Source organism: Streptomyces sp. NPDC006512 (assembly GCF_040611935.1).
Classification (GTDB): Bacteria; Actinomycetota; Actinomycetes; order Streptomycetales; family Streptomycetaceae; genus Streptomyces.
The window spans coordinates 57,149-98,033 of record NZ_JBEXPG010000031.1 but is presented as its reverse complement, the minus strand read 5'-3'; the positions used below and the strand labels follow the sequence as shown (position 1 = coordinate 98,033).

Sequence of the window (40,885 nt, the reverse complement as noted above, 5' to 3'; positions counted from 1 at the left end):
GCGGCGAGGGCGTCCACGATGATCCGTACCGCGTCCACGTCCTTCACCCAGCCCTCCGCCCCCCGCCCCCCCCGCCCGGCAGGGCGACACCCCCGAGGAGCCCCCCATGCGCACCCCCCGCTCACTGGTAGGCGGCAGCCCGGCGGCGACGTACGTCCTGCGCTTCGACGGCCGCGAACTGACCGCCCAGGCCGGCCAGAGCATCGCCGCCGTGCTCTGGTCCGCCGGCATCCTCGCCTGGCGGACCACCCGCCACGCCGGCGCACCCCGCGGCGCGTTCTGCGGGATCGGCAGCTGCTACGACTGCCTCGTCACCGTCAACGGCCGCCCGAACCAGCGCGCCTGCCTCGTCCCCGCCCGCCCCGGCGACACCGTCACCACCCAGGAAGGAACCGGCCATGCCGCCCTCTGACACGGGCCCCACGCGGCCGGCCCCCACCCCCGGCGGGGCCGCCGCCACCACCGACCTCGCCGTGGTCGGCGCCGGTCCCGCCGGCCTCGCGGCGGCCGTCACCGCGGCGGCCCTCGGCCTGAAGGTCACCGTCCTCGACACCGCGGAACGCCCCGGCGGCCAGTTCTACCGCCACCCCGCCCCCACCCTCGGCGCCACCCGCCCCCAGGCCCTGCACCACGACTGGCCGGCCTTCGCCACCCGCGAAACCGCCCTGCGCGCCCACGAGTCGGCCGGCCGGATCACGTACCTCCCCTTCCACCACGTCTGGACGGTGGTCCCGGACGGCGGGGCCTGGACGCTGCACGCGGTGGCCGGCCCCGAGGAGGAGGCCGCAGCGGTCCACGCCCGGTCCGTGCTCCTCGCCACCGGCGCGTACGAGCGCCAACTGCCCTTCCCCGGCTGGACCCTGCCCGGCGTCATCGGCGCGGGCGGGGCCCAGGCCATGCTCAAGGGCGGCCTCGTCCTGCCCGGCCGCCGCATCGTCGTCGCCGGCAGCGGCCCCCTGCTGCTCGCGGTCGCCGGTTCCCTCGCCGCCGCCGGAGCCACCGTCCCGGCGGTCGTCGAGGCCGGCGCCTACACCGGGTACGCCGGCCACCTCCCCGCGCTGCTCCGCAACCCCGCCAAGCTCGCCGAAGGCGCCACGTACGGCGGCGCCCTCCTGCGGCACGGGATCCGGCTGCGCACCCGGCACGCCGTGACCGAGGCCCACGGCGCCGACCGCGTCGAGGCCGTCACCGTCACGCGCCTCGACCGCGACTGGCGCCCGCTGCCCGGCACCTCCCGGCGGATCCCCTGCGACGCCCTCGCCGTCGGCCACGGACTCGTGCCCCAGCTGGAGCTCGCCACCGGCCTGGGCTGCGCCACCCTCCGCGCCCCGGACGGCACCGTCGCCCTCGACCTGGACGGGGAGCAGCGCACCTCGGTCCCCGGCATCTGGTCCGCCGGCGAGACGGGCGGCATCGGCGGCGCCCAACTGGCGCTGACCGAAGGGGAGATCGCCGCCCACGCGATCGCGGGACGCCCCGCCCCGGCCGCGCTCGTCCGCCGCCGCGCCCGGCTCCGCGCCTTCGCCGGGGCGATGGCGGCCGCCCACCGGTCCGGCCCCGGCTGGACGGACTGGCTGAGCGACGGCACCGACGTGTGCCGCTGCGAGGAGGTTCCGGCGGGCCGGATCCGGGAGGCGGTCGGTGAACTCGGCGCCCGGGACGCCCGTACGGTCAAACTCCTCACCCGGGCCGGGATGGGCTGGTGCCAGGGCCGGATGTGCGGTCCGGCCGTGGCCGCCCTCACGGGCGGGGAGCCGGTGTCGGACCGCCGCCCGCTGTCCTGTCCGGTCCCGCTGGCCCACCTCGCCGGACTGCCCCCGGCCGCCGACGCGGGCGGGCCCGAAGCGGCCGACGGCCGCTGACCGGCCACCACCCGGTCCCGTCCGGCCCCTTGTGGCCACCTCACACCCACTAGTAAAATGTCACACACCACACTAGGGAGTCGTCTCATGAACCACGCGCCCACCCCCGCGCCCCGCACGGACACCCGCACCCGCCCCTGGCACGGAATCATGGTGGCCACCACCCTGCCGCTGCGCGAGGACCTCAGTGTCGACCACGACGCCTACGCCGAACACGTCGCCTGGCTCATCGCCAACGGCTGCGACGGCGTGGTCCCCAACGGCTCCCTCGGGGAGTACCAGACCCTCACCGACGAGGAGCGGGCCCGCGTCGTCCGCACCGCCGTCGAGGCCGCCGGCGACGGCGCCCGCGTCATGCCCGGCGTCGCCGCCTACGGCAGCGCCGAGGCCCGCCGCTGGGCCGACCAGGCCGCCGAGGCCGGCGCCGGATCCGTCCTGCTCCTGCCGCCCAACGCCTACCGCGCCGACGAGGCCGCCGTACGCGCCCACTACGCCGAGGTCGCCCGCGCGGGGCTGCCCGTCGTCGCGTACAACAACCCCATCGACACCAAGGTGGACCTCGTCCCGGCCCTCCTCGCCCGGCTGCACGCCGACGGGTCCGTCGTCGCCGTCAAGGAGTTCAGCGGGGACGTCCGCCGCGCCTACGAGATCGCCGAACTCGCCCCGGGCCTCGACCTGCTCATCGGCGCCGACGACGTACTCCTCGAACTCGCCCTGGCCGGGGCCGTCGGCTGGATCGCCGGCTACCCCAACGCCCTGCCGTCCGCCTGCTCCACCCTGTACCGGGCCGCGGTCGCCGGAGACCTCGCCACCGCCCTGCCGCTCTACAAGTCCCTGCACTCGCTGCTGCGCTGGGACTCCAAGACCGAGTTCGTCCAGGCCATCAAGCTCTCCATGGACCTGGCCGGCCGCCCCGGCGGCGCCACCCGCCCGCCCCGCTTCCCGCTCACCGGCGACGTCGAGGCCGCCGTCCGGGCCGCCACCGAGAAGGCCCTCGCCGAAGGCCTCGCCTGACCCCACCGGGAGCCGCCCGGCCGGCCAGGCCGGGCCCGCGCCCGCCCGCATCCACCGACCCCGCCCGCCCGTCCGGCCGGCGGGGCAGGTCCGAGCCCTCAGGGGAACCCATGCGCACGCGCCACATCTACCACGCGGTGGACTCGCACACCGAGGGCATGCCCACCCGGGTCATCACCGGGGGAGTCGGGGTGATCCCCGGCGCCACCATGGCCGAGAAGCGGCTCCACTTCATGGAGCACACGGACCACGTCCGCACCCTCCTCATGTACGAGCCGCGCGGCCACGCGGCGATGAGCGGCGCGATCCTCCAGCCGCCCACCCGTCCGGACGCCGACTTCGGCGTCCTCTACATCGAGGTGTCGGGGCTGCTGCCCATGTGCGGGCACGGGACCATCGGGGTGGCCACCGTCCTCGTCGAGACCGGCATGGTCCCGGCCGTCGAGCCGGTCACCACCGTCCGCCTCGACACCCCGGCCGGCCTGGTCAGCGTCGACGTCCGCGTCGAGGACGGCGCGGCCACCGCCGTCACCCTCACCAACGTCCCCTCCTTCAGCGTCGGACTCGACCTGAAGGCCGACGTCCCCGGATACGGCACGGTCACCTACGACCTCGCCTACGGCGGCAACTTCTACGCCTTCGTCGAACTGGACGCCCTCGGACTGCCCTTCGACCGGGACCGCAAGGAGGACCTGCTCGCCGCCGGCCTCGCCGTCATGGACGCGGTCAACGCCTCGCCCGACCGCCCCGTCCACCCCGAGAACCCCTCGATCTCCGGGCTCAAGCACGTCTACCTCGCCGCCCCCGGCTCCGACGCCCGCCGCTCCCGCCACGCCATGGCCATCCACCCCGGCTGGTTCGACCGCTCGCCCTGCGGCACCGGGACCAGTGCGCGCATGGCCCAGCTGCACGCGCGCGGCCTGCTGCCGCTCGGCACGGACTTCGTCAACGAGTCGTTCATCGGTACCGAGTTCACCGGCCGCCTGACCGCGGAGACCACCGTCGGCGGGTTCCCCGCCGTCGTCCCCGCCGTCACCGGCCGGGCCTGGATCACCGGGACCGCCCAGTACTTCCTCGACCCGTCCGACCCCTTCCCCGGAGGGTTCCTGCTGTGACATCCGTACGGACCACCGACTACCACGCCGCGGGCGAGCCCTTCCGGATCGTCGACACCACCACCGCGGACGTCGCCGCCGTCCCCGGGGACACCGTCGCCGAACGCTGTGCCACCGCCATCGGGCCCGGTGGCTCCGGGACCGCACCGCGCCGGAGTCCGCTGGACGACGTACGGCGCCTGCTCGTGCAGGAACCGCGCGGACACGCCGGCATGTACGGCGGGTTCGTCGTGCCCCCGGACGACGACGGGGCCCACTTCGGGGTGCTGTTCTGGCACAAGGACGGCTACTCCACCGCCTGCGGCCACGGCACGATGGCCCTCGGCGCCTGGGCCGTGGACACCGGCCGGGTCGCGGCCCCCGACGACGGGGACGTCCAGGTCCGCATCGACGTGCCGTCGGGCCGGGTCGCCGCCACCGTGCACCGGGCCGGGGGCCGCACCACCGGGGTGACGTTCCGCAACGTCCCCGCCCGGGTGGGCGCCCGCAAGGTGCCGGTCGCCACCACGTTCGGGGTCGCCGAGGTGGACATCGCGCACGCCGGGGCCTGCTACGCCTCCGTCCGCGCCCGGGACCTCGGCCTGGAGGTCGCCCGCGCCGCCCTGCCCGAACTGACCCGGGCCGGCCGGGAGATCAGGTCCGCGCTCGCCACCCACCCCGCCACCTGGCACCCCGGCGGCCCGCTGCTCTCCGGGGTGTACGGGGTGATCCTCCACGAGGAACTGCCCGACACCCCCTTCGGGCCGCACCAGCGCAACGTCACCGTCTTCGCCGACGGACAGATCGACCGCTCGCCCTGCGGCTCCGGCACCTCGGCCCGCCTCGCGCTCCTCGCGGAGGACGGGCGGCTCGGCGCGGGGGAGGACCTGCTGCACGAGTCGGTCATCGGCTCGGTGTTCACCGGCCGCGTCCTCCAGGACGGCGTCACCGAGGTCACCGGCACGGCGTACCGCACCGGCGAGCACACCTTCACCGTCGACCCGTACGATCCCCTCGGCGCGGGATTCACCCTGTGACCCGCCACCCCGCCCAGGGCCCGACGGAGGCCGGCCTCCCCGCCCCCGGCCTCCTCCAGCTCGGGGCCGAGGAGACGGCCCGGCTCCTCACCCCCGCCCGGGCGGCCGACGCCCTGGCCGCGGCCCTGCTGGCCGGACTCGACCCCGAGGGCTGCCCGCAGCGCACCGCCCTCGACGTGCCCGGCGGCGAACTCCTCCTGATGCCGGCCGCGTCCGGGGCGTACGCCGGGGTGAAGATTGCCGGGGTCGCGCCCGGCAACCCGGCCCGCGGGCTGCCCCGCATCACCGGCAGCTACCTGCTCCTCGACGGCCCCACGCTGCGCCCGCTGGCCCTCCTCGACGGCTCGGCCCTGACCGCCCTGCGCACCCCGGCCGTCTCCGCGCTGGCCCTGCGCCACCTCGCCCCGGCCGGGCGCCCGCTGCGGCTGGTGCTCTTCGGCTCGGGGCCGCAGGCGTACGGCCACCTCGAAGCGGTCCTCGGCGTACGGGAACTGGCCGGGGCGGTGATCGTCGCCCGTGACCCGGCCGGCGGCGCCAAGCTGGCCGCACACGCCGCAGGCCTGGGCGTCCCGGCCCGTACCGGAACGGCCGCCGACGTGGCCGGCGCGGACCTGGTCCTGTGCTGCACCACCGCCCGGACACCCCTCTTCGACGGCCGGCTGGTGGCGCCGGGCGCGGTGGTCGTCGCCGTCGGCTCGCACGAGCCGGACGCCCGCGAGACCGACACCGCGCTCGTGCGGCGGGCGGCCGTCTACGTGGAGGCGCGTGCGGCGGCGTTGCGCGAGGCGGGTGACCTGCTGATCCCGGAGGCGGAAGGGGCGATCGGACCCGGTCATATCAGCGGCACCCTCGCCGGCCTGGTCACGGGCCGCGAAGCCGTCGGAGGGCGGCCGGGTTGTCCACAGCTGTTCAAGAGCGTGGGCATGGCCTGGGAAGATCTTGCCGTGGCGGTCGCGTTGTTCGAGGCCGCCGGGGCGAGCGGCGAAACGTGACATTGTACGCTGTCCCTCTGCTCGTCGGTGGTGTCGGGGGTCTCGGAGGAAATGCAATGGGTGACCTGAAGCAGCACAGTCTCATCAAGGCCCAGGAACGGCTCCGCGACCAGGTCGGCCATGCCCTCCGAGCAGCCCTGATAGCGGGTGAGCTGCGCCCCGGGAGCGTCTACTCGGCTCCCGGTCTCGCGTCCGAACTCGGTGTCTCGGCCACGCCCGTCCGCGAGGCCATGCTCGACCTCGCCCGCGAGGGCCTCGTCGAGCCGGTCCGCAACAAGGGCTTCCGGATCACCGAGGTCAGCGAACGCGACCTGGACCAGTACACCGAACTGCGCACGATGATCGAGGTCCCGACCGTCGGCCGGATCACGAAGATCGCCACGGCCGAGCAGCTGGAGGCCCTGCGGCCCATCGCCGAGGAGATCGTCACCAGCGCCCGGGAACACAACCTCATCGGCTACCTGGAGGCCGACCGCCGCTTCCACCTCGGCCTCCTCGCCCTCGCGGGCAACGACCGCCTGGTGGAAACGGTCGGCGACCTGCGCAAGCGCTCGCGCCTGTACGGGCTGACGGGCCTCGACGAGGCGGGCAAGCTGGTCTCCTCCGCCGAGGAGCACATCGAGCTGCTCGACGTGATGCTCACCGGCGACGCCGAAGCGGCCGAGGCGTGCATGCAGCGCCACCTCGGCCACGTCCGCTCCCTCTGGGCCCAGGGCCGCGACGAACCCGTGGGCCGCACCCCGGGCGGCCTCGGCTCCGGCCTCACGGCTTAGACGACACACCCCAGGCGCAGAACCGCCACCGGCCCTCCCCCGCCGCACCACGGCGGGGGAGGGCCGTCCGCGTTCGCCGCACGACGGCCAGTGAACTCCGGCGGGCCGGGGTCCCCAGGCCCCCCAACGCCCCTTCCGGGGGCGGGATTTGGACACGGCTGGATAACGGGGCCGCAGACCCCTTGTCAGTACAATTTCACATTACTATGTTACCGGTCACATCCTAAAGCGCGGCCCTTCACTGGAGTGACCCATGACCAAGCGCACCCAACTCGCCCTCGCTACCGCCGTGGTGGCCGCTCTCGCACTCGGTGCCTCGGGCTGCTCGGACCCCAAGAAGGGCGCGGGCTCGGCACCCGCCGCCGCCAACCCCGCCGCCGCCAACGACGGCAAGACCCTCGGCGGCACCCCGGTCAAGGGCGGCACCCTCACCGTCCTGTCCAACCAGGACTTCGCCCACCTCGACCCCGCCCGCAACTGGGTCATGCCGGCCATGGACTTCGGCACCCGCCTGCTCTACCGCACCCTCGTCACCTTCAAGGCCGAGCCCGGCAAGGCCGGCAGCGAGCTGGTCCCCGACCTCGCCACCGACCTCGGCACCCCCTCCAACGGCGGCCGCACCTGGACCTTCACCCTCAAGGAGGGCGTCAAGTACGAGGACGGCTCGCCGGTCAAGGCCCAGGACATCAAGTACAACGTCGAGCGCTCCTTCGCCCCCGACCTCACCGGCGGCCCCGACTACGCCGCCCAGTACCTCGCCGGCACCGACGGCTACAAGGGCCCGCTGGACGGCAAGCACCTCGACTCGGTCAAGACCCCGGACGACCGCACGATCGTCTTCGAACTCAAGCGGCCCGTCGCCGAGTTCTCCGCGACCGCCACCCTCCCCACCTTCGCGCCGGTCCCGCAGTCCCAGGAGAAGGGCACCCAGTACGACGCCCGCCCGTTCTCCTCCGGCCCGTACAAGATCGACACGTACGACCGGGACAAGAAGCTCGTGCTCGTCCGCAACGAGCACTGGGACCCCGGGACCGACACCGTGCGCAAGGCCTACCCCGACCGGTTCGTGGTCGTCATGGGCCTCAAGGGCGGCCAGATCGACGACCGCGTCATCGCCGGGGAGGGCGCCGACGCCTCCTCCGTCCAGTACTCCGACATGCGGCCCGAGAGCGCCCCCAAGGTGCTGCCCAAGCCCGACGTCAAGGCCCGGCTGCTCGCCGAGTCCCAGGGCTGTACCGAGATGCTCCACCTGAACAACTCCCGCGCCCCCTTCGACGACCCGAAGGTCCGCGAGGCCATGCAGTACGCCGTCGACAAGGAGGCCGTGGTCACCGCGGGCGGCGGCCCGGCCCTCAACGAGGTCGCCACCGCCTACCTGCCCCCGGCCCTCTCCGGCGGCAAGCAGGCCGACACCCTGAAGATCCCCGCGGCCGGCGACCCCGCCAAGGCCAAGGAACTCCTCAAGGCCGCCGGCAAGGAGGGCCTGAAGGTCTCCCTCGCCGTCTCCACCGGCGACAAGGGCAAGGCCGAGGCCATCCAGCAGGGCCTGTCCCGCGCCGGCATCGAGGTCGTCATCGACACCATCGACCCGGGCGCCTACTACGACGTCATCGGCGACCTGTCCACCACTCCCGACATGACCCTGACCGGCTGGTGCCCCGACTACCCCTCCGGGTCCACCTGGATCCCCTTCGTCTTCGACGGACGCACCATCAAGGACAAGGGCAACCAGGGCAACAACAGCCAGTTCCGCGACGAGGCCACCATGAAGCGGATCGACGAGATCAACGCCATGGCCGACGCCAAGCAGGCCAACCAGGCCTGGATCGACCTCGACGCGGAGATCATGAAGAAGTCCCCGTCCGTTCCGCTGATCCTGGAGCGCAAGCCGCTCCTCGTCGGCCCGAACGTCGCGGGCGCCTACGGCCACCCCGTCTGGACCGGCACCATCGACTACGGGACCGTCGGCCTCAAGGACCCGTCGAAGAGCCAGGGCTGAGGATCCGGAGGCCTTCGACACCATGACCACCACCGCACCGGGCGCCGCCGACCAGGCGGCCCCGGACGGCGCACCGGCCAAGGACGTCCCCCCGGGCAGCAGCCCCTGGCAGCTCGCCCGGCGGGAACTCCGCCGCCGCCCCGCCGTCCGCGTCAGCCTCTGCGTCGTCCTCCTGTTCGTCCTGATGGCCGTCACCGCGCCCTGGCTGGGCGCCCTCGGCGGCTGGTCCCCCGAGGAGTTCGACAAGGCCGCCGTCGACCCCTACCTCGGCGGACTGCCGCTGGGCTCCTTCGGCGGGATCAGCCCCGAGCACTGGCTCGGCGTCGAACCCGTCACCGGCCGGGACCTGTTCGCCCGCGTCGTCCACGGCGCCCAGGTCTCCCTCCTGATCGCCTTCGCCGCCACCGCGATCGTCGTCGTCACCGGTACCGCCGCGGGCATCGCCGCCGGCTACTTCGGCGGCCGCACCGACGCCGTCCTGTCCCGCCTGATGGACCTGACGATGTCCTTCCCGTCCCTCATCTTCATGATCGCGATGCTGTCGGTGGCCAAGGACGTCAACCGGATCGTCCTCATGACCGTCGTCATCGGCGTCTTCGGCTGGCCCGGCGTCGCCCGCGTCGTCCGCGGCCAGACCCTCTCCCTCAAACACCGCGAGTACGTCGACGCCGCCCGCGTCGGCGGCGCGAGCTCCTGGCGGATCCTGACCCGCGACATCCTCCCCGGCGTCGCCGGACCGGTCATCGCCTACACCACCCTGCTCATCCCCGGCATGATCAGCACCGAGGCGGCGCTGAGCTACCTCGGCGTGGGCGTGCGCCCGCCCACCCCCTCCTGGGGCCAGATGATCGCCGAGTCCGTCGCCTTCTACGAGACCGACCCCATGTACTTCGTCATCCCCAGCGTCTTCCTCTTCCTCGCGGTGCTCGCCTTCACCCTGCTCGGTGACGCCCTGCGCGACATCCTCGACCCGAGGGGCGGCCGCACGTGATCCTCTACCTCGCCCGCCGGCTGCTCGCCCTCACCGGCGTGCTCCTCGCCATCGCCGCCGTCACCTTCCTGATCTTCTACGTGCTGCCCTCCGACCCGGCCGCCGCGGCCTGCGGCAAGACCTGCAGCGCCGAACGGCTCGCCGACGTACGGGTCCACCTGGGCCTCGACCAGCCCCTGTGGAAGCAGTTCGCCGACTTCCTCACCGGGATCTTCACCGGCCGCACCCTCGGCACCGGCCAGTACGCCGTCGCCTGCGACTTCCCCTGCCTCGGCTACTCGTACGAGAACTCCCTGCCGGTGTGGGACCTGCTCATGGACCGGCTCCCCGTCTCCGCCTCCCTCGCCCTCGGCGCCGCCGTCCTGTGGCTCGTCCTCGGCCTCGGCGCCGGGGTCACCGCCGCCCTGCGCAAGGACACCGCCACCGACAAGGCCCTGATGGTCGGAGCGGTCGCCGCCGCCTCCCTGCCCGTCTACTTCACCTCCGTCCTGCTCATCTACGGGGTCATCCGCGTCGCCGGCCTGCTGCCCTACCCCACCTACCAGGCCCTCACCGACGACCCGCTCGGCTGGGCCGCGAACCTGCTGCTGCCCTGGACCGCGCTCGCCCTCCTCTACGCCGCCATGTACGCCCGGCAGAGCCGCGGTTCGATGATCGAGGCGATGGCCGAGCCGTACATCCGCACGGCCCGCGCCAAGGGCATGCCCGAACGCACCGTCGTCGTCAAACACGGACTGCGTTCCGGGATGACCCCGATCCTCACCATCTTCGGCATGGACCTCGGCGGCCTGCTCGCCGGCGCCGTGATCACCGAGTCCATCTTCGGACTCCCCGGCATCGGACGGCTCTTCTACGGCGCGCTGGTCAGCTCCGACCAGCCGGTCGTCCTCGGCGTCACCCTGCTCGCCGCGTTCTTCATCGTCGTCGCCAACCTCGCCGTCGACCTCCTGTACGCCGTCATCGATCCGAGGGTGAGGTACTGATGACCGCCGCTCCGCTCCTCGAAGTGCGCGACCTGAGCGTCACGTTCACCACCCCGCGCGGTACCGTCCGCGCCGTCGACTCCCTCGGCTTCACCGTCGAGGCCGGGCGCACCCTCGGCATCGTCGGCGAGTCCGGCTCGGGCAAGTCCGTCACCTCCCTCGCCGTCATGGGCCTGCACCGGGGAGCCGAGGTCGGCGGCTCCATCACCCTGGCCGGACAGGAGCTGACGGGCCTGTCGGAGAAACGGCTGTCGAAGCTGCGCGGCCGCCGCATGGCCATGATCTTCCAGGACCCGCTGTCCAGCCTGCACCCCTACTACACGGTCGGCGAGCAGATAGCCGAGCACTTCCGGGTGCACTTCCGCTCCGGCCGCGCGGCCGCCCGCAGACGGGCCGTCGACATGCTCGGAGAGGTCGGCATCCCCGAACCGGCCCGCAGGGCGGGGGAGTACCCGCACCAGTTCTCCGGCGGCATGCGCCAGCGCGCGATGATCGCCATGGCGCTGGCCTGCGAACCCGAACTGCTCATCGCGGACGAGCCCACCACCGCCCTGGACGTCACCGTGCAGGCCCAGATCCTGGAGCTGATCGCCCGGCTCCAGCAGGAACGCGGCCTGGGCGTCGTGATGATCACCCACGACCTGGGCGTCGTCGCCCGCGTCGCCCACGACGTACTCGTCATGTACGGCGGACGGGCCGTCGAACAGGCCCCCGTCGACGCCCTGTTCGCCGACCCCGCCCACCCCTACACCCGCGGACTGCTGGATTCCCTGCCCCGGCTCGACGACACCGACGACGCCCCGCTGCGGGCCATCCCCGGCTCCCCGCCCTCCCTGCTGGTACCGGCCCCGGGCTGCGCCTTCGCCCCGCGCTGCCCGCGCGCCGCGGCCGGCACCGACGCCGAACGCACCCTCTGCACGACGCTGCGGCCCGAACCCGCCCCGTACGGCGGCCCCCCGCGCCTCAGCGCCTGCCACCACAGCGGCCTCGCCGCCGTTCCGGAGGTTTCCCGATGAGCCCCGACGCCACGCGCTCCGCCGGGGCCCTCGCCCCCCGCCCGGCCGGCACCGGAGCCGACGGCCCGGCCCGCCCGCTGCTGTCCGTACGGGACCTGACCATGACCTTCCCCGGCAAACGCTCCGTGACCGGCCGCCGGGGCGCGCCCGTACGGGCCGTCGACGGGGTCTCCTTCGACCTGGAGGCCGGCCGGACGCTGGGCCTCGTCGGGGAATCCGGCTGCGGGAAGTCCACCACCGGCCGGATGCTGGTGCGCCTCCTCGAACCCACCTCCGGAACCGTCACCTTCGACGGCCGCGACATCACCCGGCTCTCCCAGAGCGCCCTGCGGCCCGTGCGCAAGCACGTCCAGATGGTCTTCCAGGACCCGCACTCCTCCCTCAACCCCCGCCAGACCGTGGCCCGGATCATCTCCGACCCGCTGCTGGTACAGGGCTGGAGCGCGGCCGACGCCCGCCGCCGGGCGGCCGAACTGATGGAACTGGCCGGGCTGATCCCCGAGCACATCGACCGCTACCCGCACGAGTTCTCCGGCGGCCAGGCCCAGCGCATCGGCATCGCCCGCTCGCTGGCCACCAGCCCCCGGCTGCTGATCGCCGACGAGCCGGTCTCCGCCCTCGACGTCTCCGTACAGGCACAGATCGTCAACCTGATGGAACGGCTGCGCGCCGAACTGGGCCTGGCCTACGTGTTCATCGCGCACGACCTCTCGGTGGTCAAACGGGTCAGTGACCGGGTCGCCGTCATGTACCTCGGCCGGATCGTCGAGATCGGGGACAAGAAGTCCCTCTACGAGAGCCCCCAGCACCCCTACACCCGGGCGCTGCTGTCCGCCGTACCGCTGCCCGATCCGGCGGCGGAGCGGCGGCGCGAGCGGATCGTGCTGCTCGGCGACCCGCCGAGCCCGGCCGCCCCGCCCCCGGGCTGCACCTTCCACCCGCGCTGCCCCAAGGCGCAGGAGGTCTGCCGCACCGAGCGGCCCCTGCTGCGCCCGGCGGCCTCACGCGAGGTGGCCTGTCACTTCCCGGGTGACTGACGGGGATCCCAGGGAAGGGGAAGGGCCCCGCGGCCGATGGCGTCCGCGGGGCCCTTCCACGTCCGTTCTCCCGCGGCCTACGCCAGTGCGCGGCGGAAGAAGTCCAGCTGGAGGGCCATCACCTTCTCCCGGGTGCCGCCCGGGGTCATGTGGGTGACGCCCGGCAGGGCGAGCAGCTCGTGGGGGCGGCCCGCGTCGGTGAGGGCGCGGGACAGACGCAGGGTGTGGGAGGGGTGGACGTTGTCGTCGGCCAGGCCCGTGGTCAGGTGCAGGGGGCGGCTCAGCGTCGGGGCGTCCGCGATCAGGGAGTCCCGCTCGTACACCCCGGGGTGCTCGGCGGGCAGTCCCAGGTACCGCTCGGTGTACGCGGTGTCGTAGTGCCGGAAGTCCGTCGGGGCCGCCCCGGCGGCGGCCGCGCGGTAGAGGTCCGGGCGGCGCAGCACCGCGAGCGCCGCCAGGTAGCCGCCGTAGGACCAGCCGCGGACGCCGACCCGGCCGAGGTCCAGGTCGGGGTGGCGTGCGCCGAGTGCCTGCAGCGCCGCGGCCTGGTCCTCCAGGGTGACGTCGGAGAAGCCCCGGTACACGGCGTGGGTGAAGGCGGGTGAGACGTGCGGGGTGCCCCGGTTGTCGACGGTGACCACCGCGAAGCCCTGGTCGGCCCACCACTGCTTGGCCTGCCAGCGCAGCGGCTCGGCGCTGATGTCCTGGTAGCCGGGGCCCCCGTACGCGTCGACCAGCACCGGCAGCCGCCGGCCCGGCACGTGGTCGCGGGGGAGCACCAGCGCGGTGGGGACGCCGTGCTCGGTGACCCGTTCCAGGACGGGCACCACCCGGTGGGGCAGCGGCGCGGACAGGTCGGCGGGGGCGGGGCGGCCGCCGTCGGCGGTGTGCAGGGTGCGGCGGATCCCGTCGGCGTCGGCGGAGGTCAGCAGCAGGGTCCCGGCGGAGGCGAGCGCGCCGTGCACCCCGGGCCCGTCGGCGAGCGGGGTCACCTCCCCGGTGTCGGGGTCCAGCAGCACCACCTGCTGCTCCGAGGGGTCGCGCTGCCCGGCCTCGACCAGCAGCAGGCCCTGGTGGATCCCGGCCACGCGGCGGATCTGGATCCCGTCGCCGGTGAGCGGCTTCCCGTCGACGGCGAGGCCGCGCGCGGCCCCGCCGGGGGTGTCGGCGGCGGTCAGCATCCGCCCGTCGGGGAGCCGGGCCGGGGTGCCGGGGAGCGGGTCGACCCACTGCGGGTGCGTGGTGCGCGACAGTTCCCGGGTGCGGCCCGTGTCCGGGTCGGCGGCGAGCAGCAGTACGGTCCGCTGCGGCCGGTCCTGGACGGTCAGCAGGATCTCCCCGGCCGTGCCGTCCGGCGCGTCCGGTTCCCAGGAGGCGTCGGACACGTAGGGGAAGGCCTCCGCGTCCCAGCCGAGCCGTACGGGTGCCCCCGGTCCGAGGACCCACAGTCCGACCTCGGCGTTGGGCCCGCCGGCCTCGGGGTAGGCGAAGTCCTCGGCGGGGAGTTCCGGGTGGGCCGGGTCGGCGAACCAGCGTCGCTGGAGGGCGCTTTCGTCGACCCGGGCGGCGAGCAGGCGCACCCCGTCGGGGGACCACCAGTGGCCCCGGCCGCGGCCGAGCTCCTCGGCGGCGGCGAACTCGGCGACGCCCCAGCGGGCTCCGTCGTCCGGGCTGATCCGGCCGCCGGGGTGGACGTACAGGGCGTCGTCGGCGACGTACGCGGTGCGCGTGCCGTCGGCGTTCGGGCGCGGGTCCAGGGCGGGTCCGGCGGCCGGGATCTCCTCGGGGCCGGTGGCGCCGTCGCAGGTGACCGCGTACAGCCGGCCGTACAGCGGGAACACGGCGCGGCGGCCGTCGCCGGACAGGGCGTAGGAGCCGATGCCGGCGGCGACGAGCCGGGTCCGCTCGCGCAGGCGGCGTTCGGCGACGGGGAGTTCGCCCGGTTCGGGGGAGAGGGCGCGGGGGTCGGCGAGGAGGGTCTCGGCGCCGGTGACGGTGTCGAGGACCCAGAGGGAGTCGAGGGCATCGGTGGGGCCGGCCGAGCGCAGGAACCACAGGAGGCGGCCCCCGTCGCCGAAGGAGAAGGCGCGCGGTGCGCCGTGGGTGAACCGGGCGGTTTCGGCGGAGAGCCTGAGGAAGTCATCCATGAGCGCAGTGTGTCATGTGAAATATCACATGGCCTAGATCGGGCAAGTAGGGAAGCAGCGCTAGGCCATTCGAGTGGTGACCCTCGCGGTGCGGGCATAGCGTCGACTAGGTGGACCCGAACGCACTGCCGACCAGCAACGGGACCGACGGCAAGGTCCGATGGGGCGGACACGGGCTGGCGCTGCTCGTGCTCGCCTCCTGCCAGCTCATGGTCGTCCTCGACATCACCATCGTGAACATCGCGCTGCCCCACATACAGAGCTCGCTCGGTTTCTCCACCGAGAGCCTTTCCTGGGTCGTCAACGCGTACACGCTGACCTTCGGCGGGCTGCTCCTCCTCGGCGGCCGGGCCGGCGACATCCTCGGCCGCCGGCGCGTCTTCGTCTCCGGCGTGCTCCTCTTCGGCATCGCCTCGCTGCTCGGCGGATTCGCCCAGAACGAGGGCCAGCTGATGGCCGCCCGGGCCGTCCAGGGCGTCGGCGCCGCCATCGCCTCGCCCACCGCCCTCGCACTGATCACCACGACCTTCCGCGAGGGCCCCGAACGCAACCGGGCCTTCGGCGTGTTCGCCGCCGTGTCGGCGGGCGGCGGCGCCATCGGCCTGCTCGCGGGAGGCGTCCTCGTCGAATGGCTCGACTGGCGCTGGGTCCTCTTCGTGAACGTCCCGATCGCCCTGCTGATCGCCCTCGCCACCCCGAAGGTCATCCGCGAGTCCGCACGCCACCCCGGGCACTTCGACCTCGCCGGAGCCCTGCTGTCCACCCTCGGCATGGTCTCGCTCGTCTACGGGTTCATCCGCGCGTCCCAGGAAGGCTGGCGCGACCCCTTCACCCTGGTGTCCTTCGCCGTGGCCGTGGTCCTGCTGACCCTGTTCGTCCTCAACGAACGCCGCTCCCCGCAGCCGATCACGCCGCTGCACATGTTCGCCGACCGCAACCGGGCCGGCACCTACGGGATCATGCTCTTCCTCGCCTGCGCGATCTTCGGCATGTTCTTCTTCCTGACCCTGTTCGTGCAGAACGTCCTCGGCTTCAGCCCCCTGCGGGCCGGCCTCGCCTTCCTGCCCATCAGCGTCATGATCGCGCTGGCCGCCGGGGCGGCGTCCCAGCTGCTGCCCAAGCTCGGGCCCAAGCCCCTCATGGTCACCGGCGCGCTCAGCTGCGCGGCCGGGCTCGCCTGGCTGACGCAGACCGACATCCACTCCACGTACCTGGGCAGCATCCTCGGCCCCATGCTGCTCTTCGCGACCGGCATGGGCCTGCAGTTCGTCTCCCTCACCCTGATGGCCCTGTCCAACGTCCCCGACCGGGAGTCGGGCGCCGCCTCCGGACTGCTCAACGCGATGCAGCAGGTGGGCGGCTCGCTCGGCCTGTCGATCCTCGTCACCGTCTTCGGCACCGCCAGCCGCAACGAGGCCCGCACCCAGGTGCCGGCCTTCCTGAGCACCGCCGACCCCGCCCAGAAGGCCGCCTTCGCACGCACCGGACAGCTGCCCGACCCCTGGGGCGCCCAGGTGCTCACCTCCGGCGTGAGCTCCGCCTTCGTCGTGGCCGCCCTGTTCACCCTGGTAGGGGCGGCGATCGCCCTGTTCGTCATCCAGGTCCGGCCCTCCGACCTGGCCCGGCTCCAGGGCAACCACACCCCGAGCAGCGTCCAGAAGGAGCCGAATGGATAGGGTCTGCTGATCACAGACCCTGGGGGAAACGATGTTCCACACCACCGCGCGGACCGCCGCGGCCACGCTCATGACCCTGACCCTGGCGGCGTTCACCGTCTCCTGCGGCGGCGGCGACGATCCGAAGGCCTCCGCACCGGCCCCGGCGTCCGCGTCCGCCTCGCCGTCCGCCGCCGCGTCCCCGACAGCGTCCCCGACGCCGTCCGCGTCGGTCGCGGGATCCGGCGGGAGCACCGTCGCACCGGACGCCTCGCCCTCCTTCAGCGCCGGCTCCCCGTCGCCGCGCGGCTCGGAGGAGCCCGTCTCCCTCGTACGGGACGCCTTCGCCGGCCTCCAGGCCACGCTGAACGACTCCTGCACGCCCGGGAACTGCTCCTACTTCCTGGGCCGGGTCTACGACGAGCTCCACCGCATGGACCGGGCGATGAAGGCCGACGCCAAGGGGCCGGGCCACTTCCCCGAGCCGATCAGCCTGATCGCGAAGCTCGACAAGCAGCTGGGCGGCGACCGGTCCTTCGAGAACCTGAAGAAGAACCAGAAGACCCTGATCGACACCCGCGACAAGATCAACGTCTGGATGCAGGGCCACCCCGACGACTACCGCTGACGACTATCGCTGACGACCGCCGCGGCCGAGGGGCACGGGGTCACCCGGCGGCGGGGCGGATCCGGCAGCGCGCCGGTCCCCTCGTCTCCAGGGTGATCCCGGCGCTCACCGGGACCTCCGTGTCCACGGCCTCGAACTCGTAGGCCCGCAGGATCATCGCCAGCGCGATCACGGACTCCAGCATCGAAAAGTGCTGCCCGATGCAGGCCCGGGGGCCGCCCCCGAAGGGGAACCAGGCGTACCGCGGCCGCCCGGCCTCCGCCTCCGGCGCGAACCGGCCGGGGTCGAAGCGCTCCGGTTCGGGCCAGTGGCGCGGGTGGCGGTGGGTCACCCACGGAGCCAGGATCACGTCGGCGCCCGCGGGGACGGCGTACCCGGCGACCTCCGTGGCGGCGACGGACTTGCGGCCGATCACCGGGGCCGCCGGGTACAGCCGCATCGCTTCCTTCAGTACCTGCGTGAGGTACGGGAGCCGGTCGAGGTCGGCGGCCTCCGGCGTACGGTCGCCCAGGACCCGGACGATCTCCTCGCGGGCCCGCGCCTGCTCCTCGGGGTGGCGGCCGAGCAGGTGCAGGGTGAACGCCAGCGAGGTCGCGGTCGTCTCGTGCCCGGCCAGCAGGAAGATCAGCACCTGGTCCCGCAGCTCGTCCGCGTCGAAGCCGCCGTCGTCCGCGTCCCGCGCCGCCGCGAGCAGGGTCAGCAGGTCCTCGCCCCGGCCGCCGTCCGGCGCGGGCGCCCCGCGCCGCTCGGACACGATCCGGTCGCAGACGCCGTACAGCTCCTCCATGGCCGTCGCCGCCCGCCGGTTGCCCGGGGTCGGCCACGACCGGGGGGCGTTCACGGGGGAGTAGCCGCGGCGCAGTACGTACTGCGTGATGACCGGAAAGCACCGGTGGACGACGTCGACGGTGGAGTCCGCGTCGGTGCCGAACAGGATCCGGGTCACCGCACGCAGGGCCAGGCGCGTCATCTCGTCATGCACGTCGACGATCCCGTCCGCGGCCCCGCCCCAGGCCGCGAGGGTGGCCCCGGTCTCCGCCGCGACCGCTCCGGCGTAGCCGTCCACCCGCTTGCGGGTGAACAGCGGCTGCACCATCCGGCGCTGGCGGACGTAGTCCTCGTCCTGGCTGGTCAGCAGACCGTTGCCGAAGGAGTCCCGGACCTCTTGGTAGAACGCGTTGTCCTTGCGGAAGTTGGCCGACTCCGAGGCGAGGACCTGCTGCGCGCCCTCCGGGGAGAACACGCAGTACAGCTCGGCGCGCAGCCCCGGCGGACCGGCGGTGACCCGTACGACGTCGCCGTGCCGGCGCTGGGCGCGCAGGTAGGTGCCGAGCGAGTCCGACGTCAGGTCGAGGAGCGACCCGAGCAGCGGGACCCCCTCCAGCTCCGGAACTTCCCTGCCCGCTCGCGTTTCCACTGCCATGGCCGCCCCCTCGACGCCGTACCGATGCGCCCGATTCTGCCGTCCCCCGCCGTGACCGGCGAGGGACGGCGGGGGGTGCGGCCGGAAACCGACCCCGCCGCGTCCCTGTGCGCGCTCGCCTACTTGTCGCAGGCGATGCCGTCCTTGTCCCGGTCGAGGGCGTCACGGTAACCGGGCTGGCCGCGGCGGATGGGCGCCGCTCCGGCGGCCTTCGCGGCGTCGCAGTTCTTGTAGTAGACGCTGCCCCCGCCGCCGGTGGCCGTGCCGCCGGTGGTACCGCTCGTACCGCCGGTGGTGCCGGTGGAACCGCTCGTACCGCCGGTGGTCCCGCCCGTTCCGGTCGTCCCGCCGGTGGTGGCCTTGGACTTCGTCGGGGCCGGTGCCGGGGTGGTGGCCGGGGCCTTCGAGGGCCGCAGGGTGGCTCCGGCCTTGTCCGGGCACGGGGTACCGGGCGCGACGAGCGAGAGTTCGACGGAGGCGGTGGCCGTGACCTCGCTGCCCGCCGCCGGGGTCTGGAAGCAGACGTCCCACGCGGAACGGTCGGCGGGCAGCTTGACGTCGGCGTAGGCGGCGCGGGCCTCGACCGGCGCGGTGACGACCTTCTTCACCTCGGTCTCGGCCGCCGCGAACTTCGTCCCGACGACGGCCGGCATGACCGGCCGCGCGGACGCGCTCGGCGAGGCCGACGCGGCGGCACTGGCCGACGGCGCGGCGCTCGGCTTGGCGTCCGCGCCCTTCTTCGGCGCGGAGTCCTCGCAGCCGGCCAGCGACAGGACGACGGCCCCCACGGCGCCGGCTATGGCAACGCCCCTACGGTGGAACATGGAATGACCCCCCAGGATCAGCAGTGGTGCAACCGCCGAAGCCTATGCGTGCCGCTCCGCCCGGGTCAGGCGTTTGGAGTCATGTTCCAGTGACACGGAATCCGCCGTCAGGGGGTCTCCAGGTACGCCACCCGTCCCTCCCTGCGCGCGGCGTCGATCTCCCGCAGCCGCGCGAAGTTCACCGGGGTCATCAGCGCCTCCCACTGCGCCACCGAGCGGACCCCGACCTCCCTGTGCTCCGCCGGGTCCAGGACGATCCCGGCGATCTGCTCGTCCGTGAGCGTGCCCCCGTCGAAGACGAACCCGATGTGGTTCGCCGGCCAGGCCTCGCCCTGGTGCCCGATGAAGTGCGTACCGAGCAGCCGCGGCGGCCCCCCGAACACGATCCCGGTCTCTTCCAGACACTCCCGCACCGCGCACTGCCACGGCGTCTCCCCGGGATCCATGTTCCCGCCGGGCCACTGCCACTCCTCGTAGGAATGCACCGCTCGCAGCTGCACCGGCCGCCCGGCGGCATCGGTGAAGTACAGGCAGGCGTAACTGGTCGCCCGGGCGATGGTCTCGACGTACTCCGCGGGCGGAAGCCAGCCGTTCGCCATGCGATTCCCCTTTCCCGGGGTGCCGGGGCGCACCCCCGTCCAGTGTGCCCGGAGCCCGCCGGGGCGGCCCGGTCTGCCGATGCCGGTCGATCAGCTGCCGTAACCCCAGCGGGCCCGGCCGTCCTTGCCCATGAAGCACTTCGCGGGCCGTCCGTCGCCGGTGGTGGCGCGGGCGCCGACGGGTGAACAGAACCGCCCGAACTGGACGCCGGCCTGCCCGCCCCCGCCGCTGCTGCCGCCGGAGGACGAGCCCCCGCGCTTCGGCGGCGCGGGTGCGGGGTCCGGGTCCGGGTCCGGGTCGGGGTCGGGGCGCAGCTCGGTGTTCTCCCGCCCCGGGCAGGGCGTGCCGGGGGCGGTGAGGGAGAGGTGGGCGGTCCTGTTCCCCGGGTACGTGACCTCCTGGTCCTCACGCGGGTCCTGGAAGCAGACGGTCCACTCGTCCACGGCGCCGGGCAGGGTGACATCGGTGTAGGCGCTGCGCGCCTCCACGGCCCGCAGGCCGAGGGGCCGCAGGACTTCGGAGGCCCGCGCGAAGGCGAGCCCGACGACCTTCGGCATCTTCGGGTGCGGGATCGGGTCGCCGTCCTTCGTGGGGCACGGCTCCTCGACGCGCACCACGCCGAAGTCGAGCGTGGGCCGTTTCCGCAGGGGCTTGGCCGCCGGCTCCTGGAAGCAGACCCGCCAGTTCCCGTCGTCCCACTGGCCGGCGTTGCCCGGCGAGGCGTCGTGCGAGACGGCGTCGTACCCGGCGTCCCGGGCGGCCGCCTTCGCCTCCTTGAGGCCCTGCCCGACGTACGAGGCCACCGGCTCGCTCGGCGCCGGCGTGGGCGAGGAGGAGGGTGTCGGGCCCGGGACGGGGGCCGCGGACGCGGTCTCCACCCGGGGCCCGGCGTCCGCGCGGGGCGCCTTCCCGGGCGAGTCGACGAGGCCCGGAAGCGCGAACCACATCGCGGACAGCAGGGTCGCCACGACCTTCCGCCTGCGGCTCCACAGCCCGCGCCAGGCGAGCACGATGCCGAGGGGCGGCACGAAGACCAGCATCAGGACGATCAGCGCGGGGCGCTGCCACCGCCCCGGTACGGGCGCGGACGGGTGCGAATGCGGCGGCGGGTACACGGGCGGCTCTCCTGGCACGAGTCGAAACCCGCCGATCGTACCCAGCACCGAGCAGGCTGCGGCATCCGGATTCCCCGGATCGTGCACGCGGGGCGGGAGGGGAACCGGCCACGTCCTGCCGCAGATGGCAGATTCGTATCTGCGGAACACCTTTGAGGGCTGAACTCCCCGCCGCAGTTGAGCAGTTGTCGCGATGTCCGCTAGCATCCAGCGCATGACGTTCCGTCAGTCGACGGTCGTCGGACGAAGGGACTGCGTTGTCTGCTGACACTTTCCGGGCTCCTGCCCTGAAGCCCATCACCAACGGGCTCCCGATCGACCTCATGGTCATCAGGGACACCCTCGTCATCGGTCGCCTCGACATCGAGAACCTGACGAACCTGGTCAACGACCCCATGGAGGTCGAAGAGGTCGCAGCCCGCGACGTGAAGGCGGGCCGCGAACCGGACGACTACGCCCGGATGCGGGCGGAGGTCCAGCGCCTCATCGGGACCCCCCGCAGCCCCAAGGGGCAGAACGTCGTCAGCTACGCCGACTACATCGCGGCCGGACTGAAGGGCGAGTTCGGGAACGCCTGGTCGATCCCGCCGGTCACCCTCTGGTGCCGTCGCCCGCTGACGATCGATCCCGCCACCGGTTCCTCGTACCTGCCGATCCGCAACGGCCTGATCGCCATCGACGGCGAAACCCAGGTCACGGCCCTCCACCGGATCAAGAAGAACCCCGGCGCCTACGGCCTCAAGGACTTCGACTTCGAGGGCGCGATGATCGCCTTCGAGGTCTATCACGGCATCAGCGTCCTGGAAGCCCGCCAGATCTTCCACGACCGCAACCTCAAGGGTGCCCCCGTCGACAAGTCCCTCGCGCTGTCGATGGACATGCGGGACTTCGCCACGACCATCACCCAGATGCTCGTCGACAGCACCGCGGTCACCCACGAGGGCGAGGAGCGCCCCCTCGGCGACTTCGTGATCACCGGCAAGCGCCAGGTCAACTCCAAGGCGCGGGAGTGGATGACCCTCTCCGGTCTGCGCACCCTCGTCGTGACCACCATCCTCGGCAAGCCCGGCATCCACGCCGCCTCCGGCGACGTCGACCCGGACGACATCAAGGACACCGATCCGAACGCCGTCAAGCGCGAGACGGTCGAGGCGCTGAGCGCCCTGATCCGGGACCACGCCGACCTCTTCCACGCCAAGACGGCCATCACCGCGCCCGCCGTCCTCGCCGGCCTCGGAGCCACGGTCCACCGTCAGATGTCCTGGTCCAAGGAGACGCTCCCCGAGGGGCAGACCGTGCAGGGCCTGCTGGAAGACGTCCGCTGGGAGCGGGAGGCCGACTACTGGGGCGGTGTCGCCGCCAAGGTCAACGACAGGGGCACCGTCAGCTGGGCCGGAGGTGCCCGGGACTCGGGCCACAAGGTCTACGAGGCGCTGAACAACCCCGCTTCCGAAGTGGGCCGCCAGATCCGCGGGCTGCCGTACCAGCGTCAGGGCTTCTGACGCACACAGCAGGGCGCCCCCTCCCCGTTTGCGTCGGGGAGGGGGCGCTGCCATTCTGCACGGCCCGGGGCCCTCCGGGTGGAGTGCGGAGGTTTTTTGTCCTGGATGTCGCAGAACTGTGCTTGGACCTTCTCGCTGTCCACCCACGTGAGCGGGGTGGGGACGGGGTGCAGCCGGCTATGCGACGGGACGCTCATCCACCGGCCACACCAGGACCTCGTGGCCGTCCGGGTCGATCACCCGCAGAGAGCCCGGGATGTCGCGGGGGCCCCGGGGGGTGACCGGCACGTTGTACTGGTCCACCATGGCCGTGATGCGCGCCGGGTCCGAGGTCTGCACGGTGAACTGCAATGGTCCTGCCGTCGGAGTGTCCAGGGGGCCCGACATCTCCAACAGGGCCAGCCAAGGTGTCACATAGAGCACGGGCCCCCTGTCCTGCACAGGAAGCCCGAGCACTTCGCCGTAGAACTTCCGGGTCTCCGCGAGGTTGCGTACGTGGATGGCCATACGGGTCACCCCCGCGGCGGGTGCGGCGGGCGGCTCCTGCCGTGCCGGGGCCGGAGACACTCCCCGCTTCACCGCGCGGTCCACGTACAGCGACTGGCCGTCGTCCAGGGTCAGTGCGAAGCGCGTGACGTCCTGGCTCTTGCTGTCCAGGCTGTAGTGCCGCACCTGTGTCACGGCGCGGCCGTCCACGAACCGCTCCGTGTTCCCGTCCTCCACGAGGGAACTGAGCCACTCGGACTGTTGCACCTCCGTGCGCTCCTTCTCGGTCGCGTCGGCGGCCGGGAGCGGTCCGGTCAACGCGGCTGCCGTGCGCGAGAGGCAGGCTCCGTCCTGTACCTCGCGCATCAGCGGCGCGATCCAGTCCGTGCCGTGCAGGGCGCCGAGCAGCGCGGCGGTCATCGAGGCGAGCGTGTCGGTGTCGGCGCGGTCCAGGAAGGCAGCCCTGAGCAGCCCCATGGTCGGACGTACCGAGGAACGCGCCGCCAGGTAGCAGGCGGCGGCGGCCGAGACGGTACCCGCGCCGTTGCGCTGCTTGTCGAAGCAGCCGAGTGCCGCGAGGGTCTGCACGTCGTCGGCGAGGGCGGCCCGCTCCAGAGACGATCGCGCCGTTGCGAGCAACTCGTCCATCTCCCGCGCGGTCTCGGCCCACGCCGTGTCGAACGAACCACCGGTGGCGTCCGTGAAGGCGGTCGACCAGCCCTCGGGGAGGGCCCCGCGCGCGAGGACGGGATCGCGCCACTGCGGCATGTCGGTCACGGCGAGCACGACGTCCCCGTACTCGCCGGCGTTCTGCTGACGGAGCGTGTGTCTGACGGCCAGGGCGTAGACCGCCGCGCCGAGCAGCGCGCGGGGATGCCCGTGGGTCAGTACCCCGTCGGCCACCACGCGCGAGACCAGCCGCTCCGGAGAGGAGTCGGTCAGCGTGTGGACGGCGTGGGGCGCGATCCTCATGGCCACACCGTTGGCACCGGCGTTGAAGTAGGCGCCCACCTTGGTGCGTTGACCCTCCCAAGGGCGGGTACCGGCCTGCCAGCTGCGGCACGCGCTGAGCACGGCCCGACCGCCGCCGCGCTGGTAGAGAGGCCATGCCGGGAGCTCGACCTCGGTGAGCCAGCTCCGCCAGCCGTCTCCGCGCAGGCAGGCGCGAGCCGTCGCGAGCAGCAGCTGGGTGTCGTCGCTGTACTCGCCCGCTGCGACCGGGTCCCGGTAGCGGGTGTACTGGCTCCCGGCCCAGCGCAGCCACGGGCGGAAGGCGAGAGCCGGTGCCGCGGTGCGCGAGGCCTGGCCCCCGACGATGCCGCTGCGCTGCTCCTGTGGCCAGCCCAAGGCGTCACCGACGGCCGCCCCGAACAGCACGCCGCGGGTACGGTCCAACAGGTCTGCCGGCTTCTGTCCGGTCACCGGGTCATCCCATCACTCTGCGGCGGCACCCAGACGGCCTCGGTGAGGGGAGGCCCGTTGCGCACGCGGCTGCTCAGTCGGTTCCTATCAAACAGCACCGGCTCCACGAGCCAGGTCAAAGGCGGTACTTCGGCCTTGAGGATGCGCAGCCGTGCCAGCTCGTTGGCCACCGCCTCGTGGCTGGGCATGGCGACGGCCAGTACGTGCTTGAGTTCGATGGGGCCCGGTATCAGCACCTCCGCCTGCAAGTTGGTGGCGGCCCCCTGGAGATGGCCCGCTCCGCGCGGCCAGTCGTCACTCGTCGCGGCGAAGAGTTCCAGCAGCGCCTCGGGGCCGGGGCGCAGCCGCGCGCCGCTCTGCTTCGCCGCGTTGCACGGCGCGAAGAGCGTGCCTTCGCGCAGGGCCAGCTCCACGTCCAGGAACAGGCAGATCCAGTCCGGGTAGTTCTGGTGGTCGGGCTTCTGCCTGGCCTGTGCCAGGTAGTAGCCGTTGGGGAACTGGAAGGTGCAGCAGACTTTGTCGGGCTGTCGGTCGAACCGCTCGCGATCGGTGGGGGTGAACTGCTCGGGTGCAGCTTCCGCGAGGTCCTTGCTGCTGCGGATCGCCCCGTCGCGCAGGATGTGCGGGAAACTGCGGGCAGGGGTGAAGTGGGCGAGCCGGGTGGCTTTGCTCCGTCGTAGCGCTTCGGCCAGGGCGGGTCCGCTGGTACGGCTCACGGCCGCACCTCCGCGTACAGGCCGTCGCCCTCCGGCAGCAGGTGGGTCTTCGTTCCGCTGTAGGTGATGACCAGGTCCGACTTGGCGCGCGTGATGCCGACGTAGAGGAGCTTCGACTCCCGCTCGTCCGCGTCGTCCGAGCCCAGGGCCTTGACCACCTCGGGAAGGGGCAGGGTGTCTCCCGAGCAGAAGGGCATCAGGACCGTGTCGAACTCGAGGCCCTTCGCCGAGTGGTACGTGGTGTAGTACACCCCCGGCGCATAGTCCCAGCGGAACCTCTGGTCCTTGTCGATCCGCCGGGCCGCCAGGCCCGCGCAGACCTCGTCCACATCGGCCCAGGTACGGCCGAGTACGGCGACCGTACCCACCTGGCCCAGCTGCTGGGCGGTCGACCGGATCACCGATATCTCCTGTGCACGGTCGGTGCACGCGACGAGCGTGGGCAGCGAACCCCTGGAGCGGGGCGCGACCGGCGGCACGAGCTCATCGGTGCGGCCGAAGAAGGGCAACTCGCTCAGGGCGATGGCGAACTGGGCGATGGCGGCCGAGTTGCGATAGTTGTCCTTGAACATCTCGACGCGGGCCACCTTCAGGCCGCAGGCCCGCCACGACATCCCCTGCCCGTAGATCTGCTGGGCGTAGTCGCCGAAGAAGGTCACGGAGCCCTCGGGGTCGACGACCTCCGCGAGCGACCGGATCTCCTCCGGGGAAAGGTCCTGGCCTTCGTCGATGATGACGTGCCGGTACGTCCGTGGCCCGTCGTCCGCGGCCTGGTGGTCGCGCACGGCGGCGGCCATGTCGTGCCAGTCGTACGCGTGGCCCTCTGCTGCCCGCCGCAGCCGGTACTCCTGCGCGATCTCCCATACGACCTCGCGCAGGGAGACGCTGAGGGGCGTGCGGCGGCCCAGCCGGTCAACGGCCTCGTACGCCTCCCAAGTGCGCAGACCCATGCCGGAGATCCAGGCGATCTCGTCCTCGAACCATCCGGGATCCCTCTCGAAGAACTTGTGCGTCGCGTATTTCGGGGCCACAGCCGCGAGCGCGGACCGGATCAGCCGCCGACGGGTGAAGGACGTGGCGATCGCCTGGCCCTTCATCGCGCCGTGGTGGTGCAGGAAGCCGCGGGCGAACTTGCCGTAGGTGCAGATGTCGAGCCGGTCCGTTTCGCCGGCGAAGTGTTTGAGGTAGGAGACGAGAGCGTTGTTGTAGGTCACGAGCAGGGTCCTGCCGGATCCCGCCACTCCTGGGTCCGACAAGTACAACGCCCGCAGCATGGCCATCACGGTCTTTCCGGTCCCCGCCGTACCGAGAACCACGTGATGGCCGGCCGCGGGCAGGTACGCCACGTCCGACTGCCGTCCCACCGGCTCGGGAAGCCCCATCCCCCACCCCTTCAGTTTTGAGACACCGTCAGTGCCTCTGTGAAGGATGCCTGTTCTGCCCGGATGATCCAGATGGTTTTACGCCAAGGACCCCGCCCGGAACGGGCGGGGTCCTTGGCGCCGCGTCCTTTAGATGTCGCGGAAGATCTCGATCTGGGCGCCCACCGAGTTGAGGCGTTCCGCGAGTTCCTCGTAGCCGCGGTTGATGACGTAGACGTTGCGCAGGACCGAGGTGCCCTCGGCCGCCATCATGGCGAGGAGGACGACCACGGCCGGGCGCAGTGCCGGCGGGCACATCATCTCCGCCGCGCGCCAGCGGGTGGGGCCCTCGACCAGGACGCGGTGGGGGTCCAGGAGCTGGAGGCGGCCGCCGAGGCGGTTGAGGTCGGTCAGGTAGATGGCCCGGTTGTCGTACACCCAGTCGTGGATCAGGGTCTGGCCCTGGGCGACCGCGGCGATGGCGGCGAAGAACGGGACGTTGTCGATGTTCAGCCCGGGGAAGGGCATCGGGTGGATCTTGTCGATCGGCGCTTCGAGTTTGGAGGGGCGGACCGTGAGGTCGACCAGGCGGGTGCGGCCGTTGTCGGCGACGTACTCGGCCGAGCGGTCGTGGTCGAGGCCCATCTCCTCGAGGACCGCGAGCTCGATCTCCATGAACTCGATCGGGACCCGGCGGATCGTCAGCTCGGACTCGGTGACGACGGCGGCGGCCAGCAGGCTCATCGCCTCGACCGGGTCCTCGGAGGGCGAGTAGTCCACGTCCACGTCGATGACGGGGACGCCGTGGACGGTGAGGGTGGTGGTGCCGATGCCCTCGACCTTGACGCCGAGCGCCTCCAGGAAGAAGCAGAGGTCCTGGACCATGTAGTTGGAGGAGGCGTTGCGGATGACGGTGACGCCGTCGTGGCGGGCCGCGGCCAGCAGCGCGTTCTCGGTGACCGTGTCCCCGCGCTCGGTCAGCACGATCGGGCGGTCGGGGGAGACGCCGGCCTCGACCTGCGCGTGGTAGATGCCCTCGGTCGCGGTGATGTCCAGGCCGAAGCGGCGCAGGGCGATCATGTGCGGCTCGATGGTGCGGGTGCCGAGGTCGCAGCCGCCGGCGTAGGGCAGCCGGAAGTGGTCCATACGGTGCAGCAGGGGGCCCAGGAACATGATGATGCTGCGGGTCCGGCGGGCGGCGTCCGCGTCCATGGCGTCCATGTCGAGGCGGGCCGGCGGGATGAGTTCCAGGTCGACGCCGTCGTTGATCCAGCGGGTGCGCACGCCGATGGAGTTCAGGACCTCCAGGAGGCGGTAGACCTCCTCGATGCGCGCGACGCGGCGCAGGACGGTGCGGCCCTTGTTGAGGAGCGAGGCGCACAGCAGGGCCACGCAGGCGTTCTTGCTCGTCTTGACGTCGATGGCACCGGACAGGCGCCGGCCGCCGACGACGCGCAGGTGCATCGGACCGGCGTAGCCCAGAGACACGATCTCGCTGTCGAGAGCTTCACCGATTCGGGCGATCATCTCAAGGCTGATGTTCTGGTTGCCGCGCTCGATCCGGTTCACGGCGCTCTGGCTGGTGCCGAGGGCGTCCGCGAGCTGACTCTGCGTCCAGCCACGGTGCTGCCGGGCGTCACGGATGAGCTTGCCGATGCGTACGAGGTAGTCGTCTGCCATGGGTGCACGGTATCTCAGATATGAGATGGCGCTCGCGCTGGGTGTGGCAGACGGGTGTCACCGACCGTCAGATTCCGTTTCGTACCCGCCGTGTGGCGGGTGTGCGCGGTGCGCGGCCGGGCGGGGCGAGCGGCTGCTCCCGGCCCGGGGTGGGGAGTTGTGCCGGATCGCGTCGGGGAGTTGCTCCCGGCGGCGACGCCGGCGACAGCGGCGTGGCGCGATCGGCGTCGCCTCGCACCCTTTGCGGCCATCTGCCCCGGTGGGTCCCCCGCTCGCCGGCAGCCGTGAACGGCTGCGGGCGGCCGTCCCCGCGGCGCCGCGTTTGGGGTACTTCCGTACGGTCCCCGTCCGTGACGGCCGTCACCCCTGAGCCGGACCGGAATGTCGACTTCGATGCATCTGCACTGCTCATGCGGTCGGCGCCCAGGCATGCGGAAGCGCCCGGTCGGCGGCACGCCCGGCGATCGCCGGGGTGCGTGCCTCGTCCCCGCCCCCGGACATGTACTAGAGTTATCTCGACATCGAGATATCTGCCGAAGGCGTACCGCAGCCGCCCCCGCTGGTAAGGGTTACCTAACTTAGCCTTACCTTAGCGGATTGGCCAAGGGGCGTGGCGGCAGGATTGCGGTAATACGCGCGAAATCATGCATGAAGGAGACTGTCGTGTCGGCGAACAGCTTCGACGCCCGCAGCACGCTGCAGGTGGGCGACGAGTCGTACGAGATCTTCAAGCTGGACAAGGTCGAGGGCTCCGCCCGCCTTCCCTACAGCCTGAAGGTCCTGCTGGAGAACCTGCTCCGTACCGAGGACGGCGCGAACATCACCGCCGACCACATCCGGTCGCTCGGGAACTGGGACTCGCAGGCCCAGCCCAGCGAGGAGATCCAGTTCACGCCGGCTCGCGTGATCATGCAGGACTTCACCGGCGTCCCCTGCGTCGTCGACCTCGCCACCATGCGCGAGGCCGTGAAGGCCCTCGGCGGCGACCCGGCGAAGATCAACCCGCTCTCGCCCGCCGAGATGGTCATCGACCACTCGGTCATCGCCGACAAGTTCGGCACGAAGGACGCCTTCGCGCAGAACGTCGAGCTGGAGTACGGCCGCAACAAGGAGCGCTACCAGTTCCTGCGCTGGGGCCAGACCGCCTTCGACGACTTCAAGGTCGTCCCCCCGGGCACCGGCATCGTCCACCAGGTCAACATCGAGCACCTGGCCCGCACGGTCATGGTCCGTAACGGCCAGGCGTACCCCGACACCCTCGTCGGCACCGACTCGCACACCACCATGGTCAACGGCCTCGGCGTGCTGGGCTGGGGCGTCGGCGGCATCGAGGCCGAGGCCGCGATGCTCGGCCAGCCGGTCTCCATGCTGATCCCGCGCGTCGTCGGCTTCAAGCTGACCGGCGAGCTGCCCACCGGCACCACCGCCACCGACCTCGTGCTGACCATCACCGAGATGCTCCGCAAGCACGGCGTCGTCGGCAAGTTCGTCGAGTTCTACGGTGAGGGCGTCGCCGCCACCTCCCTCGCGAACCGCGCCACCATCGGCAACATGTCGCCGGAGTTCGGCTCGACCGCCGCGATCTTCCCGATCGACGACGAGACGCTGAAGTACCTGCGCCTGACCGGCCGCGACGCCCAGCAGGTCGCGCTCGTCGAGGCGTACGCCAAGGCCCAGGGCCTGTGGCTGGACCCGGCCGCCGAGCCGGACTTCTCCGAGAAGCTGGAGCTCGACCTCTCCACGGTCGTCCCCTCCATCGCCGGCCCGAAGCGCCCGCAGGACCGCATCGTCCTCGCGAACGCCTCGCAGCAGTTCGCCCTCGACGTGCGCAACTACGTCGAGGACGACGACGAGGCGGGCAAGGAGTCCTTCCCGGCCTCCGACGCCCCGGCCTCCGCCAACGGCGTGCCGAGCCGCCCGACCCAGGTCACCCTGGCCGACGGCACCTCGTTCGAGATCGACCACGGCGCCGTCACCGTCGCCGCGATCACCTCCTGCACCAACACCTCGAACCCCTACGTCATGGTCGCCGCGGCGCTCGTGGCCAAGAAGGCCGTCGAGAAGGGCCTGACCCGCAAGCCGTGGGTCAAGACCACCCTGGCCCCGGGCTCGAAGGTCGTCACCGACTACTTCGACAAGGCCGGCCTGACCCCGTACCTCGACAAGATGGGCTTCAACCTCGTCGGGTACGGCTGCACCACCTGCATCGGCAACTCCGGTCCGCTGGACGAGGAGATCTCGAAGGCGATCAACGAGCACGACCTCGCGGTCACCTCGGTCCTCTCGGGCAACCGCAACTTCGAGGGCCGCATCAACCCCGACGTCAAGATGAACTACCTGGCCTCCCCGCCGCTGGTCGTCGCGTACGCCATCGCGGGCTCCATGAAGGTGGACATCACCACCGAGGCCATCGGCACCGACACCGAGGGCAAGCCGGTCTTCCTCAAGGACATCTGGCCCTCCGAGGCCGAGGTCAACGACGTCGTCGCCAACGCCATCGGCGAGGACATGTTCAGCAAGTCCTACCAGGACGTCTTCGCGGGCGACGCCCAGTGGCAGGCGCTGTCGATCCCGACCGGCAACACCTTCGAGTGGGACCCGCAGTCCACCTACGTGCGCAAGCCCCCCTACTTCGAGGGCATGACGATGGAGACCACCCCGGTCTCCGACATTGCCGGCGCCCGCGTGCTGGCGAAGCTGGGCGACTCGGTCACCACCGACCACATCTCCCCGGCCGGTGCCATCAAGGCCGACACCCCGGCCGGCAAGTACCTCACGGAGCACGGCGTCGAGCGCCGCGACTTCAACTCGTACGGTTCCCGCCGCGGCAACCACGAGGTCATGATCCGCGGTACCTTCGCCAACATCCGCCTGCGGAACCAGATCGCCGAGGGCACCGAGGGCGGCTTCACCCGCGACTTCACCGTCGAGGGCGCGCCGGTCTCCTTCATCTACGACGCCTCCCAGAACTACCAGGCCGCCGGCATCCCGCTGGTCATCCTGGCGGGCAAGGAGTACGGCTCGGGCTCGTCCCGCGACTGGGCCGCCAAGGGCACCGCGCTGCTCGGCGTCAAGGCCGTCATCGCCGAGTCCTACGAGCGCATCCACCGCTCCAACCTGATCGGCATGGGCGTCCTGCCCCTGCAGTTCCCCGAGGGCGTCACCGCCTCCTCGCTCGGCCTCACCGGCCAGGAGACCTTCTCCTTCACCGGTGTGGAGGAGCTGAACAACGGCACCACCCCGCGCACCGTCAAGGTGACCACCGAGACCGGTGTGGAGTTCGACGCGGTCGTCCGCATCGACACGCCGGGTGAGGCGGACTACTACCGCAACGGCGGCATCATGCAGTACGTGCTCCGGAACCTCATCCGGGGCTAAGGGCGCGCCGGGCGGAGCGATCCGTCCGAGATCGGCACCATAGGGCCGTATCCCCGACAAGGGGATACGGCCCTTCCGTTTGGCCCGGGCGCTCCAGGGGGAGCAGGCCAGGTGACGGTGAGGTCTCAACTCGGAAAAGCCGGGGACGATCCTTGTGCACGATCTTGCTCAGCCGAGCGGAAGTGGACTATACCTGTGCCCGTCCGGACCACCGCGCAATGAGCGGCCCCGGACCGGGGGACGGCGGGGACCTGCGGTGATGCCCGCATGCACGGGAACTGCCGTGTTTTCCCGCCTCCTTCACACTCCTGACGAAGGCGAGGACTTGAGCATGGGATCCACCTCCGCCCACGGCGAGAACCACACCGGTGAGGGCCTCGGCCGCCGGGACCTGATCAAGCGCTCCGCGGCACTCGGCCTGATCGCCGTCCCGACGATGAGCTTCCTGTCCGCCTGCGCCTCCGGCGGCGAGGCGGCCCCCAAGGGCAACGAGTCCAAGGCGGCCACCTCCCCCGAGAACCCCTTCGGCGTCGCCAAGGGCGGCAAGCTGGAGGTGGTCGTCTTCAAGGGGGGATTCGGTGACGACTACGCGAAGGCATGGGAAGCCGCCTTCGACAAGAAGTGGGGCACCACCAGCTCCCACCTCGGCACCCAGGAGATCACCGCCAAGCTCCAGCCCCGCTTCAACGGCGGCAACCCGCCGGACGTCGTCGACGACGCCGGCGCCCAGCAGATCAAGCTCGACGTCCTCTTCAAGGGGGGCCAGCTGGCCGACCTCACCCAGGTGCTCGACGCCCCCTCGCTCGACGACCCCGCCAAGAAGGTCCGCGACACCCTCATCAAGGGCACGGTCGAACAGGGCACGCAGGGCGGCAAGTTCGTCGCCCTGAACTACGTGTACACCGTCTTCGGCTTCTGGTACTCCGGCAAGCTCTTCAAGGACAAGGGCTGGACGGCGCCGAAGACCTGGGACGAGTTCCTGGCCGTCTGCACGAAGGCGAAGGAGGCCGGCATCGGCGGCCTCGCCCACCAGGGCAAGTACCCGTACTACATCAACGTCGTCATCATGGACCTGATCGCCAAGAAGGGCGGTCTGGAGGCCATGAAGGCCATCGACAACCTGGAGCCGAACGCCTTCGAGGGCAATCCGGCGGCCCTGGCCGCGGTCGAGGCGGTCTACGAGGTGGTCGAGAAGGGCCTCCTGATGCCGGGCACCAACGGCCTCACCCACACGGAGTCCCAGACCGCCTGGAACCAGTACAAGGCCGTCTTCATCCCCTCCGGATCCTGGCTGGAGAACGAGCAGCTGAAGCAGACCCCGGAGGACTTCGACATGAAGTTCCTGCCGATGCCCCTGCTGCCCGACAGCAAGCTCCCCTTCGAGGCCATCCGGGCCGGCGCCGGCGAGCCCTTCATCGTCCCGGAGAAGGCCGCCAACAAGGCCGGCGGCCTGGAGTTCCTGCGCTCGATGCTCTCGCGCGAATGGTCGACGACCTTCGCCCAGCAGGCCAACTCGCTCACCGTCGTCAAGGACGGCGTGGACCCCACGGTCAAGCTGCGGCCCGGCACCCAGTCCGCCGTCGAGGCGCTCAAAGGCGCCGGCGACAACACCTTCAACTACCTGTACACCGAGTGGTACAGCGAGATGGGCACCGAGCTGGAGAACGCGTCCAATGAGCTGATGGCCCAGCGCATCCAGCCCAAGGAATGGATCAAGCGGGCCCAGGCTGCGGTAGACAAGGCGGCCAAGGACCCGAACGCCAAGAACAACAAGCGCAGCTGACACCGCGTCCACCGGTCACCCGGAACCACCAGGGACGGACACCATGAGCCAAGTAGCCACGAGCAGGGGACGGGGCGGCTTCATCGCCGGATTCCTCGTCCTGCCCCTCGCGCTGTACCTGACCTTCGTCATCTGGCCGTACGTCCAGACGTTCGGATATTCCTTCACCAACTGGTCGGGCCAGTCACCGACGTTCGATTTCGTCGGCCTGGAGAACTACTCGACGCTGATGGAGGACGAGGTCTTCCTCGGGGCCCTGTGGCACAACCTGCTGCTCCTGGTGTTCGTCCCGACGATCACCATCCTGCTCGCCCTCTTCTTCGCCTTCATGGTGAACGCGGGAGGGCGCAGCGGGGCCGGCGGCGTCCGGGGCGTACGGGGATCGGCCTTCTACAAGGTCGTCTACTTCTTCCCGCAGGTCCTCTCCCTCGCCATCCTCGCGGTGCTGTTCGGCGCCGTCTACCGCAGTGACGAGGGCGGCCTGCTCAACGGCTTCCTCACCCGGATCGGCGTCGTCGACCAGGCCCGTCCCGTCGAATGGCTCAACGAGCCCGACCTCGTGCTCTGGTGCCTGCTGCTCGTGGTCGTCTGGCACGGCGTCGGCTTCTACCTGGTCCTCTTCTCCGCGGCCATGCAGTCCGTACCCAAGGACATCTACGAGGCCGCCCTGCTGGACGGCGCCGGCCGCGCCCAGACCTTCGTCAAGGTCACGCTGCCGCTGCTCTGGGACTCCGTACAGACCTCGGCGGTCTACCTGGGCATCGCCGCGATGGACATGTTCGTCCTCGTGTCGACCATGACCTCGGGCCAGTTCGGCGGCGGACCCGACCACCACAGCGAGGTCATGGCCACGGTCCTGATGCGCAACTTCCTCTACTTCGGCAAGAGCGGATACGCCTGCGCCATGGGCGTGGTCATGCTGATCCTGACCCTGATCCTTTCCCTTGTCACGCTGCGCGCCACCCGCCGCGAGCGCATCGAGTTCTGAGCGGGAGACGACACGATGACCACAGTGATCAAGGCCCCCGGCGAGGCCGCGGCCGAGAAGTCCGGCGGCAGCGGCCGCCCCAAGGCGGGCGGGAACCGCGCCTCCGACGGCATGGCGCTCAACGTCTTCTCCCACGGCTTCCTGGCCGTCTGGGCGATACTGATCGTCCTGCCCCTGATCTGGCTGACGCTCGGATCCTTCAAGACCGACTCGCAGATCGGCGGCTCGGCCCTGAGCTGGCCCTCGAACTGGAACTTCGACGCCTTCGGGCGGGCCTGGGACAAGGGGATCGGCGACTACTTCGCCAACACCCTCATCGTGATGGTGTTCTCGGTGCCGCTCACCATGCTGCTGGGCTCCATGGCGGCCTACGTCCTGGCCCGGTACCCCTTCAAGGGGAACCGGATCATCTACTACTTCTTCGTCAGCGGGGCCATGTTCCCCGTGTTCCTCGCGCTCGTACCGCTGTTCTTCATGGTCAAGCGCCTGGACATGCTCAACAGCTACCAGGGCCTGATCCTGGTCTACGTCGCCTACTCGATGCCGTTCACGGTCTTCTTCATGCACTCCTTCTTCCGTACGCTGCCGACGGCGGTGCACGAGGCGGCGGTGATCGACGGGGCCTCCGACACCCGGATCTTCTTCCAGGTGATGCTGCCGATGGCCAAGCCCGGCCTGATCAGCGTGGGGATATTCAATGTCCTGGGCCAGTGGAACCAGTACATCCTGCCCTCCGTGCTGATGCAGCCGCAGAGCGGATCGGACCCCGAGCGGTACATGCTCACCCAGGGCCTGATCCAGCTCCAGTACCAGATGGGCTACGAGACGGACCTGCCGGTGCTGTTCGCCGGCGTGACCATCGCGATGATCCCGATGCTGGTGGTCTACCTCTCCTTCCAGCGCCAGATCCAGGCCGGTCTGACCTCCGCGACCCTCAAGTAGCCGGGTCCGGCAGGACCGACCAGCCGACCGCCGAGACGGCCGGGTCCAGGGAGAGGCTGCTGACCGCCTCCTCCAGCGTCCGGCCCTGCGTCCCCTCGGCGGTCAGCAGCGCCGACACGGTGACCAGACCGGCGGCCGGCCCGTCCTGGCTGCGGATCTCCCGCAGCTGGTAGCCGGGCCGGCCGAGCGCGTCGACCACCCGGTGGCGGACGCGGGCCTCCTCCGCCTCCAGGCATACCGCCTCGAAGTGGTAGTCGGAGGCCACCTCGGCCCCGCCCCGCGGCTCCCGGTCGAGCCGCCGGCCCAGCGGGCGCAGCAGGAGGTTCGCCCCCACCACGCCCGCCGTCCCGAAGGCGGCCAGCACGAACAGGCCCACGCCCGCCAGGCAGCCCACGGCCGCCGAGCACCACAGGGTGGCGGCCGTGTTCAGGCCCCGGACGCTGAGCCCGTCCCGCATGATCACTCCGGCGCCGAGGAAGCCGATCCCGGAGACGATCTGGGCGGCGACCCGGGAGCCGTCGTAGTTCACCTCGGAGACCGCGCTGAGGAACCCGTACTGCGAGAGCAGCACGAACAGCGCGGCCCCGCCCGCGACCAGGGCGTTCGTGCGCAGTCCCGCCATCCGGGCGCGCCACTGCCGTTCCAGGCCGATCAGCGCCCCGAAGCCGAGCGCGGCGGCCAGGTGCCCGGCCATCTGCCCTTCGCTGAGCAGCGTCATCGGCCCGCCCTCCCCTCTACAGCCAGGTGTTGAACCGGCGGATGTACCAGGTCTTCACGAGCTGCGTCAGCGTGCAGTACGCGAGCAGGACACCGATCAGCCACGGGAAGTAGCCCGCCGGCAGGGCCACGAAGCCCAGCGAAGGGGCCAGCGGCGAGAACGGCAGCCACAGACCGGTCAGCACCGCGAGGACGGTCATCACCATCACCGGCCAGGAGGCGCGGGACTGGACGAAGGGAATCTTGCGGGTGCGGATCATGTGGACGATCAGGGTCTGCGAGAGCAGGCCCTCGACGAACCAGCCGGACTGGAAGAGGGACTGGCTCGCCTCACTGTTCGCGGCGAAGACGTTCCACATGATCACGAACATCGCGATGTCGAAGACCGAGCTGATCGGACCGATGGTGACCATGAAGCGGAAGATGCCCTTGGCGTCCCAGTTGCGCGGCTTGCGCAGGTACTCCTCGTCCATCCGGTCCCAGGGCGTGGCCAGCTGGGAGATGTCGTAGACCAGGTTCTGCACCAGCAGCATGATCGCGAGCATCGGCTGGAAGGGGATGAACGCGCTCGCCACCAGCACCGAGAAGACGTTGCCGAAGTTCGACGACGCGGTCATCTTGATGTACTTGATGGTGTTGCCGAAGGTGGTCCGGCCCTGGACGACGCCCTGTTCCAGGACGGTCAGGTCCTTCTCCAGCAGGATGATGTCCGCCGACTCCTTGGCGATGTCCACCGCGGTGTCGACGGAGATGCCGACGTCCGCGTCCCGCAGGGCGGCCGCGTCGTTGATCCCGTCCCCGAGGAAGCCGACGGTGTGCCCCTCGGCCTGCAGGGCCCGGACGATCCGGGCCTTCTGGAGGGGGTTGACCTTGGCGAAGACGGTCGTACGGGCGGCCAGCGCGCGCAGCGCCGCGTCGTCGAGGGCGTCCACCTCGGAGCCGGGGACCACGTGGCCCACCTCGATGCCGACCTCGGCGCAGACGCGGGCCGCGACGAGCTCGTTGTCGCCGGTGACGACCTTGACCGCGATGCCCTTGTCGGCCAGGCCCTGGAGGGCCGCGGCGGCGGAGGCCTTCGGCGGGTCGAGGAAGGCGAGGAAGCCGACCAGGGTCAGCCGGTCCTCGTCCGCGACGGTGTAGGTGTCGCGGGGCTCGGCGACCGTGCGGGTGGCGACGGCGAGGACGCGCAGGCCCCGCCGGTTGTTGTCCTCGGCGATCCGGGTGACGTGCCACCGCAGCTGCTCGGTCAGCTCGACCGTCTCGCCGCGGTCCGTCATGTGGGTGCACAGGTCCAGGACCTCTTCGACGGCACCCTTGGTGATCATGACGTGTTCGGTGCGGCCGCCCGCGCCCACCACGCTGTTGCGGTTGAGGACGACGGTCATCCGGCGCCGGGCGAAGTCGAAGGGGATCTCGTCGACCATCGAGAACCGTGCGTCGACGACAACCTCCTCGGCCTCGTCGACGCGGTCGATGACCGCCCGGTCCATCAGGTTCCGCAGTCCGGTCTGGAAGTGCGCGTTGAGGTACCCGTACTCCAGGACCTCGGCGTCCTCCTCGCCGTGCACGTCGAGGTAGCGGTCCAGGACGATCCGGTCCTCGGTGAGGGTGCCGGTCTTGTCGGTGCAGAGCACGTCCATCGCGCCCAGGTTCTGGATCGCGTTGAGCCGCTTGACGACGACCTTCCGCCGGGACATGGCCACCGCGCCGCGGGCCAGGTTGGCGGAGACCACCATCGGCAGCATCTCGGGGGTCAGGCCCACGGCGACGGCGATGCCGAAGAGGAAGGCCTCGTCCCAGTCGCCCTTCGTCAGGCCGTTGACCATGAAGACGACCGGGACCATGACCAGCATGAAGCGGATCAGCAGGAAGCTGACCTTGCGCACGCCGGTGTCGAAGTTGGTCTGCGGACGCTCGCCGACCAGGGAGCCCGCCATGGAGCCGAAGTAGGTGCCGGCGCCGGTCGCGACGACGACGCCGGTGGCGGTTCCGGAGGTGACCGAGGTCCCCGTCAGGCAGAGGTTGCCGGCCTCGACCGGGTCGGCGCAGGCGGCCGCGCCCGCGTCGTCGCCGCCCCTGATGTCGGCCTTGGCGACCGGGAGCGACTCCCCGGACAGGGCGGCCTGGGAGACCATCAGGTCCTTGGCGGCGACGAGCCGCAGGTCGGCCGGGATCAGGTCACCGGCGGCCAGCTTCACGAGGTCGCCCGGGACCACCTGGTCCATCGGAACCTCGAAGGTGGTCGGGGCGGAGCCGGTGCCGGCCCGGCGCTGCACCGCGCAGGTGGTGGTGACGAGCTGCTTCAGCGCGTCGGCGGCGCGGCCCGAGCGGAACTCCTGCCAGAAGCGCAGCAGTCCGCTGATGCCCACCATCACGGAGAGGATGACGACGCCCGGGTCCGCGGGGTCCTGCCAGAACATCACGGCGGCCAGGAAGACCAGGACCCCGATGAACGGGTTCCCGTACGCCTTCGCGAGCTGGACGAGCCAGTGCGGGGCCCGCTCCCGGGCGACCACGTTGGCGCCGTGCCGCTCCAGGCGGAGCGCGGCCTCGGCGTGGGTGAGTCCGCCGCGCGAGGTGTCGAGGTCCTGGAGGACCTGGACGCCCGAGCGGGCGCTGGTCGCGGCGAGGCGCTCGCCGACGAGGCGGGTGCCGGCCTCCAGCTCGGCGGCCTTGCGCTCGCGGCGGGTCCGGCCCGGCGGTGCGAGCTTCGCGGGGGTACGAGGGGTGAGCATGGTCATGACGACTACCTCCCTCCACGGCGTCCGGGCAGCGCGGAGCCGCACGGTCCCGTGGAGTGATCATGGGTCGGCGCGGTGGCGGGACGGAGGGCCCCGGGCGCGCCGGTGGGCATGGATGACGCAGCCCGGCGCCACGAGGTGCAGGGCATGCGGAAGGGGTGAAAAAATGCACGGAGCAGCGTCAGGCGCTGCCGTGCGCACTCGGGAAAAGGGTCGGCCGGCCGGAAAGGTCAGCGGACGTGAGCGCTGCGAGGACTTCGATCGGGACTCATCCCGAACACCTCCTCGCGTAGCGCTGTCATGGCACGGCGCCCGGTCCGGCCGGAAAGGCCGCAGAGGACCGGCGCCTCAGCGACCGTAACACGATCCGGGAGGTCCTCGATCATCCTTTTGGTCACCGGTGTCCGTTTCGTGCTGCGTCAGCCTCTTGACGTGTGGAGGCCCAAAGGCTCGACTTAAGCTTCACAAGTTGGAGAGACGCCGGGGTCTCGGAGCGCGTAGCCGCGACGGCCGGCCGGGGGGCGACGGCTGGCCGTCGCTTATGGGCAGGAGTGGATGAGTCGTGCAGACTCCCGGATCGCAGTCCTCGCTGCATCGCGCGAATCTGGAACGGGTCGTGCGGGCCGTGCGGCTCGCCGGTTCGCTGACCCAGGCGGAGATCGCCCGCGCCACCGGACTGTCGGCGGCCACGGTCTCCAACATCGTCCGTGAGCTCAAGGAGGCCGGGACCGTCGAGGTCACCGACACCTCGGCCGGCGGCCGCCGGGCGCGCAGCGTCTCGCTCAGCGGGGACGCGGGCATCGTGATCGGCGTGGACTTCGGACACACCCACCTGCGGGTGGCCGTGGGCAACCTCGCGCACCAGGTGCTGGCGGAGGAGTCCGAACCGCTGGACGTGGACGCGTCCTGGGTGGAGGGCTTCGACCGGGCCGAGGCGCTGGTCGGCCGGCTGATCGAGGGCATCGGGGTGGGCCGCGACAAGGTCATCGGCGTCGGCCTCGGCGTGCCCGGCCCCATCGACGTGGAGTCCGGGACCCTGGGCTCGACCGCGATCCTGCCGGGGTGGGCCGGGATCAACCCGCGCCAGGAGCTCTCGCAGCGCCTGGGCGTGCCCGTCTACGTCGACAACGACGCGAACCTCGGCGCGCTGGGCGAGCTGGTCTGGGGCAGCGGCCGCGGCGTCAAGGACCTGGCGTACATCAAGGTCGCCAGCGGTGTCGGCGCGGGCCTGGTGATCAACGGTCAGATCTACCGGGGTCCGGGCGGCACCGCCGGGGAGATCGGGCACATCACCCTCGACGAATCGGGCCCCGTCTGCCGCTGCGGCAACCGCGGCTGCCTGGAGACCTTCGCCGCCGCCCGCTACGTGCTGCCGCTCCTGGAGAGCAGCCACGGGCCGGAGTTGACGATGGAGCGGGTGGTGGAGCTGGCCCGGGAGGGGGACCCCGGCTGCCGCCGGGTCGTCACCGACGTGGGCCGCCACATCGGCAGCGGCGTGGCCAGCCTGTGCAACCTCCTCAACCCGAGCCGCGTGGTGCTCGGCGGCTCGCTCGCGGAGGCCGGGGAGCTGGTCCTGACGCCGATCCGGGAGTCGGTCGGGCGGTACGCGATCCCGAGCGCGGCCCGCCAGCTGTCCGTCCTCACGGGGTCGTTGGGGGGCCGCGCGGAGGTGCTCGGCGCGCTGGCCCTCGTACTCAGCGAGATGGGCGATTCGACGCTTTTGGCGGAAAATGGGATGGGAGTGCGAGCGCCTGCCGTCATGTCTTCAGTTAGATAACGGATGGCACCGTTGTCATCTCGTTAAGGATTCACTCCTTGACGGCAAACTTGCGGCCGGGGTTGACTCACATCCACCTCGGCCGCAGCGTTGCGGCCTCGTCAGGGAGGTTCAAGTAATGAACACGCGTATGCGCAGAGCCGCCGTAGCCGTCGCCGCCGGTGCCATGGCCGTGTCACTTGCCGCTTGTGGCAGTGCGAAG

General features: G+C 71.5%; 32 protein-coding genes (1 of these 32 only partly in view). 21 read left to right on the top strand and 11 right to left on the bottom strand.

The features are described from left to right. Positions 1-106: 106 nt before the first annotated feature. From ABZZ17_RS22535 to ABZZ17_RS22480, 12 genes are all read left to right on the top strand, one after another. The gene (locus tag ABZZ17_RS22535) at positions 107-412 is read left to right on the top strand and encodes a (2Fe-2S)-binding protein (RefSeq protein ID WP_356878087.1); all 306 of its coding nucleotides are present in this window, start codon (positions 107-109) and stop codon (positions 410-412) included. Continuing rightward, positions 399-1,862: an NAD(P)/FAD-dependent oxidoreductase gene (locus tag ABZZ17_RS22530; RefSeq protein ID WP_356878086.1), complete on the top strand. Its 1,464-nt coding sequence runs from the start codon at positions 399-401 to the stop codon at positions 1,860-1,862. The genes ABZZ17_RS22535 and ABZZ17_RS22530 overlap by 14 nt, the downstream gene beginning before the upstream one ends. Before the next feature lie 87 nt (positions 1,863-1,949). Continuing rightward, complete coding sequence (locus tag ABZZ17_RS22525; RefSeq protein WP_356878085.1) at positions 1,950-2,876, top strand: dihydrodipicolinate synthase family protein; 927 nt, start codon at positions 1,950-1,952, stop codon at positions 2,874-2,876. Positions 2,877-2,986: 110 nt separating this feature from the next. Then, positions 2,987-3,991, top strand: a complete 1,005-nt coding sequence (locus ABZZ17_RS22520) for a proline racemase family protein (RefSeq protein ID WP_356878084.1) — start codon at positions 2,987-2,989, stop codon at positions 3,989-3,991. Beyond that, on the top strand, positions 3,988-5,007 hold the full coding sequence (locus ABZZ17_RS22515; protein WP_356878083.1) for a proline racemase family protein: 1,020 nt from the start codon (positions 3,988-3,990) through the stop codon (positions 5,005-5,007). Before ABZZ17_RS22520 ends, ABZZ17_RS22515 begins: the two co-directional genes overlap by 4 nt. Positions 5,008-5,120: 113 nt before the next feature. Next, positions 5,121-5,999 (top strand): ornithine cyclodeaminase family protein, encoded by an 879-nt coding sequence (locus tag ABZZ17_RS22510; protein ID WP_356878093.1) that lies wholly within the window; start codon positions 5,121-5,123, stop codon positions 5,997-5,999. 56 nt (positions 6,000-6,055) lie between these two features. Beyond that, positions 6,056-6,772, top strand: coding sequence for a GntR family transcriptional regulator (locus ABZZ17_RS22505; RefSeq protein WP_356878082.1), 717 nt, complete (start codon positions 6,056-6,058; stop codon positions 6,770-6,772). Positions 6,773-7,025: 253 nt separating this feature from the next. Next, positions 7,026-8,771 (top strand): ABC transporter substrate-binding protein, encoded by a 1,746-nt coding sequence (locus ABZZ17_RS22500; protein WP_356878081.1) that lies wholly within the window; start codon positions 7,026-7,028, stop codon positions 8,769-8,771. A gap of 22 nt (positions 8,772-8,793) precedes the next feature. After that, positions 8,794-9,762: an ABC transporter permease gene (locus ABZZ17_RS22495; protein ID WP_356878080.1), complete on the top strand. Its 969-nt coding sequence runs from the start codon at positions 8,794-8,796 to the stop codon at positions 9,760-9,762. Next, entirely contained in the window at positions 9,759-10,745 is a 987-nt protein-coding gene (locus tag ABZZ17_RS22490) for an ABC transporter permease (protein ID WP_356878079.1), read from the top strand. The genes ABZZ17_RS22495 and ABZZ17_RS22490 overlap by 4 nt, the downstream gene beginning before the upstream one ends. After that, complete coding sequence (locus tag ABZZ17_RS22485; protein ID WP_356878078.1) at positions 10,745-11,761, top strand: ABC transporter ATP-binding protein; 1,017 nt, start codon at positions 10,745-10,747, stop codon at positions 11,759-11,761. The genes ABZZ17_RS22490 and ABZZ17_RS22485 overlap by 1 nt, the downstream gene beginning before the upstream one ends. Positions 11,762-11,862: 101 nt before the next feature. After that, on the top strand, positions 11,863-12,798 hold the full coding sequence (locus tag ABZZ17_RS22480) for an oligopeptide/dipeptide ABC transporter ATP-binding protein (RefSeq protein WP_356878092.1): 936 nt from the start codon (positions 11,863-11,865) through the stop codon (positions 12,796-12,798). Between the two features lie 77 nt (positions 12,799-12,875). On the opposite strand, the gene ABZZ17_RS22475 is transcribed toward ABZZ17_RS22480, so the two are convergent. Then, positions 12,876-14,945 carry a prolyl oligopeptidase family serine peptidase gene (locus tag ABZZ17_RS22475; protein ID WP_356878077.1) on the bottom strand — a complete coding sequence of 690 codons (2,070 nt, stop codon included), beginning with the start codon at positions 14,943-14,945 and terminating at the stop codon, positions 12,876-12,878. Between the two features lie 125 nt (positions 14,946-15,070). On the opposite strand from ABZZ17_RS22475, the gene ABZZ17_RS22470 reads away from it, so the two are divergent. Further along, positions 15,071-16,621: an MFS transporter gene (locus ABZZ17_RS22470; RefSeq protein WP_356878091.1), complete on the top strand. Its 1,551-nt coding sequence runs from the start codon at positions 15,071-15,073 to the stop codon at positions 16,619-16,621. Positions 16,622-16,652: 31 nt separating this feature from the next. Further along, positions 16,653-17,228 carry a hypothetical protein gene (locus tag ABZZ17_RS22465; RefSeq protein ID WP_356878076.1) on the top strand — a complete coding sequence of 192 codons (576 nt, stop codon included), beginning with the start codon at positions 16,653-16,655 and terminating at the stop codon, positions 17,226-17,228. Positions 17,229-17,268: 40 nt separating this feature from the next. On the opposite strand, the gene ABZZ17_RS22460 is transcribed toward ABZZ17_RS22465, so the two are convergent. From ABZZ17_RS22460 to ABZZ17_RS22445, 4 genes are all read right to left on the bottom strand, one after another. Continuing rightward, positions 17,269-18,651 carry a cytochrome P450 gene (locus tag ABZZ17_RS22460; protein ID WP_356878075.1) on the bottom strand — a complete coding sequence of 461 codons (1,383 nt, stop codon included), beginning with the start codon at positions 18,649-18,651 and terminating at the stop codon, positions 17,269-17,271. 119 nt (positions 18,652-18,770) lie between these two features. Continuing rightward, the gene (locus ABZZ17_RS22455) at positions 18,771-19,475 is read right to left on the bottom strand and encodes an excalibur calcium-binding domain-containing protein (RefSeq protein WP_356878074.1); all 705 of its coding nucleotides are present in this window, start codon (positions 19,473-19,475) and stop codon (positions 18,771-18,773) included. Between the two features lie 107 nt (positions 19,476-19,582). After that, complete coding sequence (locus ABZZ17_RS22450) at positions 19,583-20,074, bottom strand: NUDIX hydrolase (protein ID WP_356878073.1); 492 nt, start codon at positions 20,072-20,074, stop codon at positions 19,583-19,585. Between the two features lie 90 nt (positions 20,075-20,164). Continuing rightward, the gene (locus ABZZ17_RS22445) at positions 20,165-21,190 is read right to left on the bottom strand and encodes a hypothetical protein (protein ID WP_356878072.1); all 1,026 of its coding nucleotides are present in this window, start codon (positions 21,188-21,190) and stop codon (positions 20,165-20,167) included. A 257-nt stretch (positions 21,191-21,447) separates the two neighbouring features. On the opposite strand from ABZZ17_RS22445, the gene ABZZ17_RS22440 reads away from it, so the two are divergent. Further along, positions 21,448-22,692, top strand: coding sequence for a DNA sulfur modification protein DndB (locus ABZZ17_RS22440; RefSeq protein WP_356878071.1), 1,245 nt, complete (start codon positions 21,448-21,450; stop codon positions 22,690-22,692). Between the two features lie 177 nt (positions 22,693-22,869). Here ABZZ17_RS22440 and ABZZ17_RS22435 read toward each other — a convergent pair whose 3' ends face one another. The 4 genes from ABZZ17_RS22435 to ABZZ17_RS22420 form a co-directional block, all read right to left on the bottom strand. Continuing rightward, on the bottom strand, positions 22,870-24,600 hold the full coding sequence (locus ABZZ17_RS22435; protein ID WP_356878070.1) for an ADP-ribosylglycohydrolase family protein: 1,731 nt from the start codon (positions 24,598-24,600) through the stop codon (positions 22,870-22,872). Then, the gene (locus tag ABZZ17_RS22430) at positions 24,597-25,316 is read right to left on the bottom strand and encodes a DarT ssDNA thymidine ADP-ribosyltransferase family protein (RefSeq protein WP_356878069.1); all 720 of its coding nucleotides are present in this window, start codon (positions 25,314-25,316) and stop codon (positions 24,597-24,599) included. The genes ABZZ17_RS22435 and ABZZ17_RS22430 overlap by 4 nt, the downstream gene beginning before the upstream one ends. Further along, positions 25,313-26,698, bottom strand: coding sequence for a 3'-5' exonuclease (locus tag ABZZ17_RS22425; protein ID WP_356878068.1), 1,386 nt, complete (start codon positions 26,696-26,698; stop codon positions 25,313-25,315). Before ABZZ17_RS22425 ends, ABZZ17_RS22430 begins: the two co-directional genes overlap by 4 nt. A 129-nt stretch (positions 26,699-26,827) precedes the next feature. After that, positions 26,828-28,357, bottom strand: a complete 1,530-nt coding sequence (locus ABZZ17_RS22420) for a UDP-N-acetylglucosamine 1-carboxyvinyltransferase (protein WP_356878067.1) — start codon at positions 28,355-28,357, stop codon at positions 26,828-26,830. A 648-nt stretch (positions 28,358-29,005) separates the two neighbouring features. Between ABZZ17_RS22420 and acnA the strand changes: the two genes are divergently transcribed. The 4 genes from acnA (at position 29,006) to ABZZ17_RS22400 (ending at position 35,448) form a co-directional block, all read left to right on the top strand. Continuing rightward, positions 29,006-31,735 carry an aconitate hydratase AcnA gene (acnA, locus tag ABZZ17_RS22415; RefSeq protein ID WP_356878066.1) on the top strand — a complete coding sequence of 910 codons (2,730 nt, stop codon included), beginning with the start codon at positions 29,006-29,008 and terminating at the stop codon, positions 31,733-31,735. 331 nt (positions 31,736-32,066) lie between these two features. Next, positions 32,067-33,518, top strand: coding sequence for an N-acetylglucosamine/diacetylchitobiose ABC transporter substrate-binding protein (gene ngcE, locus ABZZ17_RS22410; RefSeq protein WP_356878065.1), 1,452 nt, complete (start codon positions 32,067-32,069; stop codon positions 33,516-33,518). Positions 33,519-33,561: 43 nt separating this feature from the next. Then, a complete protein-coding gene (locus ABZZ17_RS22405; RefSeq protein ID WP_356878064.1) occupies positions 33,562-34,506 on the top strand; it encodes a sugar ABC transporter permease in 945 nt (314 codons plus the stop codon). A 15-nt stretch (positions 34,507-34,521) separates the two neighbouring features. Then, positions 34,522-35,448, top strand: a complete 927-nt coding sequence (locus ABZZ17_RS22400) for a carbohydrate ABC transporter permease (RefSeq protein ID WP_356878063.1) — start codon at positions 34,522-34,524, stop codon at positions 35,446-35,448. On the opposite strand, the gene ABZZ17_RS22395 is transcribed toward ABZZ17_RS22400, so the two are convergent. Continuing rightward, on the bottom strand, positions 35,441-36,166 hold the full coding sequence (locus tag ABZZ17_RS22395) for an MgtC/SapB family protein (RefSeq protein WP_356878062.1): 726 nt from the start codon (positions 36,164-36,166) through the stop codon (positions 35,441-35,443). The genes ABZZ17_RS22400 and ABZZ17_RS22395 overlap by 8 nt on opposite strands. Before the next feature lie 16 nt (positions 36,167-36,182). Continuing rightward, positions 36,183-38,906, bottom strand: a complete 2,724-nt coding sequence (mgtA, locus tag ABZZ17_RS22390; protein ID WP_356878061.1) for a magnesium-translocating P-type ATPase — start codon at positions 38,904-38,906, stop codon at positions 36,183-36,185. Between the two features lie 562 nt (positions 38,907-39,468). Between mgtA and ABZZ17_RS22385 the strand changes: the two genes are divergently transcribed. Then, positions 39,469-40,683, top strand: coding sequence for an ROK family transcriptional regulator (locus ABZZ17_RS22385; protein ID WP_356878060.1), 1,215 nt, complete (start codon positions 39,469-39,471; stop codon positions 40,681-40,683). 118 nt (positions 40,684-40,801) lie between these two features. Beyond that, positions 40,802-40,885 carry the 5' portion of a substrate-binding domain-containing protein gene (locus ABZZ17_RS22380; RefSeq protein WP_356878059.1) on the top strand. The gene runs 1,029 nt beyond the window's last position, so the window shows 84 of its 1,113 coding nt (coding positions 1-84); the start codon lies at positions 40,802-40,804; its stop codon lies off the right edge, out of view.

Bases quoted from the DNA above. Each gene is read 5' to 3' on its own strand.
- ABZZ17_RS22465 (WP_356878076.1), top strand. From the start codon at position 16,653: ATGTTCCACACCACCGCGCGGACCGCCGCGGCCACGCTCATGACCCTG.
- ABZZ17_RS22505 (WP_356878082.1), top strand. From the start codon at position 6,056: ATGGGTGACCTGAAGCAGCACAGTCTCATCAAGGCCCAGGAACGGCTC.
- ABZZ17_RS22495 (WP_356878080.1), top strand. From the start codon at position 8,794: ATGACCACCACCGCACCGGGCGCCGCCGACCAGGCGGCCCCGGACGGC.
- ABZZ17_RS22500 (WP_356878081.1), top strand. From the start codon at position 7,026: ATGACCAAGCGCACCCAACTCGCCCTCGCTACCGCCGTGGTGGCCGCT.
- ABZZ17_RS22400 (WP_356878063.1), top strand. From the start codon at position 34,522: ATGACCACAGTGATCAAGGCCCCCGGCGAGGCCGCGGCCGAGAAGTCC.
- ABZZ17_RS22450 (WP_356878073.1), bottom strand. From the start codon at position 20,074: ATGGCGAACGGCTGGCTTCCGCCCGCGGAGTACGTCGAGACCATCGCC.
- ngcE (WP_356878065.1), top strand. From the start codon at position 32,067: ATGGGATCCACCTCCGCCCACGGCGAGAACCACACCGGTGAGGGCCTC.
- ABZZ17_RS22420 (WP_356878067.1), bottom strand. From the start codon at position 28,357: ATGGCAGACGACTACCTCGTACGCATCGGCAAGCTCATCCGTGACGCC.
- ABZZ17_RS22480 (WP_356878092.1), top strand. From the start codon at position 11,863: ATGACCTTCCCCGGCAAACGCTCCGTGACCGGCCGCCGGGGCGCGCCC.
- ABZZ17_RS22395 (WP_356878062.1), bottom strand. From the start codon at position 36,166: ATGACGCTGCTCAGCGAAGGGCAGATGGCCGGGCACCTGGCCGCCGCG.
- mgtA (WP_356878061.1), bottom strand. From the start codon at position 38,906: ATGACCATGCTCACCCCTCGTACCCCCGCGAAGCTCGCACCGCCGGGC.
- acnA (WP_356878066.1), top strand. From the start codon at position 29,006: ATGAAGGAGACTGTCGTGTCGGCGAACAGCTTCGACGCCCGCAGCACG.
- ABZZ17_RS22455 (WP_356878074.1), bottom strand. From the start codon at position 19,475: ATGTTCCACCGTAGGGGCGTTGCCATAGCCGGCGCCGTGGGGGCCGTC.
- ABZZ17_RS22405 (WP_356878064.1), top strand. From the start codon at position 33,562: ATGAGCCAAGTAGCCACGAGCAGGGGACGGGGCGGCTTCATCGCCGGA.
- ABZZ17_RS22425 (WP_356878068.1), bottom strand. From the start codon at position 26,698: ATGGGGCTTCCCGAGCCGGTGGGACGGCAGTCGGACGTGGCGTACCTG.
- ABZZ17_RS22460 (WP_356878075.1), bottom strand. From the start codon at position 18,651: ATGGCAGTGGAAACGCGAGCGGGCAGGGAAGTTCCGGAGCTGGAGGGG.
- ABZZ17_RS22535 (WP_356878087.1), top strand. From the start codon at position 107: ATGCGCACCCCCCGCTCACTGGTAGGCGGCAGCCCGGCGGCGACGTAC.
- ABZZ17_RS22520 (WP_356878084.1), top strand. From the start codon at position 2,987: ATGCGCACGCGCCACATCTACCACGCGGTGGACTCGCACACCGAGGGC.
- ABZZ17_RS22475 (WP_356878077.1), bottom strand. From the start codon at position 14,945: ATGGATGACTTCCTCAGGCTCTCCGCCGAAACCGCCCGGTTCACCCAC.
- ABZZ17_RS22485 (WP_356878078.1), top strand. From the start codon at position 10,745: ATGACCGCCGCTCCGCTCCTCGAAGTGCGCGACCTGAGCGTCACGTTC.
- ABZZ17_RS22530 (WP_356878086.1), top strand. From the start codon at position 399: ATGCCGCCCTCTGACACGGGCCCCACGCGGCCGGCCCCCACCCCCGGC.
- ABZZ17_RS22525 (WP_356878085.1), top strand. From the start codon at position 1,950: ATGAACCACGCGCCCACCCCCGCGCCCCGCACGGACACCCGCACCCGC.